The organism is Vibrio sp. Vb1018, assembly GCF_033338775.1.
Taxonomy (GTDB): domain Bacteria; phylum Pseudomonadota; class Gammaproteobacteria; order Enterobacterales; family Vibrionaceae; genus Vibrio; species Vibrio alginolyticus.
On sequence record NZ_JAWOTI010000028.1, the window covers coordinates 1 to 55,248 of the forward strand.

At 44.6% G+C, this 55,248-nt stretch carries 47 protein-coding genes and 1 tRNA gene; 14 read left to right on the plus strand and 34 right to left on the minus strand.

Annotated elements, in window-relative coordinates; all coding sequences use genetic code 11:
* Positions 1-107: 107 nt before the first annotated feature.
* On the minus strand, positions 108-332 hold the full coding sequence (locus R7Z10_RS21255) for a hypothetical protein (protein ID WP_017636102.1): 225 nt from the start codon (positions 330-332) through the stop codon (positions 108-110).
* 98 nt (positions 333-430) lie between these two features.
* The gene (locus R7Z10_RS21260) at positions 431-1,822 is read right to left on the minus strand and encodes a PLP-dependent aminotransferase family protein (RefSeq protein ID WP_318105876.1); all 1,392 of its coding nucleotides are present in this window, start codon (positions 1,820-1,822) and stop codon (positions 431-433) included.
* 259 nt (positions 1,823-2,081) lie between these two features.
* Here R7Z10_RS21260 and R7Z10_RS21265 point away from each other — a divergent pair, with 259 nt between their 5' ends.
* The 3 genes from R7Z10_RS21265 (at position 2,082) to R7Z10_RS21275 (ending at position 4,379) form a co-directional block, all read left to right on the plus strand.
* Positions 2,082-2,312: a hypothetical protein gene (locus R7Z10_RS21265; protein WP_017636104.1), complete on the plus strand. Its 231-nt coding sequence runs from the start codon at positions 2,082-2,084 to the stop codon at positions 2,310-2,312.
* A gap of 245 nt (positions 2,313-2,557) precedes the next feature.
* Positions 2,558-2,857, plus strand: a complete 300-nt coding sequence (locus R7Z10_RS21270) for a hypothetical protein (RefSeq protein ID WP_005376885.1) — start codon at positions 2,558-2,560, stop codon at positions 2,855-2,857.
* Positions 2,858-3,188: 331 nt separating this feature from the next.
* Positions 3,189-4,379, plus strand: a complete 1,191-nt coding sequence (locus tag R7Z10_RS21275; RefSeq protein WP_017636105.1) for an amino acid aminotransferase — start codon at positions 3,189-3,191, stop codon at positions 4,377-4,379.
* A gap of 89 nt (positions 4,380-4,468) precedes the next feature.
* Here R7Z10_RS21275 and R7Z10_RS21280 read toward each other — a convergent pair whose 3' ends face one another.
* Complete coding sequence (locus R7Z10_RS21280; protein WP_042522781.1) at positions 4,469-5,110, minus strand: outer membrane beta-barrel protein; 642 nt, start codon at positions 5,108-5,110, stop codon at positions 4,469-4,471.
* 314 nt (positions 5,111-5,424) lie between these two features.
* Between R7Z10_RS21280 and R7Z10_RS21285 the strand changes: the two genes are divergently transcribed.
* Positions 5,425-7,314, plus strand: a complete 1,890-nt coding sequence (locus tag R7Z10_RS21285) for a DUF294 nucleotidyltransferase-like domain-containing protein (RefSeq protein ID WP_318105879.1) — start codon at positions 5,425-5,427, stop codon at positions 7,312-7,314.
* Positions 7,315-7,322: 8 nt separating this feature from the next.
* Positions 7,323-8,042, plus strand: a complete 720-nt coding sequence (locus tag R7Z10_RS21290; RefSeq protein ID WP_318105881.1) for a 3'-5' exonuclease — start codon at positions 7,323-7,325, stop codon at positions 8,040-8,042.
* Between the two features lie 69 nt (positions 8,043-8,111).
* On the opposite strand, the gene R7Z10_RS21295 is transcribed toward R7Z10_RS21290, so the two are convergent.
* Together R7Z10_RS21295 and R7Z10_RS21300 are read right to left on the minus strand one after the other, a co-directional pair.
* Entirely contained in the window at positions 8,112-9,995 is a 1,884-nt protein-coding gene (locus R7Z10_RS21295; RefSeq protein ID WP_005376880.1) for a methyl-accepting chemotaxis protein, read from the minus strand.
* Positions 9,996-10,226: 231 nt separating this feature from the next.
* Complete coding sequence (locus R7Z10_RS21300; RefSeq protein WP_005376879.1) at positions 10,227-11,798, minus strand: BCCT family transporter; 1,572 nt, start codon at positions 11,796-11,798, stop codon at positions 10,227-10,229.
* A gap of 387 nt (positions 11,799-12,185) precedes the next feature.
* Here R7Z10_RS21300 and R7Z10_RS21305 point away from each other — a divergent pair, with 387 nt between their 5' ends.
* The gene (locus R7Z10_RS21305) at positions 12,186-12,662 is read left to right on the plus strand and encodes a MarR family winged helix-turn-helix transcriptional regulator (protein WP_005376877.1); all 477 of its coding nucleotides are present in this window, start codon (positions 12,186-12,188) and stop codon (positions 12,660-12,662) included.
* 40 nt (positions 12,663-12,702) lie between these two features.
* On the opposite strand, the gene R7Z10_RS21310 is transcribed toward R7Z10_RS21305, so the two are convergent.
* The 6 genes from R7Z10_RS21310 to R7Z10_RS21335 form a co-directional block, all read right to left on the minus strand.
* Positions 12,703-13,341 carry a response regulator transcription factor gene (locus R7Z10_RS21310; protein WP_005376875.1) on the minus strand — a complete coding sequence of 213 codons (639 nt, stop codon included), beginning with the start codon at positions 13,339-13,341 and terminating at the stop codon, positions 12,703-12,705.
* Complete coding sequence (locus R7Z10_RS21315; RefSeq protein WP_182039496.1) at positions 13,334-14,689, minus strand: cache domain-containing protein; 1,356 nt, start codon at positions 14,687-14,689, stop codon at positions 13,334-13,336. The genes R7Z10_RS21310 and R7Z10_RS21315 overlap by 8 nt, the downstream gene beginning before the upstream one ends.
* Positions 14,690-14,840: 151 nt before the next feature.
* Positions 14,841-16,127, minus strand: coding sequence for a TRAP transporter large permease subunit (locus R7Z10_RS21320; RefSeq protein WP_017636111.1), 1,287 nt, complete (start codon positions 16,125-16,127; stop codon positions 14,841-14,843).
* Positions 16,128-16,139: 12 nt separating this feature from the next.
* Positions 16,140-16,679, minus strand: coding sequence for a TRAP transporter small permease subunit (locus tag R7Z10_RS21325; RefSeq protein ID WP_318105886.1), 540 nt, complete (start codon positions 16,677-16,679; stop codon positions 16,140-16,142).
* A gap of 115 nt (positions 16,680-16,794) precedes the next feature.
* The gene (locus R7Z10_RS21330) at positions 16,795-17,886 is read right to left on the minus strand and encodes a TRAP transporter substrate-binding protein (RefSeq protein WP_017636112.1); all 1,092 of its coding nucleotides are present in this window, start codon (positions 17,884-17,886) and stop codon (positions 16,795-16,797) included.
* A 414-nt stretch (positions 17,887-18,300) separates the two neighbouring features.
* Positions 18,301-18,705 (minus strand): hypothetical protein, encoded by a 405-nt coding sequence (locus tag R7Z10_RS21335; protein ID WP_005376863.1) that lies wholly within the window; start codon positions 18,703-18,705, stop codon positions 18,301-18,303.
* A gap of 273 nt (positions 18,706-18,978) precedes the next feature.
* Between R7Z10_RS21335 and R7Z10_RS21340 the strand changes: the two genes are divergently transcribed.
* Positions 18,979-19,644 (plus strand): DUF2982 domain-containing protein, encoded by a 666-nt coding sequence (locus R7Z10_RS21340; protein WP_005376857.1) that lies wholly within the window; start codon positions 18,979-18,981, stop codon positions 19,642-19,644.
* Between the two features lie 18 nt (positions 19,645-19,662).
* On the opposite strand, the gene R7Z10_RS21345 is transcribed toward R7Z10_RS21340, so the two are convergent.
* The 15 genes from R7Z10_RS21345 to nrfB form a co-directional block, all read right to left on the minus strand.
* Positions 19,663-20,319, minus strand: a complete 657-nt coding sequence (locus R7Z10_RS21345; protein WP_005376855.1) for an MBL fold metallo-hydrolase — start codon at positions 20,317-20,319, stop codon at positions 19,663-19,665.
* A 129-nt stretch (positions 20,320-20,448) separates the two neighbouring features.
* A complete protein-coding gene (locus R7Z10_RS21350; protein ID WP_031778936.1) occupies positions 20,449-20,997 on the minus strand; it encodes a DUF882 domain-containing protein in 549 nt (182 codons plus the stop codon).
* A 166-nt stretch (positions 20,998-21,163) separates the two neighbouring features.
* Positions 21,164-22,705, minus strand: a complete 1,542-nt coding sequence (locus R7Z10_RS21355; protein ID WP_005376852.1) for a murein L,D-transpeptidase — start codon at positions 22,703-22,705, stop codon at positions 21,164-21,166.
* Between the two features lie 153 nt (positions 22,706-22,858).
* Complete coding sequence (locus R7Z10_RS21360) at positions 22,859-23,941, minus strand: DUF1513 domain-containing protein (RefSeq protein WP_256902908.1); 1,083 nt, start codon at positions 23,939-23,941, stop codon at positions 22,859-22,861.
* Entirely contained in the window at positions 23,922-24,959 is a 1,038-nt protein-coding gene (locus R7Z10_RS21365; protein ID WP_033905647.1) for an imelysin family protein, read from the minus strand. Before R7Z10_RS21365 ends, R7Z10_RS21360 begins: the two co-directional genes overlap by 20 nt.
* Positions 24,960-24,969: 10 nt before the next feature.
* Complete coding sequence (locus tag R7Z10_RS21370) at positions 24,970-26,352, minus strand: di-heme oxidoredictase family protein (protein ID WP_318105890.1); 1,383 nt, start codon at positions 26,350-26,352, stop codon at positions 24,970-24,972.
* Positions 26,353-26,444: 92 nt separating this feature from the next.
* Positions 26,445-27,707 (minus strand): imelysin family protein, encoded by a 1,263-nt coding sequence (locus R7Z10_RS21375; protein WP_199266795.1) that lies wholly within the window; start codon positions 27,705-27,707, stop codon positions 26,445-26,447.
* Between the two features lie 174 nt (positions 27,708-27,881).
* Positions 27,882-28,529: a GTP cyclohydrolase II gene (ribA, locus tag R7Z10_RS21380; protein WP_170893460.1), complete on the minus strand. Its 648-nt coding sequence runs from the start codon at positions 28,527-28,529 to the stop codon at positions 27,882-27,884.
* A 211-nt stretch (positions 28,530-28,740) separates the two neighbouring features.
* On the minus strand, positions 28,741-28,917 hold the full coding sequence (locus R7Z10_RS21385) for a hypothetical protein (protein ID WP_020480909.1): 177 nt from the start codon (positions 28,915-28,917) through the stop codon (positions 28,741-28,743).
* A gap of 146 nt (positions 28,918-29,063) precedes the next feature.
* Positions 29,064-29,474 (minus strand): heme lyase NrfEFG subunit NrfF, encoded by a 411-nt coding sequence (gene nrfF / locus R7Z10_RS21390; protein ID WP_318105895.1) that lies wholly within the window; start codon positions 29,472-29,474, stop codon positions 29,064-29,066.
* Positions 29,461-29,994 (minus strand): DsbE family thiol:disulfide interchange protein, encoded by a 534-nt coding sequence (locus R7Z10_RS21395; RefSeq protein WP_054574739.1) that lies wholly within the window; start codon positions 29,992-29,994, stop codon positions 29,461-29,463. The genes nrfF and R7Z10_RS21395 overlap by 14 nt, the downstream gene beginning before the upstream one ends.
* Positions 29,972-31,879 carry a heme lyase NrfEFG subunit NrfE gene (locus tag R7Z10_RS21400; RefSeq protein ID WP_318105898.1) on the minus strand — a complete coding sequence of 636 codons (1,908 nt, stop codon included), beginning with the start codon at positions 31,877-31,879 and terminating at the stop codon, positions 29,972-29,974. The genes R7Z10_RS21395 and R7Z10_RS21400 overlap by 23 nt, the downstream gene beginning before the upstream one ends.
* A 9-nt stretch (positions 31,880-31,888) precedes the next feature.
* Positions 31,889-32,860 carry a cytochrome c nitrite reductase subunit NrfD gene (gene nrfD / locus R7Z10_RS21405; protein ID WP_318105900.1) on the minus strand — a complete coding sequence of 324 codons (972 nt, stop codon included), beginning with the start codon at positions 32,858-32,860 and terminating at the stop codon, positions 31,889-31,891.
* A complete protein-coding gene (gene nrfC / locus R7Z10_RS21410; RefSeq protein ID WP_017636123.1) occupies positions 32,857-33,543 on the minus strand; it encodes a cytochrome c nitrite reductase Fe-S protein in 687 nt (228 codons plus the stop codon). The genes nrfD and nrfC overlap by 4 nt, the downstream gene beginning before the upstream one ends.
* A gap of 1 nt (position 33,544) precedes the next feature.
* Entirely contained in the window at positions 33,545-34,147 is a 603-nt protein-coding gene (gene nrfB, locus R7Z10_RS21415; protein ID WP_053306575.1) for a cytochrome c nitrite reductase pentaheme subunit, read from the minus strand.
* A 450-nt stretch (positions 34,148-34,597) separates the two neighbouring features.
* Between nrfB and nrfA the strand changes: the two genes are divergently transcribed.
* The gene (nrfA, locus tag R7Z10_RS21420) at positions 34,598-36,025 is read left to right on the plus strand and encodes an ammonia-forming nitrite reductase cytochrome c552 subunit (protein WP_025998734.1); all 1,428 of its coding nucleotides are present in this window, start codon (positions 34,598-34,600) and stop codon (positions 36,023-36,025) included.
* Between the two features lie 118 nt (positions 36,026-36,143).
* On the opposite strand, the gene R7Z10_RS21425 is transcribed toward nrfA, so the two are convergent.
* The 3 genes from R7Z10_RS21425 to gyrA form a co-directional block, all read right to left on the minus strand.
* Positions 36,144-36,698 (minus strand): hypothetical protein, encoded by a 555-nt coding sequence (locus R7Z10_RS21425; RefSeq protein WP_017636126.1) that lies wholly within the window; start codon positions 36,696-36,698, stop codon positions 36,144-36,146.
* Positions 36,699-36,740: 42 nt separating this feature from the next.
* Positions 36,741-37,364: a tetratricopeptide repeat protein gene (locus R7Z10_RS21430; RefSeq protein ID WP_054701274.1), complete on the minus strand. Its 624-nt coding sequence runs from the start codon at positions 37,362-37,364 to the stop codon at positions 36,741-36,743.
* A 123-nt stretch (positions 37,365-37,487) separates the two neighbouring features.
* Positions 37,488-40,199: a DNA topoisomerase (ATP-hydrolyzing) subunit A gene (gyrA, locus tag R7Z10_RS21435; RefSeq protein ID WP_017636128.1), complete on the minus strand. Its 2,712-nt coding sequence runs from the start codon at positions 40,197-40,199 to the stop codon at positions 37,488-37,490.
* 475 nt (positions 40,200-40,674) lie between these two features.
* Here gyrA and ubiG point away from each other — a divergent pair, with 475 nt between their 5' ends.
* The 4 genes from ubiG to yfaE all read left to right on the plus strand — a co-directional run bounded on the left by ubiG (position 40,675) and on the right by yfaE (position 45,664).
* Positions 40,675-41,382 (plus strand): bifunctional 2-polyprenyl-6-hydroxyphenol methylase/3-demethylubiquinol 3-O-methyltransferase UbiG, encoded by a 708-nt coding sequence (ubiG, locus tag R7Z10_RS21440; protein WP_017636129.1) that lies wholly within the window; start codon positions 40,675-40,677, stop codon positions 41,380-41,382.
* Between the two features lie 501 nt (positions 41,383-41,883).
* Positions 41,884-44,166: a class 1a ribonucleoside-diphosphate reductase subunit alpha gene (gene nrdA, locus R7Z10_RS21445; RefSeq protein ID WP_005376819.1), complete on the plus strand. Its 2,283-nt coding sequence runs from the start codon at positions 41,884-41,886 to the stop codon at positions 44,164-44,166.
* Between the two features lie 83 nt (positions 44,167-44,249).
* Positions 44,250-45,383, plus strand: a complete 1,134-nt coding sequence (gene nrdB, locus R7Z10_RS21450; protein WP_005376818.1) for a class Ia ribonucleoside-diphosphate reductase subunit beta — start codon at positions 44,250-44,252, stop codon at positions 45,381-45,383.
* A complete protein-coding gene (gene yfaE, locus R7Z10_RS21455; RefSeq protein ID WP_005376817.1) occupies positions 45,383-45,664 on the plus strand; it encodes a class I ribonucleotide reductase maintenance protein YfaE in 282 nt (93 codons plus the stop codon). The genes nrdB and yfaE overlap by 1 nt, the downstream gene beginning before the upstream one ends.
* A gap of 96 nt (positions 45,665-45,760) precedes the next feature.
* On the opposite strand, the gene R7Z10_RS21460 is transcribed toward yfaE, so the two are convergent.
* Positions 45,761-46,993: a CinA family nicotinamide mononucleotide deamidase-related protein gene (locus R7Z10_RS21460; RefSeq protein ID WP_151514966.1), complete on the minus strand. Its 1,233-nt coding sequence runs from the start codon at positions 46,991-46,993 to the stop codon at positions 45,761-45,763.
* Positions 46,994-47,184: 191 nt separating this feature from the next.
* On the opposite strand from R7Z10_RS21460, the gene R7Z10_RS21465 reads away from it, so the two are divergent.
* Together R7Z10_RS21465 and R7Z10_RS21470 are read left to right on the plus strand one after the other, a co-directional pair.
* Positions 47,185-48,087, plus strand: a complete 903-nt coding sequence (locus R7Z10_RS21465) for a DUF3943 domain-containing protein (RefSeq protein ID WP_005376815.1) — start codon at positions 47,185-47,187, stop codon at positions 48,085-48,087.
* 221 nt (positions 48,088-48,308) lie between these two features.
* The gene (locus R7Z10_RS21470) at positions 48,309-48,821 is read left to right on the plus strand and encodes a glycine cleavage system protein R (RefSeq protein ID WP_005376814.1); all 513 of its coding nucleotides are present in this window, start codon (positions 48,309-48,311) and stop codon (positions 48,819-48,821) included.
* A gap of 77 nt (positions 48,822-48,898) precedes the next feature.
* Here the strand turns inward: R7Z10_RS21470 and nspC are convergent, their stop codons facing one another.
* The 4 genes from nspC to R7Z10_RS21490 all read right to left on the minus strand — a co-directional run bounded on the left by nspC (position 48,899) and on the right by R7Z10_RS21490 (position 55,248).
* Positions 48,899-50,032 carry a carboxynorspermidine decarboxylase gene (gene nspC, locus R7Z10_RS21475; protein WP_025767273.1) on the minus strand — a complete coding sequence of 378 codons (1,134 nt, stop codon included), beginning with the start codon at positions 50,030-50,032 and terminating at the stop codon, positions 48,899-48,901.
* A 103-nt stretch (positions 50,033-50,135) separates the two neighbouring features.
* A complete protein-coding gene (locus R7Z10_RS21480) occupies positions 50,136-51,380 on the minus strand; it encodes a carboxynorspermidine synthase (protein ID WP_012841628.1) in 1,245 nt (414 codons plus the stop codon).
* A gap of 18 nt (positions 51,381-51,398) precedes the next feature.
* Positions 51,399-54,275, minus strand: coding sequence for a pyridoxal phosphate-dependent class III aminotransferase (locus tag R7Z10_RS21485; RefSeq protein WP_318105903.1), 2,877 nt, complete (start codon positions 54,273-54,275; stop codon positions 51,399-51,401).
* An 897-nt stretch (positions 54,276-55,172) separates the two neighbouring features.
* A tRNA-Gly gene (locus R7Z10_RS21490) sits at positions 55,173-55,248 on the minus strand.

Below are 55,248 nucleotides of genomic sequence, written 5' to 3' on the forward strand. Positions count from 1 at the left end.
TTTAAAATACAAAACGCCCGATGAAGTACATCGAGCGTTTTAGTTAAAAAGTGTCAACCCATATCAGGACGGGTCAGAATGATTTTCTAGCAACCGGTGTATGCACTCTAGTTGTTATTTTCATCGTCATCCTCATCTGCTCGCGCTGCGTATTTTACTCCAACCACACACAAGCCAAACATCACAAATGGGATAACGGCAGCAGTGTATTCCGTCCAAACCATATGAGAGAAAGATTTCGCCAATATCAAGTGTGCAAACACCAACAAAAATGCGCTAAAAATAGCAACACCCATCAACCTAAGTTCATGCTTTACCAACTGCTTTTTCATTACGGCTCCTAACCTAAATGGTTGTCTGCCCATGATTGAAACACAGCTTCGGTATCGTCCACTGATACAGTTTGAGCAAAAAACAGGTAAACAGTTGGCTAATGAAGTAATTCTCCGACCGTCTTCACGGCTTGTTCTAATTCATCATTTACAGGTAACGATGTATTAAGCCTCAGGTAGTTCTCATAATTTGGAGCGATAGAAAACAACTGACCAAATGCTACAGTGATGTTCGCTTCCAATAACTTCTGATAAATCGCTTTTCCGCACTTTGTTTTCGGCAGTTCTATCCAAAGAAAATAGCCGCCTTCCGGTTGCGTGTAACGAATCGATTGGGGAAAGTACTTATCAACCAGTTCAATAAACGCCAATTGCCGCTGCTCAAGATTCTTTCGCAGTTTTCTAAGATGGCTATTATAACTATCGTTTTGCAAGTAATGCGCGATACCCTGCTGGATTGGTGCACTGCCTGACAACGTCGAGATAAGTTGCAGCTTTTGAAGTTGCTCATTGAAGCGTTTGTTTACCACCCAGCCCAGCCTATAGCCAGGGCAAAGGCTTTTTGAAAATGATCCACAATGCAACACGCGCTCTTGTGTATCAAAAGCTTTAAGTGAGCTTGGCTTTTTTTCAGAAAAATAAAGCTCTGAATACACATCATCTTCGATCAAGTACACATCGTATTTGTCAGCCAGTTCGACGATACGTTGCTTCTGCCCGTCACTTAATAAGGTTCCTGTTGGATTGTGAAAGTTAGTCATTAACCAACATGCGCGAACATCATTGCCGGCAAAAGTCGCTTCAATTTGATCCACTGAATGTCCAGTTAACGGATCCACCGTTATTTCTATCGCCTTTAGACCTAAACGTTCAATCGCTTGAAGTGCGCCATAAAACGTCGGTGATTCAACTACAACAGTATCTCCAGGCTGGGTCACGGCCTGAAGGCTCAAATTCAATGCTTCTAATGCGCCAGAAGTAACGACAATATCATCATGGGTAAACACCATACCTTGTTGGATGTACCGTTGAGCAATCAAACGGCGTAGAGACTCACAGCCCGGCGGCAAGTTATCCAATAACGTCTCTGCCCCCATCTTCCTGCCTGAGCTGGCTAGGTTGCGGTTTAGCGCTTCTAATGGGAACAATGCAGGGTCTGGAAACGCGGAGCCAAACTTCACCGCATTCGGTGAGGCCTGATTTTTGAGGTAGTCGTAAAGTTCATCGTTGATGCTGGAGCGATAAACGGAAGTGGCTGGAGAACTCGGTTCGAAGCGGTCCAACTCCGCAGTCACAAAGTATCCAGACTGAGGTTTCGCTGCGACCCAACCTTGTGCTTCGAGCAACTGATAAGCTTGTAATACCGTACCTGCGCTGACAGAATGGTTTCGGCTTGTTACACGCACTGATGGCAGCTTTTCCCCTGCTCTCCATGTATTTTGCTGAATCTGCGTTTTGAACAGCTCAGCCAGTTGACGGTATCGGTTCATGTTTCCCTCATTTCACTTACAGCCGCACCATAGCATACTTCGCGCCAGCATTCTGATATGGGAGTATTCAATTTAGCAACGTAATTTATCAAGCTTATCAATAGATATTTCAGCCACGAAGTGAGCGTTTATATCCCATACTTTGACTGTTACACACATATTGCCTCACATCTTTGCAATACCTAAAAGCCAAGGTTTTACGTTGGACTGAGTTCGTTAAACTCACTTCGAGCTACGGTCTTTAAATCAGGAGGAAGCGATGAAAGTTTTTACAATGGACGATCTCTCGTATCGCGGAAAACATAAAGGTGTACATAGTTGGGACCATCCTGGCAGTACCACCCCTTATTATTGGCATCCTGATTGGCTGCATATCGCTGAAGATGCTTTGGGTGAACACAAAAAGGCTGACCTTGAAGTCCCTGATGGAGAAACAGCGACAGAAGAGCATGCAAAAGCGGCGATTCTCAAACACTTGAATGACGAGTAGTTTAGGCTCTATCACCGTTCATGAATAGCATTAGGTAGGCGAATCCATCGTTGTATGCTTTAAACACAAATAAAGCTAAAACCTGCCAAATAGTAAATTCTTCTGAATGAGAAGTACGCATCTTCTATAGCGTTCAAAGGGCAAAATAAGTCGATTGTTATCACATTAATTTTCATTACATCTGTTACATTTAAATAGTAATGGTGATGCACACCTCAACTCATGGATTATGAGAGAAAACAATAATGGCGAAATACAACGAAGAAGATATTAAATACAAAGGTGAATCCAACGGCGTACATTCTTGGAGCTCTCCTTCCGGCCAACCTTATTACTGGCATCCAGATTGGTTACACGTTGCAGAAGATGCGACGGGTACGCATCCGAAGCAAAAACTTGAAGTTGAAAAGACAGAAGTACCAACCGAAAAGCACGCGTTAAAAGCGATCTTAAAGCATATGAACGACTGGGCGACTGAAAAACTTTCTTCTAACCCTGACATCGAAACCAATGCGGTTGAGTCGGAAATCAATCTGAAGAAATAACCCCAACCGATATCCATACTCTAACAGTAAACGCTCCACCTTTGGTGGGGCGTTTTTGTCTCAACAAATCCTCACTAGACAATTATAAACGTGTTAACGCAAAGCACTGAATTGAAACGATTGGGATGTGTGCAAAACTTCTCCAACCATGGCATAAATGCCCTTCAAACTCTGTGCCTACCAAACGTTTTCATGGCAAAAACTTTAGTTATGTTAGAATTCTGTTTCAAATCGCAACTTTTTTAGGTTTTCTTTTCAGTAACGGTTGTAACCAATATTGCTGAAAGGTATAAATGTTAGCACACCCCTTCGATTAACATGGATGAAGATTATGTTTGAAAAAGTAGTTGCCGCTCCGGCTGACCCTATTCTTGGCCTTACTGAAGAGTTTAAAAAAGATGCTCGCGCAGACAAAATTAACCTTGGCGTAGGTATTTACAAAAACGAGCAAGGCGAAACTCCCGTTCTTGCGACAGTAAAGAAAGCTGAAGCAGCACTTGTTGAAACTGAAAAAACCAAATCTTACCTAACCATCGAAGGCACAGCAGAGTACGGCATTGCAGTGCAAAAACTGCTTTTCGGCTCTGATGCAGAAATTGTAAACGAAAAACGCGCTAAAACAGCTCAAGCTCCGGGTGGTACTGGTGCACTACGTGTTGCCGGCGAGTTTATTAAACGTCAACTAGGCGATGTAAAGATCTGGATCAGCAACCCAACATGGGCAAACCACAACGGCGTATTTACTGCTGCTGGTATCGAAACGGCACAATACAGCTACTACAATGCTGAAACAAAAGACAAAGACTTCGATGCGATGCTAAATGATCTGCAATCTGCATCTGAAGGCGACATCGTGCTTCTACACGGCTGCTGTCACAACCCTACAGGGATCGATCCTACGGCTGAAGAATGGGAAACATTGGCGAAACTTGTCGCAGAGAAGAAATTGCTTCCTCTGTTCGACTTCGCCTACCAAGGCTTTGCTAAAGGTGTGGAAGAAGATGCTGCAGGTCTTCGTACTTTTGCTAAATACAACAAAGAAATCCTAGTCGCGAGCTCTTTCTCGAAAAACTTTGGCCTATACAATGAACGCGTAGGTGCCTTCACGTTAGTAGCTGAGTCAGAAGAAGTCGCAACAACCGCTTTTTCTCAAGTTAAAGCCATTATTCGCTCTATCTACTCTAACCCACCTGCACACGGCAGCGCTGTCGTGACTCACATTCTTGGCAACGCCGAAATGCGTGCGGAATGGGAAGCTGAAGTAGCAGAAATGCGTGACCGCATTCAAGAAATGCGTGAACTGTTTGTAGCGACACTAAAAGCAGAGGGTGTGGACGCAGACTTTAGTTTCATCGAACGTCAAAATGGTATGTTCTCTTTCTCTGGTCTTTCTAAAGAGCAAGTTAACCGCCTTAAAGAAGAGTTCGGTATTTACATTGTCGGTTCTGGCCGAATCAGTGTTGCTGGTATGACGAAGTCAAATATGGGCCCTCTATGTAAAGGCATTGCAGCGGTTTTATAATCGACTGTCGCATACTTTATTAAAAGGAAAGGTCAGCATAAGCTGACCTTTTTTGTTTTAACTTAACGCCAAAAACGAACCCGTCCGATCTAGTAGACAAACTTCAAACTCAGCCCTACTTCATTGACGTAATCTGAGCTTTCACCGCTGTAATCAGTATCTCTAAACTGATAAAAAAGACCAGTGCCGATGACTTTATGCCATTGGTAGTTAAGACCGATCTTAAAATTGTTCTCATCAACGATATCACTACGGTTCAACTCCACTTCAGCTGTCGCAATAAGCTTTTCACTGAGCAAGTAATTCACCCCAACAGTTACAGCTTGAATCAATTCGCTATCGGAAGACAACGTATTATCCGTTTTGTCGTCCGTCGCTTTCGCTTTGATTGCGCCTATTCCATATAGCCCGTAGATATCGAATTGCTCTGTAACTCCATAACGGTAACCACCACCAAACAAAAGGCGGTCAATGCGAAGAGTAAAATCATCCGGATGGAAAAACTGCGCTGAGTAATCAACATTAAACAACCAGTTCTCAGTAAACAAATAGTTACCACCGAGTCCAACTGTGGTCGCATTAGAGTTATCTAACCATTCTTCGTTTGTCGTTCCGGCACCAACATCCAAATGAATGTGTTCGTACCCAAATTTTTCTGCTTGGTGCATGACCGCTGCGCTTGATATCGCCGGCAAAGCAGCTAAAGAAACAAGCAATAAATTTCTCACCATTCGACTTCCTTTCATGAGAATTATCTAAACACTGTATTCCATCGCCTGAGCTACTTGGCTCAAGAAGAATAGCTTAATCTAAAGACGTGATAACGATCTGAAACAGCCAAAGAGCTAATCAGTCATCACGAAGAAAACATATCGACGACGTCTTTTTCAATTGAGGTGACCATATAGTAGTAAAAATGAAGCTCCCTTATCGTGCGATATGTCAGAATCTTATGACTGAGCACGAAAATCGCGGTTCAGATAAGACTCTGTTTTAAAACTAAGTTAAGATTACTTTATTATTTGCGAACTAAAAGGCGCCTTCGATGGATGCAGAACTTCTCGAGATTTACAACTTTCTCGCCAAGTATCCCCCGTTCAATGAACTCCCTGAAGAAACACTAAACAAGGTGACAGAGAGTGTCGAAATCTCGTACTACCGAGAAGATACCCCCATCATCCATTTTGGAGACTATATCCAAGATTTATACGTGGTGCGAAGCGGTGTTGTTGAAGTTTATCGACGCAAAGGTGAGCTGTATAACCGCCTTGACGAAGGTGACCTATTTGGCCAGATGGGCATGCTCACCAATAACAAAGTCCGCTTTCCGGTAAAAGCCATTGAGGATACCCTGCTCTACTGTATTCCTGGTGACATTTTCCAAGAAATTTACGATAACTTTGATTCCTTTGCGGATTTTGTTGAAGTTGAAAATAGCGCTCGTTTACGCCAAGCCATTTCAGAAAACAAAGACGCCAATGACCTGACGACGTCGAAAGTGAAAACCTTGCTGACTGGCGATGCTCATACGATTGATCGTGGTCAGACAATCCAGCAAGCCGCGCAGCAAATGGCGAATGACAACGTATCGGCTTTACTTATCGTCGACCCAGATTTCGTTCGTGACGAAGACGATCCACAGTCCCCAGTACTTGGTATCATTACTGACCGTGACTTGTGTACCCGTGTGTTAGCTGAAGGTTTGTCCCCACAGGACGATGTGTCCAATGTGATGACCACGGAGGTCATGTCTCTTGACCACAACGCTTACATCTATGAAGCAATGTTAACGATGCTGCGTTACAACGTACATCACCTACCAGTGGTAAAAAACCAATTACCAATCGGTATTATCGAAACAACCGACATTGTTCGTTATGAATCTCAGAATTCGTTGTTGTTGGTGAGTAGTATTTTCCAACAACAGACTATCGAAGATTTAGCCGTTGTTGCCGAAGAAGTGAAAAGCAGCTTCGTGCGTCTGGTCAATGAAGATGCCAACTCTCACATGGTGGGTAGCGCGATGTCGGTCATTGGCCGAAGCTTCAAACAGCGTCTGCTAGAAATGGCAGAAGAAGAGCTTGGCCCACCGCCAATTCCTTATTGTTTCCTTGCACTTGGCTCAATGGGGCGAGATGAGCAACTGTTGGTGACTGACCAAGATAACGCCATCATTCTAGATGAGACCTATCAAGAAGAGAAACATGGTAAATACTTCGAAGCCCTAGCAAAATACGTCAGCGATGGGTTAGATGCCTGTGGCTACAAATATTGCACAGGTGATATTATGGCAACCAACCCACTATGGCGCATGACTCGTTCAGAGTGGGAAGAGTGTTTTGCTGACTGGATTGATAACCCGAACCCGAAAGCACTACTCAACGCCTCCATCTTTTTCGACTTGGATGGTGTCTATGGCCGCTTAAAATGGGCAGAACAGTTAACTAGCTTTATTGTTCGTCGCGCTCGAAAGAACAACCGCTTCTTAGCGTGTTTGGCTCGTAACGCACTAAACAGAACACCACCTCTAGGCTTCTTTAAAGACTTCGTGATGGAAAAAGATGGCAGACACAACAACTCCATCAACCTCAAACGTCGCGGTACTGCTCCTCTGGTCGACTTAATTCGTGTTCACTCTCTGGCAGTTGGCTCACGTGCACAGAACTCGTTTGAGCGTCTCGACGACATCATTGACGCTGGCATTTTGCCAAAAGGTCGAGCACAAGACTTAAAAGACGCGTTAGAGTTTATTTCCATGGTGCGTATTCGTCACCAAGCGACGGATGTGGAACTAGGCATTGATCCTGATAACAATATCGAACCAGAAAACCTCTCTGAGTTTGAACGTCGCAACCTAAAGGATGCATTCCAGATCCTAAGCAATGGTCAAAATTTCCTTAAGTTCCGCTACCAAGCGAACAAGAGCTTTAAGTGAGGTTTAGCATGATTAAAAAGCTCTTTCAGAGGCCAACCATTCAGTGGCCAACGAAGTTTGAACAAAAGCTGGAGATGGCGAAGGATGAGAATTTAATTGCGTTTTATAGCAACAAGCCGCCTGCTCCAGAAACACCGTTATCTGAGGTGGAGTTCGTGGCGTTAGATTTCGAAACGACGGGTTTGAATCCTGAAAAACATGACATCATTACTATTGGTTTGGTGCCGTTTAACCTGAAGCGAATTTTCCTACGTAACTCGCGTCATTGGAAGGTACGTCCACAGCGTGCACTCGATGAAGATTCAGTCATTATACACGGTATTACTCACAGCGAATTGATCGATGCACCTGACTTAGGCGATATCTTAAGCGAGCTGCTACCATGCTTAAGCGGGAAAATCATTGTTGTTCATTACCGTCGTATCGAGAGAGAGTTTCTGGATAAAGCGCTCAAAAGCCGTTTAGGGGAAGGTATTGAGTTTCCTGTTTTAGATACGCTGCACCTTGAAGAAACGATTCAACAGAAACGTTCAGGCTCTCTCTGGGAGCGTTTAAAAGGGAAAAAACCAGAATCGGTTCGGCTAGCGCAATCTCGACGCCGTTATGGGCTGCCAGACTATACGCCTCACCATGCATTAACCGATGCAATTGCTACCGCAGAGCTACTGCAAGCGCAAATCGCCCATCATTACAGTGAAGAGCAACCCATCAGTGAGTTCTGGCTGTAGTATACTTCACGCTTAATAGCGATCAAAAAAGGAGCCAGATGGCTCCTTTTTACTTAGGTTGAGACAAGATTACAGCTTAAAGCGTTGAATCTCTTGTTCAAGTTCGTGTGATAGCTCAGACAGGTGAGCAGCTTGTTCTGCTGCTTGATGAGCTTCGACTGACAACTCGTTAGACACGTCACGAATACCTTCAGTGTTACGAGTGATCTCAGTGGTTACCGATGCTTGCTCTTCTGCTGCTGAAGCAATCTGCGTTGCCATATCACTGATACGCTCAACAGCAGTGTGGATTTGCGTCAAGCTCGCTGCAGCCGCATTGGCATCATCAACACTGGTATCAGCTAGACGACGACTGTCACCCATAATACCGACCGCTTTGGCTGTTGTGCCTTGTAGCATCTCGATAGTTTCTTGAATCTCTTGCGTTGAAGCATGAGTACGTTGGCTCAATACGCGGACTTCATCTGCAACCACAGCAAAACCACGGCCTTGCTCACCTGCACGTGCCGCTTCGATCGCCGCGTTCAGTGCAAGTAGGTTCGTTTGCTCTGCAATGCCTTGAATCGTTGATAGAATCGTATTGATGCTATTTCCGTGTGCTTCTAGCTCTTGAATCACATCAGTAGCAACTTGAACTTCTTGCGCTAAGTTCTGAATAGAGCCTTGCGTTTGAGTTACTTGGCTAGAACCATGTGAACAAGCTTGAACCGCTTCTTCTGAGTTACTTGCCGTGCTATCAGCATTACCTGCAATTTCTTGTGTCGCTGCTGCCATTTCGTTCACAGCCGTCGCCACCATGTTGATTTCATCTTGCTGGTAAGAGATACGCTGACTACGCTCCTCAGCTTGCTGTGCTGTCGTGCGTGCTTGCTCTGAAAGCGCAGAAGATACGTGGCTAAGCTTAGTAACCATTGTGTGCATGTTGCCAACAAAACGGTTGAAGTTTTCCGCCAGTTTACCTACTTCATCATCACTGCGTGGCTCTAGGCGTTGCGTTAAGTCACCTTCGCCAGATGCAATTTCTTCCAGTGCATTTGATACGCGGTTCAAGTCACGGAACAAGAAACCAACTAGCCAAGAAACTGCAAGAATAACCACAATCGTGATCGCCACAGCAGTGAACAATAGATCTCGTAGCAATACCGCATGACCTGCTTCTTCTGTTGCGCGATCCATTTCAATCGCAAACATCCAATGCGTACCAGGAACTTTATTGAAGTAGTAAAGCTTCTCTTTTCCTTTGATTACCGTATCTTCGATACGACCTTCATCGGCGGCACGCTCAATTGCCTCTTCTGAAAAATCTTTTAGAACACTGGTGATAGGCTTAAGCGTCAAGCTTTTATCTGGATGCGCTAAGAAGGTGCCTTCATTCATGTCGATTAGCATCGCATGCGCGTTTTCACCTGCATCTAAGTTAATCACATCGCTGATAAGCTGATCGATCAGCACGTCCGCACCAACAACACCAACAAACTGACCATTTTTCATTACTGGCTCAGCAATGGTCACAAGTAGTGCATTCGTGATTGCGTCTTGATATGCGGCTGTGATGATTTGCTTACCCGCGGCATCAGCATCCTTGTACCAAGGACGTGTGCGAGGGTCATAATCAGCACGGTTACGCTCCGGATGAGAGCGGTACATATCACCGTTTGGTGTACCAAGGAAGATGTCATCGAAGCCACCAGCCTTGCGAGCTTGTTGTAGGAAAGGAACAACGTCTTGCTCGGTCGAGTAGTCGTTGAACGCAGTGGCAATATCTTTACGGATATTGACCCAATCAGAAATTCCCTCTGACGCAGTAGTACTAAGACTTTGCGCACGTGAATAGACACCTGAACGAGTCTGATCAAATAATTGACCAGCCGACAACCAAGTAAGTGCTGTTGCCATCACAACAACAGCAGAAAGGCTTGCGCCTATAAGCTTTTGTTTTAATGATAATTTCATATTTATAGTTTTTTGAGTTGGGAGAACAGTTAAGGTGCATGAATATTACACACTTTTTTACGACTATTCACTAATTTTTAAAAAACAAAATAGCACATTAACTCTTTGTAAAATATGAACTTTCATGTGTCATTTTTTTGTCTCAAGCGTCATAAAAACCGCACAAAAAAAGCCAGCAAATTGCTGGCCTTTTGATTAATTGTTAGTCAGACGGTTTTATAAAATGCCGAATTACTGACGCTCAGTTCGCATACCCATCAATAAGCTCACACACATTGCAAGCAGAATGAAGGTAAATGGCAGTGCTGTAGAAATGGCACCGGCCTGAAGAGCTTGAACCGCCTCGGAGCCACCAATCCATAGCAGAGCAACCGCAATTGCACCTTCCATGAATGCCCAGAAGACACGTTGAAGTACAGGTGCATCGACTTTACCACCTGCCGTGATACTGTCGATAACAAGTGAACCAGAGTCAGAAGACGTAATGAAGAACACAAGTACCAGCACAACAGCGATGATAGAAAGCATGCTACCAAATGGAAGAACATCAAACATTTGGAACATAGCAAGTGATACGTCAGTCAAGCCATTTGTGCCCAGCTCACCTACTTTATCAACAACTTGCTCGATCGCAAGGCCACCAAATACAGACATCCAAACAACGGTAACCGCAGTTGGAACCAGCAGAACTGCTGTGATGAACTCGCGAACGGTACGGCCACGAGAAACACGCGCGATGAACATGCCTACGAATGGCGACCATGAAATCCACCAAGCCCAGTAGAACACTGTCCAGCCTTGGAACCAAGCTTCGTCCGTACGACCAAACGGGTTACTTAGTGGGATGATATTCTCTACATATGCCATAAGTGTGGTTGGAATCGAACCTAGGCTCGCCGCCCAACCGATAAGACCAACAAGGAGAAGTAGCAAGAACGCCACAACCATGTTGATGTTACTAATGACTTTAACACCACCATCGATGCCGCGTACGACTGAAACAACAGCAAGTAAAGTCACCACGGTAATAACGACGATTTGTAGGCCCAGGCCTGGCTCAACACCAAATACGTGATGAATACCACTTGCTGCTTGCTGCGCACCTAGACCTAGGGATGTAGCAAGACCAAATAAAGTCGCAAGCACAGCCAGAATGTCCACAATGTGGCCAGCCCAACCCCATGCACGATCACCCAGAAGTGGGTAGAAGATCGAACGCATAGATAGCGGTAAACCTTTGTTGTAGGCAAAGAATGCTAATGAAAGTGCTACAACACCGTAAATTGCCCATGGGTGAAGGCCCCAGTGGAACATCGTTGCACCCAGTGCCAATCTCGCGGCTTCTGGTGTATTTGCCTCAACACCAAGTGGCGTTTCATACCAACCGGTGAAGTAAGCGACAGGTTCTGCAACACTCCAGAACATTAAACCGATACCCATACCAGCTGCAAATAGCATTGCAAGCCATGACATAAACGAGTAATCGGCAACAGCGTCTTTACCACCTAGTCGGATCTTACCCATTGGTGAGACGATAAGCGCCAAACAGAAAATAACGAAAATGTTACCTGCAATAATGAACAACCAATCGAATGAACCAATAATTTTCCACTTCAGCCCATCAAGTGCCGTCTTTGCGGTATGTGCATCTAGAACTAATGCAGCGACAAGAAACAGCGCAATTAAACCTGCACTAATACCAAAAACTGGGTTATGAACATCAAAACCCCATTTTTGAACGTTGTCCTGACCTACCGTATAGTCGGTACTATCGATACTGTACTTATCTATACCCTTTGTCATCGTTCCTCTCTATTTTTGTAGTGTTTTTACGTACCAAACAAAAAAATCTTTCGAACACGATACGTTTTGCATTCCGTGAAGGCGCAAGATCCTATCATTTGACACGTTTTTGTCTATCTTTTTGCTATTAAAAAATCCAATAACTTACTTTTCACTGTGTGGTTACGGCCTTTGATAGAACAAATCACTACTACAATAGTTAGACCACAAACATTTATTGCTATAATAATTTTAGCTCTTCTTATTTTGTCGAAAAGGCGCGACAAAATGGTATTGAGGACACGGCGTAAAATTGTAGAGGTAATTTTTGATTTCCCCCCTTTAAATAAGGGCGCATTTAAGTTAGTGTCGCCTCGATAAATGTTCCCTACAGACTGGATGAATAAATTGGAAAAGTACGAAGAAGTATTGGTCTCGATTCGTCAGATCATCCGCGCTATTGATTTACATTCTAAAAAGCTGAGCAAAGAGTCTGGATTGACTGCTCCACAGTTGATTTTGATGCGCGCTATCAATGACTTAGATAACGTGACGATTAAACAGTTGTCTAGCCACACTAACATGAGCCAAGCGACCGCAACGACCATTCTAGATAGACTAGAACGAGGCCAGTTTGTTGAGCGTCAGCGCAGTGTTCAAGACAAGCGTAAAGTGCATGCTGTACTTACGAGCAAGGGCCAAGAAGCCTTAAAACAAGCACCAACGCCGCTGCAAGAGCACTTCATTAATCGATTCCAAAAATTGGAAGAATGGGAGCAATCCCTTCTACTATCTTCCGTTCAACGCATCTCGACGATGATGAATGCAGAGGACATCGATGTTGCTCCAATGCTCGAGCTTGGTAGCATTACCAAAGCCGATTAGTTTCGCTCCCACGTGCTCGCTTTTTGCGGGCACTACTCTCCTACTCAGTCAACCCAGTTTCAAACGCATATTTTGCTAACTCTGCCGTCGAATGTAAGTCCAACTTGTGCTTAATGTTATGGCGATGCGTCTCTACCGTTCGATAACTAATATTGAGTAAAGTGGCGATTTTCTTGCTGCTGTTTCCTTGAGCAACTAATTTAAGTACCGCCTCTTCCCTGCGGCTGAGAGGATTCGTTTTTTGCGTGGCAGGCACCACTTCTTGGGTAAAGAGTGTTTGTGTGACGGATTCACAGAAATACGTCGAGCCTTGGTTAACCGTTTTTATTGCTTGCACCATTTTCTCGGCCGAGATTTCCTTGAGCATGTATCCTACGGCACCAGCTTGCATGACCTTCATGATGTACTCGCGATTATCGTGCATGGTCAACATAAGTATTTTGCTCTCTGGGCGAGCTTCTTTAATTACACCAGTCGCTTCAATACCGTTCATTATTGGCATGCTGATATCCATCAATATGACGTCCGGTTGCAAGTGCTTTGCGACCTCTATCGCTTCCAAGCCATTACTTGCTGTACCCACCACTTCGATGTCAGGCTCTAACTCCAAACGAGCCATGAAGCCATCCAATACTACTTGATGATCATCGACAATCACTACACTAATCGGTTTATCCATAAACTATTTCATCCAAATTAAGCAGCACAGTAATCTCTGTTCCCAAGCCAAGCTCACTCATTAGCTCAAATTCACCACCGATGAACTCTACACGCTCTTGCATGTTCCTTAACCCAATCCCTTGTTGGTGCACTGCATGGTTAACCACAAATCCAACCCCATCGTCACGTATGAGTAATTGCAGCATATTGCCCATTTTTTGCAAAGTAACCGTTACTTTTTTCGCTCGCGCATGTTTTGCAATGTTATTCAAAGACTCCTGAGCGACGCGATATAGCGTCGTTGCGACTTCCGAAGTCAGTTTGTGCTGCTGAGTATCGAAATTGCTCTCGATATCAATCCCGGAATGGGAATGAAAATCCTGTAGCAAGGTCGTCAGTGCTGCTTCTAAACCGATATCATCGAGGGCGCTTGGACGGAGCTGATGAGAAATATGCCGCACCTCATTTATCGCGGTGACGAGCGATCGTTGTGATTTATCTAAGTGGGATTTGAGTTTTTCGTCTTCAAGTCTATGACTCATTAAGTCTAAATGACATTTACTGGAGACTAACAACTGATTGATTCCATCGTGCAGTTCTCGCGCTAAATGCTTTTTCTCATCTTCTTGGAACATCACGGTTTTATGTGCCAATTCTTTCAGGTTCTTATCAGCGAGGCGATGCTCGTGCAGATTGATCGCCAAAGTGAGAACAATGATTACAGCAACGGTCACCGCTAAGATCACGACGACTGAGAAAAATGTCGTTTCGATATTTTTGTTCACTGCCGCGCGCATATTGGCGACTTCTCGGCTGACATCCTCAATATACAGCCCAGTCCCTATCATCCATTCCCACTTATCGAGCCATGCAGCGTAACTAAGCTTAGGGACAACTTCACCTGTAGATGGCTTTTGCCACAGGTACTGATGAAATCCACCACCTGATTGCGCTTGATACAATAAAGCTTCGATTAAGCGATCGCCATTTTCGTCTTCAAGATAGAGTAAGTTTTCCCCGACAAGCTCCGGAAGAACTGGGTGTACAAGGTTGGTACCATATTTATCATAAGCAAAAAAATAGCCGTCCGACCCATAACTCAAACGATTTAAAATCGCTTTCACACGCGTTTTGGCAACACTCTCTTCTAATGTCGGATCGTTGTAGATGTAAGAAATGGAGTCAAAAGCGACGTCGACCGTATCTTTCAGCGCCGCTTCTTTTGATTGGATCAGGTTTTGATGAAAGATCTCTACCTCCCTTTTGCCAAGGGTCTTGGTTTGATAGATAGAGATCCAGCTGATACTCGCTGACACCAATACCACGGGTATCAGTGTCAGCAGAATTAACTTTGCTTTGAGAGGCATCCCTTCCCTCCATGAAACGCTGCCTTTACAGCTTACTATCTTAGCAGTACAAACTAATCGATTGTGTCTGCATAGACATAATTAACAGCTTAACAACTTGTCTCAAAAGGTAAAAACTCTCAGTTCACAAAATCTCTTTATTATCGAGTGATTAACTCATACCGTAAAAACCTGGGAAAAACAGCAAAGACGTCAACACAACAATCTGAATCGCGATGAATGGCATCACACCTTTGTAGATATCACGCGTAGTAACCCCTGCTGGAGCGACACCTTTTAGATAGAACAAACTAAAGCCAAATGGCGGTGTGAGGAACGACGTCTGCAAGTTCATCGCAATAAGAATCGCAAACCACGTCATATTAATGCCCATCAATTCAGCGACTGGCGCAATAATTGGCACGATGATAAAACAGATTTCAACGAAGTCGATAAAGAAACCTAAAATCAGAATCACCACCATGGTAATAATAAGGAATCCCCACTTTTCACCCGGCAGTTCTAACATCCACTCTTCAACTAAATAATCACCACCAGTGTAGGTAAATGCCATTGAAAAGGCGGTCGCACCAAGTAAGATCGCAAAGACCATTGCGGTTACTTTAACTGTCTCTTTTGATGCATCATAAATCATCGACCAACTAAACTGTTTATACAATAGTGATAAAATAATCGCACCTGCACCCCCCAGTGCCGCTGACTCTGTTGGTGTTGCAATCCCTGCAAAGATGGAGCCCAATACCACGATGATCAATGCTAAAGGTGGCAATACAGCTTTCAGTGCGGTGAGCACTTCTTGTTTACGACTGATCGACTCATCGCGCTCTATCGCCTGTGCGGCTTGAGGGTTCAACTTCGCGTAGATGAGAATGTAGATCACATAGGCGCCAACAAGTGTAATACCGGGCCAGATCGCAGCTTGAAATAGGTCCCCTACCGGTACGCCAAGTACATCACCCAACAAGATCAATACGATAGAAGGTGGGATAATTTGGCCCAACGTGCCAGACGCACAAATAGTCCCACACGCTAAACCTTTGTCGTAATTGTACTTGAGCATCACAGGAAGAGATATTAAGCCCATCGCAACAACTGATGCGCCTACCACACCCGTTGAAGCTGCAAGCAATGCGCCAACTAACACGGTAGAAATAGCGATACCACCGCGAACGCCACCGAACAAACGCCCCATTGATTCTAGTAGCTGTTCAGCAAGCTTCGTTTTCTGTAGCACTAGCCCCATAAAAACGAACAGCGGTACGGCCATTAGCACCGTATTTTCCATAATGGACTGAATTCGATATGGCATAAAAGCAAACATCTCGATGCCTTCAGCCCAAACACCAAAAATCAGCGCGATACCACCAAAAGTAAAGGCAACGGGAAATCCCAATAGAAGCGCAAAGAGCGCAACAAAAAACATCACTATACCGATCATAATGACTTCCTTTTACGACTTACCGTTATTACCGGCATAGATGAGATGAGGGTTGACAATTTTGTTGATTGAATGAAGTAATAATCCAATACCACTCACCGCCATAAAGAAAAATGACAGCGGAATCATCGCTTTGATAATCCAACGATATGGTAAGCCACCTGGGTCACCAGACGTCTCGCCTAACGCGTAACTTTCCTTGGCGAAATCAATACCAAACCAAGCTACCAGTAGGCAAAAAGGGAATAAGAAAAATAGTGTGCCTATGATGTCGATGATGGATTGTGCTTTGTAAGATAAGCGTTCATAAAAAATGTCGACGCGAACATGGCCACCGGACTTAATTGCGTAAGGCACACCAAGCAAGAACACGGCAGAGAATAGATACCATTCCATTTCTTGGAATGCGATAGACACATCATTAAACACGTAACGCATGACAACGTCGTACACAACGTTTGCTAACAACAAAATAAACAGGATGCTGGATAACCATCCGAGAAAATCGCTAAAGCGGTTAAATAATCGCTCAATATAAATAAGACTTCTCATTCCGAACTCCGTGGAACGTTTAGATGCGCTCCGCTATGGTGCGGAGCATTCATTATGAAGTTTTCTTGGGCTTCGATAGCAGGCTAAACCTCTTGGCATCGCCTGCTTCATAACGTTATTGTTGAGCTTGACTGTTTAAGTACGCTCGGTGCGAAATATCTGACCATGGTCGAACTTGATTCATATAGTTCGCTTGCGACTCTTGAATCTCTTTCGCCAAAGCATCTTTTTCTGCATGTTCTTTCAACAAACGATCGTTTGCTTCTCGCAACGCAGCTACGACTTCAGGTGGGAAATCTTTTACTTCAACATTTGGGTATTCAGACTTAATAGATGCCCAGTTTTTGCCGCTTTCGTGTTTCGATTGCGTGTACATATCGTAAGCGGCCGTTTTCATGGCTACTTGCAAAATCGCTTTTAGATCATCAGGTAGACGGTTCCAGGTGCGCTTGTTAACGAGGAACTGAAGCTCAGTCGCTGGCTCATGCCAACCTGTGTAGTAGTAAGGCGCGATTTTGTGGAAGCCCATACGTAGATCCAGCGATGGACCAACCCATTCCAAGGCATCAATTGTGCGACGCTCTAGAGAAGTATATAGCTCACCAGGGGCGATATTCGTTGGCTTGGCACCTAACTCAGCCAAAATCTCACCAGCAAATCCTGGGATACGCATTTTCAAACCCTGTAAGTCCTCGACGGACTTGATCTCTTTTTGGAACCACCCGCCCATCTGAGTATCGGTATTACCGCCAGGGAAAGACATCAAGTTATGTGGAGAGTACACTTTTTCCATCAGCTCCATACCACCGCCGTAGTAAAACCATGCATACTGCTCAGTTGGCAACATACCGAAGGGCATAGAAGTGAAGTAAAGTGTGTTTGGAACCTTACCCTTCCAGTAATAAGACGCTGAGTGACCCATGTCATACTGACCCGACTTAACCATATCAAACACCCCAAAAGGCGCTTTATGCTTGTTTGCGGAATCAATGCGGATTTGCAAACGTCCGTTGGACATCTCTTCCGCCATTTTGGCCATGTTTTTTGTGGTATCACCAAAAATTGGGAAATTAGGCCCCCAAGTTTCAGCAAGCTTTAAACGATAGACTTTTTCAGCAGCGTTTACAGAAGTCGCTGCGAGTGCCATCGCGGCAGCGACAGCGGTTGTTTTGAGCACTCGTTTTAAAGATTTTTGGATTAGACTCATCGTTCACGTCCTTTATCACCAAGGTTATTGTTGTCATCCATTTCATTAGGATTGGCTGTATTCGGTATAAAAGATGTAACAATGTTGTCTAATGCGAAATGGGCATGAACACGGAAGCGAGTGATTCATCAATAAGGCATTAGCCTAAGGTATTACGTACAAGTACGTAGGAAAACCGTCATGACAAAAGACTAATAATAGCAAAATCAATAAATTATATTTTTATCTATGAATAAAAATAAAAGACAATACTTACGTATTTTTCTGCCAAAAAATTTACATAGTATTTAAGAAAATGTGACAAACCACTTATTGGTAGTGTTAAAGTCAGAACTTAATGCATTATTTCCAATACCAAGATAAAAAAATACCTCGGCATCGGCCGAGGTATTCAATCTAGAACGGTAGCGGTAATTAAACTGCTTTGTAGATAACTTTGTTACCTGCTAACTGCTCTTTTTGAACTAGGTTTTCTTCAAGAAGCTTCTTTAGTGCGCCAGTAGCCCATGATGCCGCTTTAGTATCTTCTTGACCTGCAGCTAGACCGATGCCTTTAGGGTTAATACCTTCAGCATTCGCCATAACGATGTCTAATACTTGTTGTTGCTTAGGAGTAAGGGCAACATCAACTGTTTTCACTGCAGCTACTTTTTTATCAGCTACTACTTTCTCCGCAACAGCTTTTTCAGCAACAGAAGGTGCTACTGCTTTTTCCGCAACAGGCTTCACTGCTTTAGGTGCTGCAGCTAAGTTTGCTACTGTCGCTTTAATGCGTTTTTGCAGTTTCATCTGCACTTTACGCTTATGAGCAAGTCTCATTGAATATTTCTCCAGTTCACTGCATCTCAGCAGGGATGAAAATTTGAAGCGCGTTTTATACCAAAATTCACAAGCAATTTGTAGGTTTTAGCGGCGAAACGCGATGAAAAATGCGCTCAAAGCATAGAACGTCTACTATTTAATCAGATATTTTATGAACGGATTTATTGAATACTGGGTATAAAAACAGAGGTTTGTTTTATTTTGAATGCAAGTCAATGCACATAAAGCTGCCCACTCATTTTTGAACAAGTATTCGATGAGGTTATAAGCATGGAAACGCTGCACCTAACAAATTCACATTTCAAACCCGACTCCCCTATCAACAGAATACTTTTGTTGCTCGTTGCACTCATCACTTTGTTTTTGGTTGCCATTTCTCCGGGATGGAAGCAAGCCATGTTGTCGGTCATTTTGATGTCTGCAATCGTTGGTTTCGCCATCTTGATGATTAAGAAAAGCCAAGTCACTTTTACGCTGACAGCTTCTCACTTTCAGCAACACCTTTTTAAAGGAGGTTGGGTCGTCAGATGGCGAAATATTGAGTCAATCGGTATTTGTAGCTACCAACAGGAAGGCTGGCACCAACCGCTACCTTGGATCGGTATTCGTCTAAAACACTACTCACCCTACTTAAATTCAATCTGCCCTCGTATAGCGACTGAAATTCTCCTCAGCCAGCGAGCACTGCTTTACTTAGGCGCGAAACAAAATCAGTGTGAAGATAAGTTTGAGGATATGGTGCTTGACCCTAAACCGTATATAAACAGAGATGGGATTGAGTACAAAGGTTTGTTAGCGATGCTCGCCAACCGGATGAAGTATCAGAGAGGCTTTTATGGCTACGATCTATTTATATCAGCAAGTGATCTAGATCGTGAGGCTGAGGATTTTGTGGGACTGACTCGGCGATACTTAGCTGCCGCCGAGCCAGAATAATGCTTAGTACACGCACTTTTAGTAAAGCGGCATCTCGTCAGCAACGAACGGGTTAGTTTTACGCTCATGACCGAAAGTCGATTGAGGGCCGTGACCAGGGACAAACGTGACATCATTGCCTAAAGGCCACAATTTCTCTTTGATAGAGCTAATCAACGTATTGAAATCGCCTTGTGGGAAGTCAGTTCGACCAATGCTACCGTTAAACAAAACGTCACCCACAAACGCTAAACGCGCTTCTTCACTGTAAAGCACAACGTGACCAGGTGTATGACCAGGTGTGTGGAATACGTTCAGCACTTGATTACCAAAAGTGACAGTGTCACCCTCATTTAGCCATTGGTGCGGTTCAAACGCTTCTGTCAGTGGGAAACCAAACATTTGGCTCTGACCTTCCAAACCTTGCAACCAGAAGTTATCTGCCTTGTGAGGACCAACAATCTCTGTACCGCCAAGCAGTGCAGACAGCGGCTCCGTGCCACCTACGTGGTCCAAGTGACCGTGAGTTAGCACTAGGTTTACCACGTCAACACCCAGCTCTTTGATAAGCATAGCGAGCTGCTTTTCATCGCCGCCTGGGTCAACCACAATGCCTTTCATGGTTTCGTCACACCAGACAATAGAACAGTTTTGAGAGAAAGATGTTACTGGAACAACTTGGTATTTCAGAGCCATAGATAACCTATACCGAATAAATTTGCGTGAAAACTGCCGCAACTATGACACTAAGGCCTAGCGACTTCAAGCTTTGAACTGTGGGTAATCGACGACGTTCTGAGACTAGAAACCTTGTCTCAACTGGCACTACCAGGAACGAACAGCACCCGTATCGATATGAACAAAGTTACTGCCTGGATAATAACCCACGCCACCGGCTTTTAGGCTTAATGCAGCATCACGAACCGTTGAAAGCTTCACGCCGTCTAAACGGAAATCAATGGCCTTTCCTTCCATGTGCATGCTCTTTTTCGCTACACGAGAAGACCCGTTGCGCAGCGAGGCGTTAGTGGCAGGAGAACGGTAACCTGAAATGACGATCACCTCTGCTTCTGTACCAATTAACTTTTGAATTTGACTTATTTGATCGAACAAGCGTCGATCCATGGGATGAACCTCATTTCGTCGATGGTCTCGACAAAACTCATTCAGCCTTTGAAGTTCATCATTAATGTATCGTTTTCCATCGAAATAGCATGTTTCGAGGATCTCTCCAGTATTAAGATTGTTCATCGCCAGCGCACGTGGCTCGTCAGGGAGTGAAGCCCAAGAAAATGATGGCAGGGCAGACGCCAACACCACACCACCAGCGGTCATTTTAAGGAAATCTCGGCGGGAAAAGTTACGACTTACCATTTCAAAATACAGTGCTCAACAACTAGACAAGTCGTGGACATTAACCAAACACATTTGTCACGTCAAACGCATAAAACACTCCATCTTGATTTTCAGACGCAGTAATTATTGTTTAATTATTGAACGAAAAGAGAATTCTTCGTTTTGTAAATTTTCCTTAAAGATTTCAACTGCGGTGATCGTACTTATAGATATCATCACGGTAGTAAAGCGTTCCCTCTTCCAACCATGCTGTTTGATAAATGATGTGTACTTGAATGCGCTCTCCCAAAGGAACTGACGTGTTAGACCGACGAGAACTTTCTCGCTTTTTCGCTAAACGTTCTTCCAACCCCTGAGTTTTGAACAGAAGTTCTGCTAACTGGTCTGCATGTTCTACACGAACACATCCTGAGCTGAATGCGCGTCTGTCCTGTTCAAACAAGTTTTTACTTGGCGTGTCATGCAAATAAATAGCTTGTGGGTTAGGCATATTGAACTTGTACAATCCCAGTGCATTTTGTAAGCCCGACGCCTGTCGCATACGATAAGGAAATGTTCTCGGATTCACCGTTGCCCAATTGATGGTTGTAGGATCAATAATTTCGTTCGAAGTCCAAGACCGAATGATTTGAATGTTATGGTTAATCAAATACATCGGATTACGTTTTACTTTAGGAATAATGTCTTTAACCATGATAGTCCAAGGCACGTTCCAAGTTGGGTTGAGAATAACTGAATCCAGTGCTACCGACATGATGGGCGTTTTTCTTGATGCTCTCCCTACCACGACTTTAGACTCAAACAAGGGTTGACCGTCATGCCAATACGTGACTTCGTATCCAGGCACGTTAACAAAGACAACATTATCCCTTTCTTTCGACCAAATTCTTGAACGCTCAGAATTCAACGCCAACAGATGCAATCGCTCTTGAGGAGAAAAGTTGATCCATCGAATGGTATTCGGGCCGATAACGCCATCTTCTTTCAAACCATGAATACGCTGGAACTCTTTTATCGCAAGCTCTAATTGTTCGTCATATTCTTCAGTGACTAAATCCAAGTAAGAAACATCTACGCCTACGATCTCCATTCGCTCAATCAATAGGGGTCTGTTTTCTAATATATCGCCAACACGTGCTAGCCCAGTTTGTTGATAGGCAGGATATTGGTACTGAGAATGTTCCGATAGCGAAGAATAGGCGGAGTAGAAAGCATCATCTGTTTGTAATGGAGACCGGAGACTTGCCAAAAACTGACCAAGTTTGCCAACCGTAATCTCATTACTCAGAACCGATAAAGTATCGATGCTAGGAGCGGGTAACGTAACATGGGCTTTGTCTGTAAATAGCCAATTAATCCCTTCTTCGGGGAGTTGCTCAAGATAACTAAGGTACATCAAGAGTGAATCTGTCATCACTAAATCGAAGTCGAGATTATCTCCCTGCCACCTTACTTGGTTTATCCGGTGAAGTTGATTTTCGAATTCATCGGTGACATCCGCAAGTGCAACCAGGTTTACTTGAAAAAGAAACTGCTCAATATCACTTTCATTTTCCCAGTTCAAACGGTAATTGGTGCTTTGATACAGTTGATCAATCACCTCTGGATAATGGATCATTTTTTCTACAGACAGCTTTTGTACCGCTCCCTCTTGCTCGACTTGCGCTGAAGCTTCGAGAGAAACGACGGTGGAAAAGCTGCAAAACGGCACCAGAAGTGCCGTCATGATTAAAACCCTAGCAAACACTGAAATGATCCTTGCGCTACTTGCCATAATAAAAAGTATGGCAAATATCTCACAGCTTGCAGGTTTAAAATTAAGAATCTGATGCCGAAAACGACAACAAAACTCTCTATAAGTAATTACTCAATGATCTTTCTAGATAATTCTCGACCAATGGTTGTCCCATTGCACTCCGCTTGCGAAGGTACTTTTTGACTCCTCTGGTCTTTGCTCTACCACTTTTCCCGCCCCAGAGCTGACTCGGAACTCATCGCCATAGACCACAACACCAGAGGCGTCTGGTAACGCACTTAGCTCTACCAATTTGCCCGTAGATTTAGACCACATACCATAACAACTGCCCGGAGGGGAAGTGGCTAAGATCCATTCATCGGTTGCTGCAATACTCGCAACGTAGTGATTGAAACGCGCCCACTCTTCAGGCTCAGCTTGAAGATCTTGCATTTCACCACCACGCGTGTGCATGGCGATCAAGGCTGGATACTCGTCCGGCTCACCACGATATTGCTGACCACAAAGCACGGTTTCCGCACCATCATGAGCTAAATGGCGAATACTCAACTTATGATCCGGTAAAGACACTTGATCCAATAGCTCCCCTTCCTGTGAAAGGTAACTCAGACTCGGTCTCATGCTATCAAGATTGAGAGGTTCACGGCCGTTGGTGTGTACGCCACCGACGCCAATCGCTAATGCGCCATCAGGCATCATGATCACTTCATGAGGACCAAGACCAAAACCCGTTAACTCATCGATTTTTTGATATTGCTTCTGCACATCATAAACACCAATGATCCCACGACTTGTCCCCCTCTCCCCTTCTGTGGCAAATAGCAACGTGCCATCGTGGGAGTAAACGCCATGCCCATAGAAATGACGATTTGACTTTGCTAGTTGCAGTTTGATCATCTGCCCTGAGCGATAATCAAATACCATGAAGAAAGTACCTGGTCGACGACCAAAAACTACGGCGTGGCCTTGTTGGTTGGTTGCCACACCGTGACCACGCTCAGGAATCGGCAATGAAGATAGCGGCATACCATGCTCATCCGCCACCACCGCTGCATATTTATCTCGGCCAATGATAGAGCAGCCGATCAACGCAGGCTCACGTGAGCTTGTTGAAGAACAACCAAATGGCATCATAGGTGTAGCCGCCCCGAATAGAGCGGCTTTCAGCAAAGTTCGGCGGGTTTGATCAGTCACCATCGGTTGCATTAAATCCTATAACTACGCCAAGCTCGATCGCCACTTCTTCGTGAATCAGGTACTTCAATTGCTCTAGCTTGTTGTATTGAGCGAGCACCATGCGATAGCCTTCTTTTGTTTGTAGTGCAGCAAACAAGCTCTTATCCTCTGGCCAAGTTTCTAACGCCATTTCAAACTGATGAACAACACGGTCTGCGAGATCTGCATGGCCTTGCTCTCTAAGTAGCGCATCTAGACCATTCCCGTTAGCAAAGTACAACGCTTCCATCCCTTGAAGGTTGGCTTTTAAGTTTGAAAGCGAGGTCTCTGAACGCCACGATTCTGAGAAATACGGGCGAGGCTTACCAATCTTCGCTAGCGGTCGGCTCAACTTCTTCATGCTGTATTCAAGCTGATTCGAGAGCAGTGAAATGTACTCAGACTCCCATTCCGTCATCTCTAGCGATTTCCAAGGGTTCTCTGCCCAAGAATCCGCGATGATCTGCGCTTTGTTATCGAGGTTTTCTGCAATCGCTACGCCTGTCACACAAGTATTGCTGTTGCTAGATAAGGTCGACGCTTTATCGTAAAGCAGCCATTCCAGAGCCCCTAAACCTTGCACGGTGACACTTTGGGTGGAGATATCTTCTGCACTCCAAGCTTGGTCAGATTTCGTCAATACAGACATTTTACGACCAGTAGTGTTCTTTTTATCTGGCCAAAACTGAACATTCCAGCTTTGCTCCAGCGCCGTAGCAGGGCCACGTTCTTGACCTTGTAATGCCATCCACGCAAGCATCGTTTGATGCCACTGCTGTTTTACTTGTGCATCATCCTTCGACTCTGATGCGCAGTAATCTGCGAAGCGTTGTTCAAGTTCTGTGGTTTGCGCTAAAAACGTCTGAGCTGATTGAAACTCGACCTCGTACACGCTTTGAGAAATATGACTTGTACTCTCAGGCTTGGCTGAGCTCGAACCGATGGTCGATTGGCAACCAACCAAACTTAACGTTGCGGCAATCGCACTCACTAATAGTGTTTTTTTCATGGTTGCTTCCTTATAGAGAATTCAGAAACGCAATCAATGCGTCACGTTCTTTTTTGTTCAGTGCTAAGACGTTTTGTTTCGCCGTTTCAGCTTCGCCGCCGTGCCACAACACCGCTTCCATCAGGTTACGAGCGCGGCCATCATGTAGAAAGTAAGTGTGTCCGTTTACTTCTTCGGTATAACCAATGCCCCATAGCGGTGCTGTTCGCCACTCGCGGCCGTTTGCTTGATATTCCGGACGGTTATCGGCTAAGCCTTCACCCATGTCATGCAAAAGCATGTCGGTGTATGGGTGGATAAGCTGCTCAGAAAGCGCTGGTAACTCTGGTCGTTTCGCCGTTTTAACACTGGTCTTGTGGCAGCTTTCACAGCCAGACGCAGCAAAGATTTGCTGACCAAGTTTCACGTTAGGGTCATTGACATTACGGCGAATAGGTACAGCTAAGTGCTGGCTGTAAAACTCTACGAAATCGAGAATATTTTCACTCACTTCTGGTTTGCCGCCATTTGGCATGTCGTCACAAATGCTTTGTTTCGAGGTACAGTTTTCATTTGGGAATAAATGGCTCGTAAGACCCACATCACCATTAAATGCTGCTGCATTTTGCTGCATTAGCGTCGGTTGTCCTGCTTTCCAGCCAAAACGACCAATCGAGAAATTGTCCCTCTCAATATCCCACACTTTATTTACTTTGCCTGAGATACCGTCTTTGTCGGCATCTTGTTCATCAGCCCAAGCAAGTAGCGTTTCGTCGGGAATACTCTCTAACAAACCAAGGCCGATCATTGGCGGTGCCACGCGTGCTGAGAACTCGGTATCTGGGTGCATATCGCCGTAACCCAGCTCGGTAATGTTCAAATGAGGTTTTCTTAGTGTCACCGTCGTACCGTCTTTAAATTTCACTGGGACATCGGTGTAAGTGATTTCGATTTTGCCTTCTGGCGTTTGATCTTGCAGGGCGAAATCTTGAAGCTGGCCACCATAAGTCGGCTCAGGTATGCCACCGTCTTTGATGTAGGCTTTCTTTTGTTCTGGCGTCATCGCAGGAATGCTTAAGCGCACTAACATAGACACGGCATGTAAATCATCTTTCTCTGGCGGATGACCACGACCGTCTTTGATGTGACAATTCTGACAACCATTGGTGTTAAAAAGCGGGCCTAAGCCATCACGAGCGTCTGTTGACGCTGGCGCTTGTACCCAAGGGTTGCGGAAAAAGCTGTTACCGACGCTAAAATCGAGGCGTTTGCTCATTGGCAAGTTAGCAGCAGGAAGAGAATAGGCATTCGCGCCGTCTTTTTTAACACTGGTTTTGCCTCCAGACTTAACATCGTAAGCCATGGCAGAAGAAGAAAGGATCGCGGCTAGCGCAGAAATTAGGTATGGCTTCATATCATTGCTCTACATAGACAACAAGGGTGATAACAACGAGCTCAAACGTCAAAAGGGCTCACAAAGAGCCCTTATTTATTATGGTTTTCTTATTAAAACTCGTGGTCAGCAGTATCAGGGCTTAGGCTGTCGATGCCGACAATGTTTGCCGCTCGCTCAATCGCACCAGTTTGCGCTACCAACGACATGATGGTGTCGTTTACCAGCGCGTTGCCTTGTGCGTTACCCGCCGCAATAAGTTGGTCAAAATGCTGGTTATTCTTCTCTGCAGAAGTCACTAGCTCACCAACTTGGCTAAGTGTTGTATCAAACTGCTTTTGAATGTCGGTCGCGGCTTTCTTATCTTTTTGAGCAACAAGATCAGCAATACTTGGACCAGATAGCTCTTTGCCGTTTACACCTTTGTATGTACCTGTGTAAACGTTGTAGATGCCTTGCTCGTTGTAGTAGTGAGAATTATGCGTGTTGTCTGAGAAACAATCGTGCTCGTCTTCAGTTGAGTTCGCTTCTAGTGCCACTTTCATGCGCTCACCCGCTAGCTCACCTAGAGAAAGAGAACCCATGCCGAATAGCATCTTACGTAGACCATTGTCCGCTGAGTCGTTCAGTAGCTCTTCACGGTAGTTACCTTTTACTTCAGCAGACCACTGCTTTTCCATCCACTCAAGGTCTTGAACCAGTAGATCAGCGGCTGCTTTTAGGTACTCTCCACGACGCTCACAATGGCCATTCGTACACTCAGAACCCACAACGAAATCAGTGTAAGCGCGTTGACCTGCACCTGCGTTAGTGCCGTTTAGGTCTTGGCCCCAAAGCAAGAATTCAATCGCGTGGTAACCTGATGCAACGTTTGCCTCAGAACCACCTACTTCGTTTAAATCTGCTAGTAATTCTGGCGTAATTTTTGAAACGTCCAGTTTAGAAGCACCAATCTGCAGACTTGTGTTTGCGATGATGTTTGCAGCCGCACCTTCGTTACCCAATTCGTATTGGTAGTCCGCTGCTACGTAGTCGATCAGACCTTCATCAAGTGGCCACGCGTTTAACTGACCTTCCCAATCGTCAACAATCGCGTTACCAAAACGGAAAACTTCAGACTGTTGGTAAGGAACGCGAGAATCTAGCCAAGCTTGTTTTACTTCTTCAAGCTTTTTCGCTGATGGTGATTTTAGAAATTCGTCGATTTTTACATCAAGCGCTTTCGCTGTTGTTACTGAATCAGCAAACACAGCATGGGCAACGTCCGCGTAATGTTCGACTACTTGTTGTTTAGTTACTGTGGCAGCAACGGTAGAACCACTGGCAATGAGGAGTGATGCAGCAATAGATTGGACTAAAACTTTTTTTGCATTCATCTGAAGCATCCTTGTTGAGCTTTTCAATTATCGTATTGGTAGTGCTAATTATTCTTATTTGCACTTTAGTCTCGAGATAATACAAATTTACAATTTATTTGCAACTCCAGATACAAAAAAACCTCATAAAAATGAGGTTTTTCACAGGCTTTATTGTCAGTTTTGTCTTTAGGATTAAACCTTTAGGTCATGTTTTCCGTGAGAGACTTTTGCCTTCAGATAATTTTCGTTGCCATCTTTGATATGTGCAGAGGTGTTGACAACCTCGCCAATTTCAATTCCGTACTCAGATAACTCACGGATTTTCTTAGGGTTGTTCGTCACAAGGCGGATCTTATTCACGCCTAAAGCTTCTAGCATTTGTGCTGCTTCTGTGAAATCACGCAGGTCATCATCAAAGCCCAAATGGTTGTTAGCTTCGTACGTGTTCATGCCCTGGCTTTGTAAGCGGTATGCATCGATCTTATTGTACAAACCAATACCACGACCTTCCTGACGGAGATACAAGATGATACCACCGGACTCGCCCATGCGATTGATCGTCTCTTCTAGTTGCTCACCACAGTCACAGCGTGAAGAGTGGAACACATCGCCTGTCAAACACTCAGAGTGCATACGAACTAAAGGCATGTCCTGAGTTTGGTCCGCTTGTTTAAAGATAATAGCAACATGCTCTTTGTCTGTCTTCAGACCATGGAAAGACAGAATTTCGGCATCAATGTTACTTTTTGCCCCGACTTTAAAATCTACTCTGGCACGTACTTCCGCCATATCTATACTCACTCGATTTATTGCTTGATGCGTTTTCGTTATTGCATTCATGGGATTTACTCGTTGCTCTTCAACTATGGGGACTGATACCGCATTTTGCAATATAGAGATCACAATTGAGGGCAGTTATCCACTCAAGACAGCAAAAGAGAACCACTCTCCAACTGAACAATTGTTATATTATAACAATTTAAAAAAACTACAATAAAAAACCCCAGACAAATTTTGTCTGGGGTTTCAAGAAGGTCGTTTGGTCTATCTTTTAATGGGTCTGACTGCGCTTCCAAACGGCGAGTTCAATCCAAACTGCTTCGAGTTCTTGGATTTCCTCGTCGGTCAACACGGCGAGCGTTGAAGTAACTTGAGGCAGGTTCGGTGATTGCAATGCACGAATCTGCGAATAGAAGTCTTTTTTAAGTTGTAATATAACTGAATCCACTGCGTGCACCTATTTCGTTCTTTTATTACTTATCCAGCTCAAAATTTTTATTTTCTTTATACTGGAAACTTCATAAATTCGGAAAAATGATAACATTCTGCTTGTTAAGTGCACAATTTATTTTTAATAGTGGAATAACGGTCACATTAAATACGCTTCACCATTCGGATCGAATATAAGACAAAAAAGATCAAAAATAGCACAGGAAAGATCCACAACAGCGCCGTGGAATAATTTAATGGTGGTTGATACAGAACAATATTCCCATAACGAGCAACTAGATAGTCCTTTATTTCTTGATCTGAGCTGCCTTCATTGGCCATCGTATACACTTTCAACCTCAGGTCTTTAGCCGCTTGTGCATTAGACTCGACAAGGTTTTGGTTTTGACACTGCGGGCAGCGTAATGTCTTGGCTAACGAGGTTGCACGCTGTTGCACTTCAACAGAATGAAATTCAAACAGATCAACATTCTGTTCTATATCCGCACTTCTCGTGAAAGGAGAAAATAGTATAAATAGGATTAAAGTGAGGAGAAGATTATTAAATCGAAACATTCAAGTATCCTGAAAATATATCGTTCCATTTATCTGCCGTTAGCTCTCCACGATATTTGATCAATATACGACCATTTGGATCAATCAAGTAAGTTTCCGGCGTTCCGATAACACCTAGCTCCACAGCGAGCTTTCCATTAGGGTCACTAATTACTTCAATATATGGATTTCGTTTAGAGCTCAAATATTCACGAGCGGCTTGTTTTTGATCTCTATAATTCAGCCCAATAATAGGCACACCGAGTTCTGCTAACTGCAATAATTCTTCATGCTCTCGTTTGCATACTCCGCACCAAGATGCCCAAACATTCAATAATTTATATCCGTCGCTTTTGAACAACTGCTCAGAAACCATGTCATCAGAGATCAGAGAAGTAGAGCGAAAATTAGGTGTCTCTAAATTTCGTTGTGGGGACAATTCAACATGTGGTCGCTCAGACAAAGCCACCGCAGTTACTACAGCAAACACGGCAACAGCCACAACGAGACCTGCGAGTTTAAGCGTATTTCTCGATCGCATTGATAGCCTCTCTCCTTTTCTTTAGGCCGGTTAATAGCGCACCAAACACAGCTAGTAGCCCGCCAGACCATATCCACCAAATACCTGCGCGGTACTGAACTTTAATCGCATAAGCATGAGTATCGACTTTGTCACCCAATGTCACGTAATAATCGCCATGCCATAGTGAACGAATCGCAGGCTCGGTCATATTCATCACTCGCACAGGGTAATGACGCTTTTGCGGGTTGAAATTGAGCATGCGGCCATCTTCCAAGTGCAAGGTGATCTGTCCTTGTTCCGCGGTGTAGTTTGGCCCCACCAGCCATTCGATACCATGATAATCGATAGTGATCCCCGCCCTTTGTTGAGAACTGCCGGGTTCGACACGTAAATTATGTTCATATGAGTAGTGACTGTTGAATACAGCTCCACTCACCGCCAGCGCAAAACCGATATGTGCCATCACGATTGGCATGAGTTTGCGCTTATTGGAACAGCGAAACAGCATAACGAGATGCGCCACAATCACCCAAGTAGCCAATATTATGGTTAGCAATACTTCGAAATGCAGTACGTTCACTGAGAACATAAACCCGATCCCAGAGACTATAGATAACGCAATACTAATCGCGATATCAGTGCTTACACTCGGCACTGTGCCTTTTGTCCATTTCAGCAGCGGCATGAAAGCTAAGGCAATCAGAGCCAGTATGCTTAATGGCAAGATCAGACTATTAAAATAAGGTGCGCCAACTGAAATGTTTCCTAAACCGAGCAGTTGATAAACCATCGGATAAAAAGTGCCAAGAAAAACGATAGCAGTCGCAATAACCAGCAGCCCTTTGGCGATGTAAGCAGTGTAAGCTCGGCTCGCTAGAGATTGAAGTTTGAAGCGAGGGAGTTGTTCTCCTCGCAAAATCAATACGCCAAAAGTGATAATGACAAGCAAGCTCAATACACCAATCAGCACCAAACCTTTAGTTGGGTCCACCGCAAAAGCGTGCACTGAAGTCAGCACGCCAGAGCGCACCACAAATGTCCCTAAAATGCTTAGGCTGAACGTAGCAAACGCCAGTGCATAGGTGCTCCAAATTGCGCCTCTGTTACGTGTTGCGACAACACCGCTGTGCAACAAAGCAGTACCAGTAAGCCAAGGGAGTAGAGAAGCGTTCTCCACAGGGTCCCAAAACCACCAGCCGCCCCACCCTAGCTCATTGTACGCCCACCATGATCCCACCAAGATACCCAACGTGAGCGTTCCCCATGCAAAAAACGCTGCGCTTCGAGCAACCACATACCAATCGCTCATCGGTTGTTTACCCAATAGCGCTGCTAATGCAAAAGCTAATATTGCTGCGTAACCGACATAACCGAGATAAAGCAATGGTGGATGAATGATAAGCCCAACATCTTGCAACATTGGGTTTAGATCTCGCCCTTCCGACGCCAATACTTGGGCATACTCGAACGGGTTAAAGGTCATTAACGTGAACCAAGCAAATGTCGCAATAAGAAGGTTCATGATTCCTAAACAGTCACAAGTATATTGGGCGTTGAGCGGTGACTTAAATGCAATAAACGACGCCCATAAACTCAAGGTGACGACCCAAAACAACATGGAGCCTTGGTGCCCGCCCCAAGCGGCAGCAATCTTGAATGCTACGGGAAGTTGACTGTTGGAATGCGTAACAACATATTCCAACGCGAAGTTGTCTTGCACGAAGCAGACGATCAGAAGTGCTAAACAAATGAAGGAAGCTAAGCTAATGATGTGGGACATCGCGACTTGATGTGGCAATGTCGCCTTCTTACTCATAGCACGACGTAGCCAATGCAGCAACGATGCACAAGTCGATGTTACAGCCACCAATATCAGTAAGAAGAACCCTAGCTCAGCTTCCATTTATCCCCCTTACACTATGGTCATTTGACCGGCATATAGAATGAAAGTACGCAGCATAAGTACGCCAACCAAGCTCAACGTCGTGACCACAAAAACGTAACTGCCTTTGTGGCGCACTTCAGAAGGCGCCAACCAATTGAGAGTCAAAGGCGTTATCATGCCGATGAACACTACCCCACCCCAGAACCATTGAGCCCAGAATCCACTCGAAATAGCATTCCAAGCCGCGACTTCGTTCTGACCACCGCTGAAGATCAGTCCAGTAAAGAAAGTCACTAAGACAAACAGCTCAAACAATACTACTGGGCGTTCAAATCCGTGTACCCAAGACACACTTGGGCTGCTGGTCGACTCTTTAAACACCAAGATGCCGAACATCAAGCATGCCGCTGCACCCGAGGACAAACTAGAGAACAGGAACAAGATTGGCAGTACTGGATTGTTTAGCATTGGGTAAGTCTTCAATGCAGACAATAGAAAGCCAGTGTACGCTGCAAGCACGATGGCTAAGAAGCCCAAGAACAATTCAATTGCGTTGTTGGCTTTCCCCGCCTTAATCAAAATGCCATCGGCAAAATCCAACAGTTTGCTCGGTAACTTACCCTCACAAAAGCTGATGATTTGATGGCGGAAGATAACGCCGATCCAAACAAACAGCACCAGCATGTACACTTGGAACAAGATCACGCCCATCGACATCACAGACGTTGGGTTGTAGTAGATCATGATCTTCCAAAACTCTAAAGGCTTGGTTAAATGGAAAATCAAAATTGCCAACCCAGCAATGATGCCAAATGGCGCAAGCCAAGCCATAGCTTTCATGATGCCGTTGTTTGCGGGATCACCTTCAATCACTTTGCGTTTTAAATAGATAGAAATCATCACCGCACCTGCTGACATCCCAGCAAGGAATAAGTAAATCGCGATGATCCAATCCCAGACTAACGAGTCAAAGTGGAATGCACTTTCGAAGCCGTTCATGATGACACCTCTCCTTTGCTATGCGGAATTTTGTACAGTTTAGGTTGCGTACCTAAATGCGATTTATCGCGATAGACAACATGGCTTTCGATAGCTTTGCTCACCTCGCTAGTTGGGTCATTCAAATCACCAAAGATGAGTGCTTTTGTTGGGCAAGATTCCACGCAAGCTGGCTGTTTACCTTGCGCTAGGTTGGTATCACGGCAGAAGTTACATTTATCCGCAGAGTGATCGACTGGATTAAAGAAGCGCACTTGGTAAGGGCAAGCGGCAAGGCAATAACCACATCCGACACATTTCTCTTTGTGCACATCCACGATGCCGGTCGCTTCATCTTTGTATGCAGCGCCTGTTGGACAAACGTACACACATGGTGGGTTATCACAGTGCTGACAGGATTCGCGAGTAAACTGGTATTCCACATCTGGAAATTCGCCAATCGGTTCACTGCGATGAATTTTAAGTCGCGTTACGCCTTCAGGGACTTTATTTACTTCGCGACAAGCATCGGTACAAGCGGTACAGCCAATACAGGCATTTTCATCATGAACCATACCCATGCGTTTCGCTTGTTCACTGTTGCTGGCATAGAGAGAGGAGCTAACAACGGAAGTGCCTGCAACGCCTGTAGTTAAAATCAACGCGCCGCTGCCGGCTAAAAAGTTTCTTCTCGAACATTTCATGCTATCTCTCCTCTTCTTTGGCAAGTTCAGGTTCGACGGCAAATTCAGAGTGACAATCCACACACTGCTTGATCAGTTGTTTTCTGTCGTACGACAACGCTTTGGTTTTCGCTGCGTGTACATCGTGGCAATTTGAACAAGTCAGGTTTTTGGCGTGCACATCGTGCGTCCAGTGGCTTTCTCTCAGCTGTGTCGGTGCGTGGCAATCCACACATTGGCCGTTGGCTTTAAGAATCATGCTTGGATCAAGGAACACTTTGTCGTGTACCTCTTTCGATTGCGCGGCAGAAAACTTAATCACATCAGGCGCACCTTCACGATGGTCGGGACCAATGTTGCTATGGCAATTGGTGCAATTAAGTTGCTTCCCTTGGCTGAGTAGAGCTTGCGGGTCATGCGAAAGGTTCAGAGTCTCTTTTGCATCCTTATGACATTGCAGACACTTGTAGTCACGGTCACGGATCAACTCGACTTGATGACGCTCAGCTTGAGCACCTTCAATCGGCTCTGAAGAAGTCGCATGGGCGGCGATGGAGAAACCATAGATGGCAAAGACGAAGAGAAGTTTCAGCATTGTCTCTATGGTCAATTTTATATTGCCCATATTGTTCTTTCCTTAGCTCGATAATAATTGATAACTATTCTCAATTATTTATTTGAGCGACAATTAATTTCCTCTGAAGATATTTTTTAGATCTTCAAATGACATCAATTCTTATTTCGGAAAGCCACAACGCTAAACCTATATTTATAATACCTCTATTATTCATAAGGGGTAGAAACGCCTGCTCAAAAAGCGAACTAAATCACCCTATTTTTAAAAAGGTTAAAAACCCAAAGCATTGCAGAACAATGACTTAACAACTACCACTTTAGAGGTATATAAATTCAAACATGACTGAGATCACTGGTGTAAATTGATCTAAAACAAGACAAGATTCACTCACTATTTCATCTATCCAATTAAGCAATATTATTAATCGTAGATCTCCAGTTCTTATTTGGAATAGCTCCTCACAACGCTGCTAATAAAAACGAATATGGAGATAACACTGTGAGCATAAAACACTGGATGAGCGCACCTATTGCGGTTGCGACCTTATTCGCCAGCCAATTATTTTTGGTTGACGCTCCGTTGGCGGCAGAAGAGAAGGATTTTATCGATCCTCGTAACGATGTCTTTGAACAGAACCACCCTGATCAATACCATTCTTGGAAAGCAACATCCGAAAGTGAGCACATTGAAGATGCTCTAAGTGAAGACCCAAACATGGTTATCCTGTGGGCAGGTTATGGCTTCGCGAAAGACTACAACAAAGCGCGCGGTCACTTTTACGCACTTGATGATGTTCGCCAAACCTTACGTACCGGCGCACCAACCGACGAGAAGTCCGGGCCTATGCCGATGGCGTGCTGGAGCTGTAAAAGCCCAGACGTTGCTCGCGTGATTGATGAACGTGGTGAAGACGGTTATTTCGAAGGTAAATGGGCACGCTTAGGCTCAGAAATCGTCAACCCTATCGGTTGTTCCGATTGCCACAACACAGGCTCTGAAGCCTTCAAGAAAGGCGAACCTGCGCTAGCACTGACTCGCCCATACGTCGAGCGTGCTTTTGATACTATTGGTAAAAACTTTGATGAACAGTCTCGCCTAGATAAGCAAGCATCGGTCTGCGCTCAATGTCACGTTGAATACTACTTCACCGGCCCAACTAAAGCGGTTAAATTCCCATGGGATATGGGCACCACCGTTAATGACATGGAGAAATACTACGACGCGTTGAATTTCAAAGATTGGACGCATGCCGTATCTAAAGCGCCGATGCTAAAAGCGCAACATCCAGGTTTCGAAACTTGGAGAGCGGGTATTCATGGTAAAAACAAAGTGGTGTGTGTGGACTGCCACATGCCTAAAGTGACCAAAGAAGACGGTACGGTGTACACAGACCACAAAGTGGGTAACCCATTTGATCGTTTTGAAGACACCTGTGCGCAATGCCATACCCAAACTAAAGAGCAGCTACAAGGCATCGTCTCGACTCGCAAAGCGCAAGTACTGAACATGAAGCTAACCGCCGAGAAGCAAATCGTAGCGGCACACTTTGAAGCAGGAGCAGCGTGGAAAGCAGGTGCAACAGAAGCAGAGATGGAACCTATCCTACAAGATATTCGCCATGCACAATGGCGTTGGGACTACGCGATTGCTTCTCACGGTGTTCACATGCATGCTCCTGAGGTAGCACTTGAAGTACTAGGTACTGCAGTTGACCGCGCTGCTGACGCCCGTACCAAATTGGTTCGTTTACTGGCAACCAAAGGCATTACTGACCCTGTTCAAATTCCAGATATCTCGACCAAAGCGAAAGCACAACAAGCACTGGGCATGGATATGGATAAGATGAACGCAGACAAGAAACACTTCCTAGAAACAGTAGCGCCAGAGTGGGATAAAGCAGCAGCTGAACGCGAAGCCACGTATTAGTCTAACTGGCAACGGTTAACTTATAGATACAACAAGGGGCGTACTGAACGCCCCTTTTCTTTCTTTATTATCTTTATCTCTTCATCCTGATTCTATCGAGAGACAAAAATCGAATGTACTAGCGACGAGGAAGCCTAGGTCTAGGTTGAATATTTGGACGTGCTTTAGGTATCTGCACATTTGGACGAGCAACTGGACGCTGGATCTTCGTTTCCGGTAATGCTTTTCTTTGTTGAACCTTTTCTTTCACCGCCTTGCCTTGTAAAGTCGCTGGTTCAATATGCTCCGGACGATTCTCCCATTGGGTTCGAATCTCTTGCTTTTGCTCGTCAGGCAGTGATTGCCAATGATCGTCAAGTTGGCGTTTCATGTTATCGATATTGGCGGACATATCGTCGTCTTTCCAATCTTCGATTTTGTCTTTGATGGATTGCTGTTGGTCTTCATCTAAACCATTCCACCACTCTTCCAGTTTCTCTTTGTATTCATCGTCGTTATCGCAACAGCCCGGATAGTAATAAATCCAGTAGTCGTCATGATCGTACCACCACGGGTCGTAGTAACCCGATGAATAATAAACCGTAGAGGAAGAGCCAGAATGATCGGAAGAGCTACAGCCCGCCAGCACAGAGCCGCACAGCAAAACCAATATGCTTAGTGCTTTATTTTTCATTCGTTGCCCACCTTTCCCTCTATTGCTTGTTAAATTGTACGCTTACAACAGCTCTTTTGCTTTGTTAATAGAGTTAATGATTTGCACCCTATCTAAATTTGGATCATTAGAATCTAATAATAGTACCCAGGCATCAATCGCTTCCTGAAATCGGAATGACAGAAAATGATCATTTGCGATCAAAGACAAAGCGGCTTCATTGTGCGGTTCTATCTGCAAAGCTTGCTCCAAAAGCAAGCTAACTTCTTGCGTCATTGATTGCTGGTGAATGTAGTACAAGGTCGTCGCTTTTGCGGCAAGTTGCGTGGCACTGACTGGCTCAGTCAGTTGGATCGCGTAATCAAAACAAATCAGCGCGCCATCAAATTCCCCCTCTAGCAGGTAGCCCTGCCCGAGTTGGAACCACAATTCAGCGTTGTTCGGATCTTCACGCAACTGGTCTTGAATCTCTTTCATGATGTCACGAGCAGTCATCATTCGTGACATTTCCGCTTGTATTGGTTTAGGCGGAGTTTGATGCAGCAATAAGAAACTGGCACTCGTCACGACAAGTACTAACAGGCAAAAGCCAAACCATTGAGCAGGTTTAACTTTTGATGCACTCAGTGATAAGAGTACGATAAACAGCCCCATCAGAGTGATGGCAGCGAAAAACCAAACAGACATAACACGTCCTGTAAACAAAGATAACGTCAGTGTACGCATTTCTTACTTTAAATGCGTTGATACAGATACAAAAAAGCCGAGCAACTAAGGCTCGGCTTTTCATATCAGGATAACGATGTAAGATTACTCTTCGTTACCTTCCTCTGCATCATCAGCAGCTGGAGCGTCTTGCTGCGTATTTTCGTCTGTTGACTCTAACGCTTCTGCATCTTCATCAGCAGGCAGCTCTTCATCATCAACTTCTTCAATACGTTGCAAACCAACAACTGATTCATCTTCCGCAGTACGGATAAGCGTTACACCTTGTGTGTTACGACCAACTTGGCTAACTTCACCCACACGAGTACGTACTAACGTGCCAGCGTCGGTGATCATCATCATTTCATCACCTTCAACAACCTGGATAGCACCAACTACCGGGCCATTTCGCTCAGAAACTTTGATAGAAACTACACCTTGAGTGCCACGACCTTTTGTCGGGTACTCGCTAAGTGCTGTGCGTTTACCATAACCGTTTTCTGTAACCGTTAGGATGTCGCCTTCGTGCGAAGGAACAATAAGTGATACAACTTGGTCATTTTCAGCCAGTTTCATACCACGAACACCAGAGGCGGTACGACCCATAGGACGAACACCTTTAAACTTGATCTCTGGCTGACCATTCTCATCAAGAACTGGTTTACCATTTTCATCAAGTACTGGAATCTCTTCTGCTTCTTTAAAGCGAACCACTTTACCCGCTTTAGAGAACAGCATGATTTCATTTTCGCCGTTAGTGATATCCACACCGATTAACGAATCGTCTTCACGTAGGTTCACAGCGATTAGGCCGTTTGAACGTACGTTTGCAAACTGGTTCAACGGCGTTTTCTTAACCGTACCGTCACCTGTTGCCATGAAGATGAATTTGTCTTCAGAGAATTCATCAACACGTAGAATCGCGGTAATGCGCTCACCTTCTTCGAGTGGAAGGATGTTTACGATTGGCTTACCACGCGCAGTACGGCTCGCTAGAGGCAATTGGTAAACTTTCAGGCGGTATGTTTTACCACGAGTAGAGAAACACAAGATGTTATCGTGGGTATTCGCCACTAGAAGACGCTCGATATGGTCTTCATCTTTCATCTTAGTCGCACTCTTGCCTTTACCACCACGGCGCTGTGACTCGTAGTCGCTCAGTACTTGGTACTTAACGTAACCACCGTGAGATAGAGTAACCACAACGTCTTCACGTGCGATCAGCTCTTCCATGTCAATATCATGGCTCGCAGCTGTGATTTCTGTACGACGAGCGTCACCAAAGCCGTCACGAACCGCTTCAAGTTCTTCACGGATCACTTCCATCAAACGCTCAGTGCTCGCAAGGATATGCATGAGTTCAGCGATTTCTTCTAGAAGTGTTTTGTATTCGCCAAGAATCTTCTCGTGTTCTAGACCTGTTAGTTTATGTAAACGTAGATCTAGGATAGCTTGTGCTTGTTGCTCAGTCAGGAAGTACTGACCATCACGAATACCGTATTCAGGCTCTAGCCATTCAGGGCGCGCAGCATCTGTACCAGCACGCTCTAGCATTGCTGAAACGTTGCCTAAATCCCAACCACGAGCGATAAGACCCGCTTTTGCTTCAGCCGGTGTAGGTGCCTTACGGATAAGCTCAATAATTTCATCAATGTTAGCAAGCGCTAGAGCTAAACCTTCAAGGATATGAGCACGTTCACGCGCTTTACGCAGTTCGAAAATAGTACGGCGTGTCACAACTTCACGACGGTGATCAACAAAGCACTTCAACATATCTTTTAGGTTGAATAGCTGTGGCTGGCCATTGTTTAGGGCCACCATGTTGATACCGAAAGTGGTTTGCAGCTGAGTCTGAGCGTAAAGGTTGTTTAGAACTACTTCGCCCACAGCATCGCGCTTACACTCAATAACAATGCGCATACCGTCTTTATCTGACTCGTCGCGCAGTGCACTGATACCTTCTACTTTCTTATCTTTAACTAGCTCAGCGATCTTTTCGATCAAGCGAGCTTTGTTCACCTGGTAAGGAATTTCAGTGACGATAATGGTCTCTTTACCATTCTTCTCCACTTCGATGTCCGCTTTCGAACGCATGTAGATTTTGCCGCGACCTGTTTTGTACGCGTCTACAATGCCTTTACGACCGCTGATAAGCGCCGCCGTTGGGAAATCAGGACCAGGAATGTAATCCATTAGTTCATCAATAGTGATTTCTTCATTATTGATGTATGCAAGACAGCCATCAATCACTTCGCCAAGGTTATGAGGCGGGATGTTGGTTGCCATACCTACTGCGATACCAGAAGCACCGTTAACCAATAGGTTTGGAATTTTAGTTGGAAGAACCGCTGGGATCTGCTCAGTACCGTCGTAGTTTGGTACGTAGTCTACGGTTTCTTTGTCTAGGTCAGCCAATAGTTCATGGGCAATTTTTGCCATTCGAACTTCGGTGTAACGCATTGCCGCAGCAGAGTCACCATCGATCGAGCCAAAGTTACCTTGACCATCGACCAGCATGTAACGAAGCGAGAACGGCTGAGCCATACGTACGATTGTGTCGTACACAGCACTATCACCATGTGGGTGATATTTACCGATTACGTCGCCGACAACACGGGCTGATTTTTTATATGGTTTGTTCCAATCGTTGCCTAGTACGTTCATCGCGAATAAAACGCGGCGGTGTACTGGTTTTAGGCCATCACGCACATCTGGAAGAGCACGACCCACGATGACTGACATCGCATAGTCTAGGTATGAACCTCTAAGCTCATCTTCAATGTTTACGGGCGTGATCTCTTTAGCTAAATCGCTCATAGAGCCATTATCCCTCTATTATCTGATCGTAATTACGATACGTGTAAGGTGCAAAAATATAACACACAATTCATCACTTCGGCATCACTTTCCCTCTCCTTTTATCAGGTTGTGAGCTTGGTTATGAATCAAATGTCGAGAATTTGCACACTCATCCCATATCTTTCTGATTAGTGGTTATATTTCGGTCAATATTGAGCAAAATCGGACCCTTTACGCGGAAAAGCGAGGTAAATTCCTTTAACCACACAACGCGAAAATGCAGGTTTTAGAGTTATTATCACTGGCACCAGTTCAAGGATGAACCAAAAACAATAGTTAGCGCTTTACAAATTACAGGCACCTGTCTCGATTGCCGCGCCAGTGAACTCTGTCATTGTCCCTTAACTAAGCACATCGAGGTTGTTTGGGTGTAAAACGTTGGAGTATACTGGCGCCCTCTAAAGGACTCAGATTGAATGCAATAAAACCAATTATGACTAAAGCACAAAACGTCGACCCAAGTGAAATTAAGAAATTCGAGGACATGGCTTCTCGATGGTGGGATTTAGAAGGCGAGTTTAAGCCGCTTCATCAAATTAACCCACTTCGTTTGAACTATGTACTTGAAAAAGCAAATGGCTTGTTTGGCAAGCGAACACTTGATGTCGGCTGTGGTGGTGGCATTCTTGCTGAAAGCATGGCAAAAGAAGGCGCTATTGTGACGGGGCTTGATATGGGTAAAGAACCATTAGAAGTCGCGCGACTACATGCATTAGAAACAGGCACTCAACTGACCTACATTCAGAGCACAATAGAAGACCACGCTATAGAAAACGCAGGAACTTACGATGTCGTGACTTGTATGGAGATGCTTGAACACGTTCCAGATCCTCTCTCCGTTATCCGCTCTTGTGCTGCGCTAGTCAAACCCGGTGGTCACGTGTTTTTCTCAACTTTGAACCGAAACATTAAGTCGTACTTATTTGCTATTGTCGGTGCTGAGAAGCTTCTTAAGATTGTTCCTGAAGGCACTCATGAGCACGATAAGTTTATCAAGCCAGCCGAAATGATGAAGATGATAGACCAAACTGACCTGACGGAAATGGGCATTACTGGGCTTCATTACAACCCTCTAAATGATAGCTACAAACTCGGTCGTAATGTAGATGTAAACTACATCGTTCATACTAAAAAATACTGAACGCTATTAAGTTAAAAAATGAGTTTTGTGATTGACATTTTTTAAAGAAAATGAATCGGAAGCGGTAGCACAAAGTTGCCGCTTTTTTTGTCTTTTTATGGCTAAAATTCGTGCTCTAGATTCCATTTTGACCAAGCCATTTTTCGTAGATAAAAACGGCCAAAGATCAAGGAAAATATTTTTGCATGCGGTTATTTCTAAACCGATCTCGAAACCGTACTTTTAACCATTCAAGTCTGCCCTTTTCTCATCGGTTAGTGTTCACTTACTGTTTTTCTTCATTTTGTCAGTTATCCACAAGTCATCCCCGATCTGTACCTTGATAAATCAGTGTAATAGCACTATCTTGTAACCCGCAAACAAATGAACCCCTATATGTTGTGTTTAAGCGACAATATATAGATAGACTTTGATCACAAAGCCGCCGCAAGCTTTACTCATATTGCACATAAACAAACAAAAATACGGCTTTTATCAGTTTTCTTAGGGAAATAAAGCAGAATGAACCAACAACTTACCGTCACCAAGCGTGATGGCCGTAAAGAAAGTATCGATCTGGATAAAATCCACCGCGTTATCACTTGGGCTGCAGAAGGTCTAGATAATGTTTCGGTTTCTCAAGTAGAACTTCGCGCTCACATCCAGTTTTACGACGGCATCACAACGACAGATATTCACGAGACAATCATCAAGTCTGCGGCAGACCTGATCTCTGAAGAGACTCCGGATTACCAATACCTAGCTGCTCGCCTAGCGGTATTCCATCTGCGTAAAAAAGCGTATGGCCAATACGAGCCACCAACGCTTTATGATCACGTGTCTCGCCTCGTCGATATGGGTAAGTACGATCAACATATTCTAGAAGACTACACAAAAGCAGAACTCGACGAACTTGATGCGTACCTCGACCATAAACGCGACCTAAATTTCTCATACGCGGCAGTTAAGCAGCTAGAGGGTAAGTACTTCGTACAGAACCGTGTTACGGGCCAAATTTACGAAAGTGCTCAGTTCTTATACATCCTTGTAGCAGCGTGCTTATTTGCGAAATATCCAAAAGCGACACGTCTTGATTACATCAAACGTTTCTACGATGCGACATCGACATTTAAGATTTCTCTACCTACGCCAATTATGTCTGGCGTGCGTACCCCTACTCGCCAGTTCAGCTCATGTGTTCTGATCGAGTGTGGAGACAGTCTTGATTCTATTAACGCAACAGCAAGCTCAATTGTTCGTTACGTATCTCAGCGCGCTGGTATTGGTATCAACGCAGGTCGTATCCGTGCATTAGGCTCAGAGATTCGCGGTGGTGAAGCATTCCACACTGGTTGTATTCCGTTCTACAAGTACTTCCAAACAGCAGTAAAATGTTGTTCACAAGGTGGTGTACGTGGTGGCGCAGCTACTGTGTTCTACCCAATGTGGCACGGTGAAGCACGCTCACTAATGGTACTTAAGAACAACCGTGGTGTTGAAGAAAACCGTGTTCGTCACATGGACTACGGTGTTCAGTTAAACAAACTGATGTACCAACGTTTAGTTGAAGGCGGCAATATTACGCTATTCTCACCATCTGATGTACCTGGTCTGTACGACGCATTCTTCGAAAACCAAGAAGAGTTTGAGCGTTTATACGTGAAGTACGAGAACGATCCTTCAATCAAGAAAGAAACGGTTAAAGCGATTGAAATGTTCACTCTGCTAATGCAAGAGCGTGCATCAACGGGTCGTATCTACATCCAGAACGTGGACCATTGTAATACTCACAGCCCATTTGATTCTGAAGTCGCTCCAGTTCGTCAGTCGAACCTATGTTTAGAAATCGCACTGCCAACGAAACCATTAACTAACGTTGAAGATGACTCAGGCGAGATCGCACTGTGTACGCTTTCTGCATTCAACTTAGGTGCTATCAAGTCTCTAGATGATTTCGAAGAGCTATCCGATCTTGTTGTTCGTGCGTTAGATGCACTGCTTGATTACCAAGATTACCCTCTACCAGCGGCATACAAATCGACTATGAACCGTCGTACGCTAGGTGTTGGTGTGATTAACTTTGCTTACTACTTAGCGAAGAATGGCGTGAAATACTCTGACGGTAGCGCGAACGGCCTAACTCACCGTACGTTCGAAGCAATGCAGTACTACCTATTGAAAGCATCTGTAGCACTGGCGAAAGAACAAGGTAAGTGTCCTTCATTCGACGAGACGAACTACGCGAAAGGCTTACTGCCGATTGATACGTATAAGAAAGATATCGACCTAATTTGTGACGAAGCGCTGCACTACGACTGGGACAGCCTACGTAAAGAAATTATGGAGCACGGCCTACGTAACTCAACACTGACTGCACTAATGCCTTCTGAGACTTCTTCTCAGATTTCAAACGCAACTAACGGTATTGAGCCACCACGTGGTTACGTTTCAGTAAAAGCTTCGAAAGACGGTATCCTGAAGCAAGTTGTACCAGAGTTCACAGAACTTAAAGACAGCTATGAACTGCTTTGGAATATCGGTTCGAACGACGGTTATCTGCACCTTGTGGGTATTATGCAGAAGTTTGTTGACCAAGCTATCTCTGCTAATACTAACTACGACCCGTCACGTTACGAGACTGGCAAGGTTCCAATGAAGAAACTACTTCAAGACCTGCTAACAGCGTATAAGTTTGGTGTGAAAACGCTTTACTACCACAACACTCGTGATGGCGCGAAAGATGAACAGAAAGACGCTGTTCAACCACAAGATGACGATTGTGCTGGCGGCGGTTGTAAGATTTAATCTTCCCGTACCTAGCGAACCCGTAAAGACAGACTATCGATAACCTCCCCCTTACGGGGAGGTTTAAAAGGAATTGAGGCATTATGGCTTACAGTACTTTTAACCAAAAAAAGAATGACCAATTGAAGGAACCAATGTTCCTAGGTCAATCAGTAAACGTTGCACGTTACGACCAACAAAAGTTTGAGATTTTCGAAAAACTTATCGAGAAACAACTTTCTTTCTTCTGGCGTCCAGAAGAAGTAGACGTATCTAGCGACCGTATCGATTACAACAAACTGCCAGATCACGAGAAGCACATCTTCATCTCTAACTTGAAGTACCAAACGCTTCTTGACTCTATCCAAGGCCGCAGCCCTAACGTGGCACTGCTGCCGCTTGTGTCTCTACCAGAACTAGAGACTTGGATTGAGACTTGGTCTTTCTCTGAAACGATTCACTCTCGTTCTTACACACACATTATTCGTAACATCGTGAACGACCCTGCTGTAGTGTTTGATGATATCGTTGAGAACGAGCACATTCTGAAGCGTGCAAAAGACATCGCGCACTACTACGACGATTTGATTCAAGCGACGAATGATTACCATCGCTACGGTGAAGGTGAGCATGTCCTTAACGGTGAAACGGTTAAGGTTAGTCTGTACGATCTTAAGAAGAAGCTGTACATCTGTCTGATGTCTGTTAACGCATTAGAAGCTATTCGTTTTTACGTAAGTTTCGCATGTTCTTTCGCTTTCGCAGAACGCGAACTAATGGAAGGTAACGCGAAAATCATCAAGCTGATCGCTCGTGACGAAGCACTTCACTTAAATGGCACGCAGCACATGATCAACCTGCTACGTAACGGTCAAGATGACTTCACTTTCATGCAAATCGCAGAAGAGGCAAAACAGGACTGTTTTGACCTATTCAAAGAAGCGGCTGAGCAAGAAAAAGAGTGGGCAGAGTATCTATTCAAAGATGGCTCTATGATCGGTCTAAACAAAGACATCCTAAGCCAATACGTTGAATACATCACAAATATTCGTATGCAAGCGGTAGGTCTACCAGCAGCGTATCCAGAAGCAACAACCAACCCAATTCCATGGATTAACGCTTGGTTGTCTTCAGATAACGTTCAAGTTGCGCCTCAAGAAGCAGAAATCTCTTCTTACCTTGTGGGTCAAATTGACAATGAAGTTCGCGCAGATGACTTCGAAGGATTCGAGCTGTAATGGCAACACTCAAAATCAACAAACTGATCAGCATTGAATCCAACCCTTCCAATACGATTTTGGAAACAATGGAGCAAGCTGGCCTATTACCAGAATACAACTGCCGTGATGGGCACTGCGGCGCCTGTCGCTGCAAATTGGAGTCTGGTGAAGTGGAGTATGTTGGTTTTGCCATGGCTTACACACAAAGTGATGAAATATTACCTTGTATCTGTAAAGCAAAATCAGATTTGTCACTTAGCGGCGTTAACTACGCGATGAAAGAAAAGCAGCGCGCATAACGTTGACTCGACGGTATAAAATGCAAAAGCCAAGGCAATCACCTTGGCTTTTTTGTCTCTGTGTTTTGTCTCTCAGACTACTGTATAGAGCTTTGGTTATAAAGCACTGCTCGGGAGGTGCATCTCTTTAACTTTCTCTAAAAATGCATAATGCGCAAACATCGGTTTACGTTCTAGGTAGCGACGCAACAAGTCTAGAGCTGCCGTGCTGATCACTTTAACTTGATCACTGCGCTGATACTTTTTCGAGAGTTTATATAACGCTCCCCACTCGCCTGACGGTGTCGATAAAGCGACGGAAAAAAAACCCTCTTCAATATGGCCAGTAACGAGTGATAAATCCGTCCCACACTTCTCTCGCGTAGCACCAGCCAGAGCAAACGTTTCTGCTAATGGATCTCCGCTGTTGGCCATCGCTTGAGTCAGGCTCGGTAGTATCCAACCATGCCCTAGTTGCTTTTCAGCGTTTTCATCACCGTTTAGCCAGTACGTTAAGTATCCTCCGCTACTTTTTTCGGAGGTCGACACTGTTAGTCCTTTATCGACCAACAACTGGCCGACATTTTCAACCATAGGTAAATCAATACTAACGGTATTACTCTCAAGGTGTTTATTAATTATCTGTACGAGTTTCAAACGCTGTTCAAGCTGATCTGAAGGACCAAAAAGTTTCACTTCAATAAAAGGCAAGTAAGAGCGATACCCTAGCTCATAGCCTTGAGGAAGTTTTAGCTGATCTAGCTTATCTGAAATACCGGATTCAGATAGACCAAACGTGTAGATTCGACTACAACATGAACCTTGAACATCGGGAAACACTCTTCTCAGATCGGGAAGAATTTGCGTCTCTGCCATGAGCTTAAATTCACTTGGTACACCCGGTGTGAAATAAAAAATGGCATCATTAATCAGCATTTTGAAACCGCAAGCAGTGCCTATCGGGTTGTCCAATATCTCTGCCGTTTCTGGCAGCATTGCTTGCTTTAAATTACTGTCCGGCATAGGGATGCCACGTCGAGCATACAAACTTTCTAGATGCTGCAACCACTCTTGGAATAGCACCAGTTTACAATCGGCGGCTCTCGCGGCGGCGGCAGCACTCATGTCATCCGTTGTAGGGCCTAAACCACCATTAACAATAACCACATCGTTGTTAAAGCTGAGCATTAAAAACTCTTCAACCAAACTCGATAGGCTATCACCAACCGTTGAGCGCTTTGTTAAGCCAAATCCATGTTGATAAAACAGGCTAGACAACCATGCCGCATTAGTATCAACAATATCACCGTGGAGGACTTCCTCACCAGTACTAAGCATTGCTATTTTCACAACTGACTCCTGAACGTAAGCACAATCCTATTTTCGTTATAGCGCTTATTTTTCTTTTTATTTGGACAAATCTCGCCGAGGTTTGTTGGGACTAAATAAGGGTCAAGTGTTTAAATGATTGATGTTTTGAGGGATAATTACGAGCCCGAACATACACCATTAACTCGGAGACCTTTGTGTCAAAATCATCCATGTTCAAGACGACTCTAACAGGCCTTTGCTTGGCTTCGTCAGCGCTTGCGCACGCAAGTCACTATGACCTAAGCCGTCATACAGAGTTTTCTTACACACCTGATTGCTTGTCAGGTTACTGCGAAACGACGACTCTGTACACCTTCGAGGCTCAAAATCGCGGTGTTATGTATGAACAGAATAATGATGATTCGCTAAACCTTGACGCAGGGCTTCAGCCTAAACATCTCATCATCCCTCAAGATAAAGACTGGGATTACCTGATGGGTCAAACCTACACCATTCTAGGTCTCAGTATCGCGACCGTAGGCATGATGACTTTTCTTCCAGAAAGTATCACCAAATGGGACGAAGAAGACCGAGACATGAGTAAGTTGGGGCAAAAGTGGAAAGATAATGTCTCTGACGGCCCCGTTTGGGATCGCGATGAACATGTCCTCAACTACATCATGCACCCATATTTTGGCGGCGTTTACTACACGGCAGCACGTCACGCTGGCTATAATGAATTTCAGTCGTTTTTGTACTCCGCAACTATGTCGACGTTCTTTTGGGAGTATGGCGTGGAGGCGTTCGCAGAAGTACCATCTTGGCAGGATATTTTTATCACACCATTCTTTGGTGCTGTTGTTGGTGAAATGATGTTAACGGCTGAGCAAGACATTATTGCAAACGGCGGCGAAGTTATGGGCTCTGAAACCGCAGGTGATGTTTCGCTCTTCTTCTTAAACCCTGTTGGACATATTCATTATTGGGTAACTGATGCATGGGGCGGTAGTGCAGAACTACAATTCAATTCATCACCTTGGTTTGGAAACCAAGATGTTGCAAAATTCGCCATGGACGCAGGCGCAAACTATGACAGTCAATTTTATGGTGTCGAGTTAAAAGTAACCTTCTAATCCTAAGTTGATACTCGGTAAAAAGCAGCCTTACGATGGCTGTTTTTTTGTGCTCTGAACATTGTTTTAATTATTTGCATCACGAATTAGTGTTAAAAATTGACTTTCATCAAACATTACCCGCCCTTAGCACCTACACTAAATAAAAGGATTTATTCCAATAACTTAAGTAGCACGTTTATTCGTACTGCGTCCAAACCTTGATTCCAGGAGGGGACATTATGAACACCGTATTTATTGTTAATTTTGTCGGACAAGCGTCACCCGCCACGATTAAAGAGCTCGCTGCAATCACACACGAAAACGGCGGGAAATGGCTGATCAGCAAAGTAAACTTTATCGAAGACCAAGTTGCAGGTGTCATCAAAGTAGAGCTTCCAAGAGAAAATGCCGACATCGTTAAACAGGCGTTCTCTTCTTGTCAGACTCTTGTTGTTAGGTTCGTCGACTCTGAACCTCATTCATATCGTGAAGACACTATCTTCCAACTTCGTTTAGATGCCAACGATAGAGCGGGTATTGTGAATGAAATTACTCACGTTCTCGATAATCAAGGTATCTCAATTTTAGATATGGATTGTCAGCGTGTATTCATTGCAGGAGGCGGAGGGGTAAGCTCTAGCTTATTCAGCGCTAAAATGGCGATAAAACTACCTAGCGAGCTAGAAATTGAAGACATAGCCAATGAGTTAGAATCTCTGAGTGAAGACACTCGTGTAATTGTAGAAAGCTAACTGCATACCTTTAACGCTTCCCCAATAAAAAGAGCAGCAATTCAGCTGCTCTTTGTCGTTCTAATACTCAATACGTTTTATTTCACTGACCACTGAGACAGTGAACGTTTGAAATCAGAGTAGTCAAATTCATTCAGTTTTTGAATGTCACCATTCGAGCGTTCACAGTAGACCGACGGCATACGTAGACCGTTAAACCAGTTCAGTTTCACCATGGTGTAACCGGCACTATCTAGAATATGCAGACGCTGTCCTATCTCTAGAGGCTGTTCGAAGTTCGCCACGCAGAACTGGTCTCCAGCCAAACAAGAGCACGAGCCGATCACATACTCGTGTTCACCATTTTCAGATGCTTCAAGAATTGACGCTGGCTCATTGTAGATCAACGTATCTAAGCGGTGAGCTTCTGTGGCTGAATCGACAATCGCCGTCTTCTTTACGTTCTCAACGATATCAACCACAGTGACCACTAGGTCAGTCGTCTTGGTAATGATCGCTTCGCCCGGCTCTAAATACATTTGTACGCCGTGTTTCTCTGAGAACGCTTTAAGTGCTAACCCTAACTTCTCGATATCGTACCCCGGCCATGTGAAGAACACGCCGCCGCCCATGCTTACCCAGTCCAGCTTATCTAGGTACTCGCCAAACTGATCTGAAATAGCATCGAGTAAGCCGATAAACGCATCCACGTCTTTGTTCTCACAGTTCATGTGGAACATTACGCCATCAATACCATCAAAAATTTCCGGTTTGATGTGATCAGCCTGAACACCAAGACGAGAGAATTGACGCGCTGGGTTTGCTAAGTCTTGCCCTGCATAGCTCACACCTGGGTTTAGGCGCAAGCCAATCGATGCTTTGCCTTCGACAATATGACGATAAGCCGCTAGCTGTGACTGAGAGTTAAAGATCATCTTGTCACAGATGTCCGCCACATCGCGAACGTCATCTTCGCTGTAACCCACGCTGTATGCGTGTGTCTCACCACCAAACGTTTCGTAGCCAAGCTTCACTTCAAACGGGCCAGAACTTGTTGTTCCGTCTAGGTAAGGCTTGATGATGTCGAATACACCCCATGTTGAGAAGCACTTCAGTGCTAATACAAGCTTCACACCAGAGATGTCTTTTAGCTGTTTTGCTTTCTCTAGATTCTCAATCAGCTTGTCTTCATTGATCATGAAGTATGGCGTTTTTAGTTCGTTTTGTTGCATTTTGATACCTTACGTCCCTTCGCCTTAGCAAAGGCACTATAAAATCGAACAAAGCCGACGCAAGTGCATCGGCTTAAACGTACAAATAAGAGTCGCTAAATTCTTACTTCAATTTATGGATAACAGGTTGCCCTGGCTCCAGTTCTTGAACATGCCAATCTAGACCAATAGATGGCATGGTTTCTAGGAATGGGTCTGGATCTAGTTGTTCCATGTTGAACACTCCTTTGTCTGCCCACTTGCCACGGAAGAACTGCAAAGCCGCAGTGATCGCTGGTACGCCAGTGGTATATGAGATAGCTTGGTGTTCAACATCTTCGTATGCGACTTCGTGATCAGCGTTGTTGTAAATGAATACACTGCGCTCTTTACCATCTTTCTTACCTTGAACCCAAGTACCGATACACGTTAGGCCAGTGTAGCCTGGCGCGAGTGATGTTGGATCTGGTAGTAGTGCTTTTAGCACGTGCAAAGGTTGAACAACCGTACCGTCGTGAAGCGTTAGTGGATCTGGGCTGAGTAGACCGATGTCGCGCATCACATTGAAGTAGTTTAGGTAACGGTCACCAAAGCCCATCCAGAATTCGATGCGTTTCGCCGGGATGAACTCTTGCATAGATCGAACTTCGTCGTGCGCCATTGAGTACACTTTGTGTGAACCACAATTCGGGAATTCAAACTCAAGCATACGTGAGTGACAAGGTACTTGTTTCCACTCGCCGTTTTCCCAGTAGAACGAATCGCCTTGAATCTCAAGCATGTTCGTTTCTGGATCAAAGTTAGTTGCGAACTTCTTACCGTGGTCGCCTGCGTTTACATCCATTACGTCGATAGTATCGATTTCATCGAACAGATGCTTCACTGCGTATGCGGCAAACACCGATACTACTCCCGGATCGAAACCAGCACCAAGAATACCTGTAATGCCCGCTTCTTCAAACTTCTCACGGTAACCCCACTGCCAATCGTAAGCTTGAGGTACTTGTTGGCCTTCAGAGCACAAATCAACCGCAACAGATGTATCAAGGTATGACACTTTAGCTTGGTAACATGCTTCCATAATAGACATGTTCACCCAAGGAGGACCTGCGTTGATCACTAAGTCAGGTTGTACTTCTTTAATTAAAGCAACTAAAGAATCTACGTCGTCCGCGTTTACCGCTCGCGCTTCTAATTTCTTAGTTGAATCTTTCAGATTGTTTTTCTTCTGAATCGATTCGATGATTTTCTCACACTTACCTACGGTACGTGATGCGATTGTGATATCACCCAGAACGTCGTTGTTTTGTGCTGCTTTATGTGCAACTACCCAGCCAACGCCGCCTGCACCAATCTGTAGAATTGCCATAGTTTTCCGTTACCTTTGTTAAACTAGCTCTGCCGCTAGCGTATTGATTTTTGAGAGCAAAGATTCAAAGTCCGCCGTCGTCAGACACGGGTTCAAAATCGTAAATTTCAATGCAGTTTTATCGTCGACAATGGTTTCACCCAATACCGCAATACCGCGTGTTAACGCTTCTAAGCGCAACGTTTTGTTCAGTTCATCAAGATCCGCTGATTCATGTGTCGCGCGGAACAGAACCGTAGATAGTGATGGTTCAGCCAACAACTCAAAGTGTTTGTTATCTCGAATCATGTCCGCCACTTCAAGCGTCTGCTCAAGCAAATGATCATACATATCGCCTAGGGCTTTTGGCCCTACGCTTTGCATCGTCATAAACACTTTGAGCGCATCAAAACGCTTAGTTGTCGCAATAGACTTATCCACCAAGTTCGGTAGTTCGTCGTGTTCGCGGTTCAAATAGTCTGCATGGTGAAGCAGGAATTTAAAGTTAGACTTGTTATTTACCAATAGCGCACCACAACTGATGGTTTGGTAAAACAGCTTATGGAAGTCTACGCTGATGGAATGTGCACGCTCACAACCTTTCAGACGCGCTTTTTGGCTACTTAGAATCAGAGCTCCACCGTATGCACCGTCGACGTGCATCCACATGTCATGTTTCGCTGCAATATCGGCGATAAAGTCTAAGTCATCAATAGCACCGTGGTCCGTTGTACCCGCTGTACCAACAATGGCAAATGGGATCAAACCTTCTGCTTTGGCCTGATTGAGAACTTCGTCTAATTTAGTGACATCCATCGTTCCATCGGCATTAGCATCGACGGTCATGACCGCTTTTTCACCCAATCCCATCCAAGACGCTGATTTTTGAACCGTGAAGTGGGATTTTTTCGAACATACAATACGTAGCTTGTCTGCGTATTCAGGAAGGCCAAGCTTTTGAATTGAGTGTGCACTGAGTTTGTCAGCAATCCAATCTCGCGCAAGCATCAAACCCATTTGGTTACTTTGCGTGCCGCCGCTTGTGAAGATACCGTCCGCTTTTTCACCTAACTCATATTTATCGCATAGCCAGTTCACAACTTTCTGTTCAACATAAGTCGCTGATGAAGCTTGATCCCATGAATCCATAGACTGGTTCAAAGCCGCAATCATTGCCTCTGCCGCAATCGCTGGCATCAAAGGTGGAGTATGCAGGTGAGCAATACAATCTGGATGTTGAGTAAAAATTGCGTTTTTCGCGACCAGCTCAGCAGCATCGTCGATAACGGTTTTAAGAGGCGCATTTCCATTATCAAGATCAACGTCGTGAATCGCTGCTTCCAATGCTTTTGGATCCATACCTGAATACGGTGCAGTCACTTGTTCAAACACTGACTTCATTGCCGTAGTAGTGTGATTCATCACCGAAGCAAATTCATTGCTGCCCATCTCTCCAGTGTGGATGAAATGCTTCTTCCATTCATCTTGTGGCTGAGTTTCGATGTGACTACCGCCAGCGGCTAAAATCGCGTCTTCAAATACACGTAAAGCAAAGTCGATTTGCTCAAACGAGATGGTAAGAGGAGGAAGGAAACGAATTACTGCGCCTTCGCGTCCACCTTTCTCAACGATCAAGCCACGCTCGAGTGCTGCGCGTTGAATAGAAAGTGTGAGTTCACTATCCGCTTGAGGTTCACCAAATTTATTGAGCTCACCGTTTGGAGTTTTAATCTCCACGCCTAGCATCAAACCTTTGCCACGAACCTCTGCGATACAGTTCACACGCTTTTGAATACTTTCAAGGCCGTAGCGCAAGTACTGACCCGCAATATTGGCATGCTCAACAAGATTATCACGTTGGATAATTTCTAATGCTTTCGCACCAGAGACCATGGCTAACTGGTTACCACGAAATGTACCTGTGTGCTCGCCCGGCTTCCATGTATCATGTTGCTTGTTGATAACCAATAGCGACATTGGTAATCCACCGCCAATTGCTTTTGATAAACACAGAATATCTGGAACAATGCCCGACTCTTCGAACGCGAAATTGTAGCCAGTTTTACCAACACCACACTGGATCTCATCGAAGATCAGTAAGATACCGTGTTCATCACAAATACGACGTAACTCTCGTAGCCAGAATGCTGGCGCAGGAACAACACCACCCTCACCTTGCACTGGCTCCACGATAATCGCGGCAGGCTTCATAATGCCTGACTCATCATCGTTTAAAAGACGATCGATATAGCGAATACTTGCTTTCGCACCTTCATCACCGCCAAGCCCAAAAGGACAACGCAGGTTGTATGGGAAAGGCATAAAGTGCACATCCGACATCAAACCAGTTCGACGAGCTTTCGTGCCTAAGTTACCCATCATCCCCATCGTACCATTAGTCATACCATGGTATGCGCCACGGAAGGCAAACATAGTGTTGCGACCGGTAGTCTGTTTCGCGAGCTTGATAGCAGCTTCAACCGCATCAGCTCCAGACGGGCCACAAAATTGGATAACGCTGTTCTCGCTTAACTCTTGAGGAAGAAAAGACTTAACAGATTGAATAAACGTCGTTTTTGCTGATGTTGCAATATCTAGCGTCTGATATGGCAGTCCTGAATCTAATTGCTCTTTCAGAGCTTGGTTTATTTCAGGATGGTTATACCCCAAAGCTAGAGTGCCTGCCCCCGCAAGGCAGTCTAGAAAGATCTGTCCACGCGTATCTTCAACCAAGCACCCAAAGGCTTGTTTAATTGCGATCGGCAAACGACGTGGATAAGAACGTACTTCAGATTCATGCTCAGCCTGATCAATCAATACTTGATCTGGCGTTAAGTCATACGTTCCCTCAACGATAGGAACTTGAGACGAAAAAATGTTTGCGATATTGCTATCGACTTCAAAGGCAGTGCTCATACTACATAATCCCTTGAATTATAATAATTCTGTATCCTGTATTAATAATCATTAGAATGAAATTACAGGAGGTGTGAATACCCCTCCGCATTTGTCAGTGCATAAATGACAAATACAGATCATCCGCCACGATACTCGCGACTTTATATGTAAAAGGGATTAATCAAGGTTCTGTAATGCACCCGTTTTGTAAAACAGGACATTTCGGCAGTATGAAGCTGATTAGTGTGTGTTTATTCAAAGGTTTCAATGTTGGGTTTCCCATTAATATGCCGCGTTTACAGCATTAGTATCCCGTCTATCGACAAAAGGCTTTGCCGATACCTACCCTACGCAGTGTCACAATCAGCTTGAATGGTCACTACGCGTATCCCCCAGAGATCAAACGTTGTTAATTACGCTCCGAGATTGCGCGCGAATTTATCACAAAATAAAATCTTCTGGCAACGATTTTTCATATTAGTAACAGTGATGTAAATCACAACAAAACATACCCCATCGTAACTCGCATGTTCATATTCATGAGCTATGCTTTTCTGCTTCTCTCAAACAGCTGTTATTTAAACAAATATTCTTGAGATATCATCACCTCATCTAACAGAGGTTTAAGGTTGTGCTGCTTAATCGTAAAACATTCCTTTCTATATCCGGAACATTTAAAAAGATAGCATTCTCGTCACAGCTTTGCCTGGAGCAAGAGTGGTTATTCTCCACAAGTGATGGTTTAAACATAGACTAGTAGGAATGGCTAAGATGTTTTGCAGTGGCAGAATGAACAATCACTTGAGTCAATGAGACAAAGGGTTCGTTACTTAACGAAGTCTGTGACAGAAAAGAAGTTTGAGATTTTCAAAAAATACGAAAAAGGCCTAACATTTTCATGTTAGGCCTTAAATCTGGAGCGACACACGAGGTTCGAACTCGTGACCTCAACCTTGGCAAGGTTGCGCTCTACCAACTGAGCTAGTGTCGC

Bases quoted from the DNA above. Each gene is read 5' to 3' on its own strand.
- R7Z10_RS21325 (WP_318105886.1), bottom strand. From the start codon at position 16,679: ATGAGAAGTCTTATTTATATTGAGCGATTATTTAACCGCTTTAGCGAT.
- R7Z10_RS21260 (WP_318105876.1), bottom strand. From the start codon at position 1,822: ATGAACCGATACCGTCAACTGGCTGAGCTGTTCAAAACGCAGATTCAG.
- nrdA (WP_005376819.1), top strand. From the start codon at position 41,884: ATGAACCAACAACTTACCGTCACCAAGCGTGATGGCCGTAAAGAAAGT.
- R7Z10_RS21345 (WP_005376855.1), bottom strand. From the start codon at position 20,319: ATGGCTCTGAAATACCAAGTTGTTCCAGTAACATCTTTCTCTCAAAAC.
- R7Z10_RS21360 (WP_256902908.1), bottom strand. From the start codon at position 23,941: ATGCAACCGATGGTGACTGATCAAACCCGCCGAACTTTGCTGAAAGCC.
- R7Z10_RS21295 (WP_005376880.1), bottom strand. From the start codon at position 9,995: ATGAAATTATCATTAAAACAAAAGCTTATAGGCGCAAGCCTTTCTGCT.
- nrfF (WP_318105895.1), bottom strand. From the start codon at position 29,474: ATGTTTCGATTTAATAATCTTCTCCTCACTTTAATCCTATTTATACTA.
- R7Z10_RS21280 (WP_042522781.1), bottom strand. From the start codon at position 5,110: ATGGTGAGAAATTTATTGCTTGTTTCTTTAGCTGCTTTGCCGGCGATA.
- R7Z10_RS21290 (WP_318105881.1), top strand. From the start codon at position 7,323: ATGATTAAAAAGCTCTTTCAGAGGCCAACCATTCAGTGGCCAACGAAG.
- R7Z10_RS21310 (WP_005376875.1), bottom strand. From the start codon at position 13,341: ATGGATAAACCGATTAGTGTAGTGATTGTCGATGATCATCAAGTAGTA.
- nspC (WP_025767273.1), bottom strand. From the start codon at position 50,032: ATGCAACAAAACGAACTAAAAACGCCATACTTCATGATCAATGAAGAC.
- nrdB (WP_005376818.1), top strand. From the start codon at position 44,250: ATGGCTTACAGTACTTTTAACCAAAAAAAGAATGACCAATTGAAGGAA.
- R7Z10_RS21330 (WP_017636112.1), bottom strand. From the start codon at position 17,886: ATGAGTCTAATCCAAAAATCTTTAAAACGAGTGCTCAAAACAACCGCT.
- R7Z10_RS21470 (WP_005376814.1), top strand. From the start codon at position 48,309: ATGAACACCGTATTTATTGTTAATTTTGTCGGACAAGCGTCACCCGCC.
- R7Z10_RS21375 (WP_199266795.1), bottom strand. From the start codon at position 27,707: ATGAATGCAAAAAAAGTTTTAGTCCAATCTATTGCTGCATCACTCCTC.
- gyrA (WP_017636128.1), bottom strand. From the start codon at position 40,199: ATGAGCGATTTAGCTAAAGAGATCACGCCCGTAAACATTGAAGATGAG.
- R7Z10_RS21335 (WP_005376863.1), bottom strand. From the start codon at position 18,705: ATGAGACTTGCTCATAAGCGTAAAGTGCAGATGAAACTGCAAAAACGC.
- R7Z10_RS21430 (WP_054701274.1), bottom strand. From the start codon at position 37,364: ATGTCTGTTTGGTTTTTCGCTGCCATCACTCTGATGGGGCTGTTTATC.
- R7Z10_RS21480 (WP_012841628.1), bottom strand. From the start codon at position 51,380: ATGGCAATTCTACAGATTGGTGCAGGCGGCGTTGGCTGGGTAGTTGCA.
- R7Z10_RS21275 (WP_017636105.1), top strand. From the start codon at position 3,189: ATGTTTGAAAAAGTAGTTGCCGCTCCGGCTGACCCTATTCTTGGCCTT.
- R7Z10_RS21270 (WP_005376885.1), top strand. From the start codon at position 2,558: ATGGCGAAATACAACGAAGAAGATATTAAATACAAAGGTGAATCCAAC.
- ribA (WP_170893460.1), bottom strand. From the start codon at position 28,529: ATGAATGCAATAACGAAAACGCATCAAGCAATAAATCGAGTGAGTATA.
- R7Z10_RS21465 (WP_005376815.1), top strand. From the start codon at position 47,185: ATGTTCAAGACGACTCTAACAGGCCTTTGCTTGGCTTCGTCAGCGCTT.
- yfaE (WP_005376817.1), top strand. From the start codon at position 45,383: ATGGCAACACTCAAAATCAACAAACTGATCAGCATTGAATCCAACCCT.
- R7Z10_RS21300 (WP_005376879.1), bottom strand. From the start codon at position 11,798: ATGACAAAGGGTATAGATAAGTACAGTATCGATAGTACCGACTATACG.
- R7Z10_RS21350 (WP_031778936.1), bottom strand. From the start codon at position 20,997: ATGGTAAGTCGTAACTTTTCCCGCCGAGATTTCCTTAAAATGACCGCT.
- R7Z10_RS21400 (WP_318105898.1), bottom strand. From the start codon at position 31,879: ATGGAAGCTGAGCTAGGGTTCTTCTTACTGATATTGGTGGCTGTAACA.
- R7Z10_RS21395 (WP_054574739.1), bottom strand. From the start codon at position 29,994: ATGCGATCGAGAAATACGCTTAAACTCGCAGGTCTCGTTGTGGCTGTT.
- R7Z10_RS21265 (WP_017636104.1), top strand. From the start codon at position 2,082: ATGAAAGTTTTTACAATGGACGATCTCTCGTATCGCGGAAAACATAAA.
- R7Z10_RS21255 (WP_017636102.1), bottom strand. From the start codon at position 332: ATGAAAAAGCAGTTGGTAAAGCATGAACTTAGGTTGATGGGTGTTGCT.
- R7Z10_RS21355 (WP_005376852.1), bottom strand. From the start codon at position 22,705: ATGACGGCACTTCTGGTGCCGTTTTGCAGCTTTTCCACCGTCGTTTCT.
- R7Z10_RS21485 (WP_318105903.1), bottom strand. From the start codon at position 54,275: ATGAGCACTGCCTTTGAAGTCGATAGCAATATCGCAAACATTTTTTCG.
- R7Z10_RS21285 (WP_318105879.1), top strand. From the start codon at position 5,425: ATGGATGCAGAACTTCTCGAGATTTACAACTTTCTCGCCAAGTATCCC.
- nrfB (WP_053306575.1), bottom strand. From the start codon at position 34,147: ATGGGCAATATAAAATTGACCATAGAGACAATGCTGAAACTTCTCTTC.
- R7Z10_RS21320 (WP_017636111.1), bottom strand. From the start codon at position 16,127: ATGATCGGTATAGTGATGTTTTTTGTTGCGCTCTTTGCGCTTCTATTG.
- R7Z10_RS21425 (WP_017636126.1), bottom strand. From the start codon at position 36,698: ATGAAAAATAAAGCACTAAGCATATTGGTTTTGCTGTGCGGCTCTGTG.
- nrfC (WP_017636123.1), bottom strand. From the start codon at position 33,543: ATGAAATGTTCGAGAAGAAACTTTTTAGCCGGCAGCGGCGCGTTGATT.
- ubiG (WP_017636129.1), top strand. From the start codon at position 40,675: ATGACTAAAGCACAAAACGTCGACCCAAGTGAAATTAAGAAATTCGAG.
- R7Z10_RS21370 (WP_318105890.1), bottom strand. From the start codon at position 26,352: ATGAAGCCATACCTAATTTCTGCGCTAGCCGCGATCCTTTCTTCTTCT.
- R7Z10_RS21365 (WP_033905647.1), bottom strand. From the start codon at position 24,959: ATGAAAAAAACACTATTAGTGAGTGCGATTGCCGCAACGTTAAGTTTG.
- nrfD (WP_318105900.1), bottom strand. From the start codon at position 32,860: ATGAACGGCTTCGAAAGTGCATTCCACTTTGACTCGTTAGTCTGGGAT.
- R7Z10_RS21315 (WP_182039496.1), bottom strand. From the start codon at position 14,689: ATGCCTCTCAAAGCAAAGTTAATTCTGCTGACACTGATACCCGTGGTA.
- R7Z10_RS21340 (WP_005376857.1), top strand. From the start codon at position 18,979: ATGGAAACGCTGCACCTAACAAATTCACATTTCAAACCCGACTCCCCT.